This window comes from Sandarakinorhabdus cyanobacteriorum, from assembly GCF_002251755.1.
In the GTDB taxonomy this organism is placed as follows: Bacteria; Pseudomonadota; Alphaproteobacteria; order Sphingomonadales; family Sphingomonadaceae; genus Sandarakinorhabdus; species Sandarakinorhabdus cyanobacteriorum.
Genome location: NZ_NOXT01000124.1, coordinates 1 through 56,328, shown reverse-complemented (window position 1 = coordinate 56,328; position 56,328 = coordinate 1). Strand labels below are relative to the sequence as shown.

The window sequence follows — 56,328 nt, the reverse complement described above, 5'->3', positions numbered from 1 at the left end:
TCGGGCACGCCGATGCTGGTGAAGCTGGCGAGCACGGCGGCGGTCTTCAGATTCTTCACCTCGATGCGGAACTTGGTGCCGATCGGCGAATCGCTGGCCACGATCTGCCGCACCTCGATCAGCACGCTGGTGCGGGCCATCAGCGCGTCGGTTTCCAGTGTCTGGATATTGGCATCACCGCTGACATCGGACCTGGCGCCCTTGGTGCGCATGGCGATGGAGCGATCGACAAAGCGCACGCCGGCAGCCTGCAGCCGTTCGGTGAAGGCGGTTTCCACCGCGGCATCATCCTCGGCATCCAGGTTGGCGCCTGGCTGCACCTCCCGCAGGCGGGTGCGGCCCACGGTGACATCGGTGGTGCTGGTGCCGGCGGCATAGCCGGCGCTGTTGGAACTGCGCGCGGCAATGCCATAGCCGGCGACGGCCGTGCTGTTGGACGAGCCCAGAGCCACGCCTTCGGCGCTGCGGGTCACGGTGCCACGGGTCACATATTCCGACTGCACTTCATCCGAGAAGCGGCGGTTCCAGAGCAGCATCATCGTGGGCGATTTCAGCGCCTGATAACGGCTGCGGAACGCGCCTGACCGGTCGCGCACGATCACCGGTGGCGGCGTGAGCACGGCCGGCTGGCCATCGCGATAGAGCGAGCCCGAGGGCGGCGGCGCCTGGGCAAAGGCCGGGGCAGCAATGGCCAGGGCCAGGAAGGGCAGGGCGCGCATCACAGGTTCGGCCTCAGTTCGACATAGAAGGCGCCAACCTTGCCGCCAGCGATGCTGTTTTCCTCGTAACCGGCGGTGGCGCGGGGGCTGAGAAACACGGTGCGCCAGGCCGACGGCTGTTCGGTGGGCATCTGGTTGGCATCAAGGAAGTTGGTGCGCAGCTGCACGGTGATCGGCTGGCTCTTGCAGTTGACCAGCCGCACGAACACCTTCAGCCCCTGATTGGGATTGCGCACCGCCTGCACGCCTTCGATGATGATGCGGCGGCCGAGCTTGCGATCGGTGAACTGCACGGCATTGAGATCAATCGGCGTCATCGAGGAGGCGACGTTGGCGACCAGCGCCGGGCCGGCCGAATCGCCAAAGGCACGGGCCTTCCAGGTGTCGCAGGTGACCACGCGGTTTTCGGCGGCAGCGGCCGGCACCGCCATCGCGGCGCCAGCAACCGCCAGGCTGGAAAGGAACAGGGCACGCATCATCTCACGTCTCCTCGGGCTCACAGCTGCGCCAAAGTCTCTCGCAGCAACTTGTTCTTGGCAACCGCATCCTTGCGCTTGGCGACGGCGGCCTTCACCCGGGCATCATCGCCGGGCACATCCCCAGATACGAGTGCCGAGCGCGAGCGGGTCCAGACGACTTGGCAGGCCTTGTCACCGCCCTGCATCACCACAGCGGGTTTCATGTCGAGCGGGCCAGTGTCGCCCATGAAGCGCACATCGACCTTGGCCGGGCCCTTGGCGACGCCGGTGGCGATCGACAGGCCATCGGGCAGCTGATCCCAATAGCGGATATCGGCATCGGCCTTGGCGGCGGACGAGAACATCGAGAACAGGGCGCCGACGCCAGCCATCACCGCGCCGGCGGTGCCGGCATCGCCGCCCTGGCCCATCATGGCGAGGCCCATGTTCATGGCGCCGCTGCCGATGGCGCCGGTGGTCTGCTTGAAATTGGCCTTGCCCTTCAGGATGCCATCAATGGCACGGCCACCACGGGTGGTGGCCTGGAAGCCGAGGCTGGACATCTGCAGCGCGGGCGCCACCTCGGGCTTCAGGCCGGTGGAGGCGAACTGGAACAGCGTCTGTTTTTCCGGCGGGTTGGCTTCGGGAATGCGGAAGACCAGCTTTTCCTTCATGGCGCCATCCTGCGCCTTGATCGGGCCAGCGCCGGTTTCGGCGATCATCAGCACATTATGGTCCTTGGGCGGCACGGTGATGCCGGGCTGGGCCAGGGCGGCGACATCAAAATCGGCCTTGCCATCGCTTTCGCCCATGCAACGCGTGGACCAGCCGATCAGATAGTTCATCACGGCAAAATCGGACTGGAATTCTTCGGCTTCCGACACCGTGTCCTGATATTCGGCGCCCTTGAAGCTGGCGCGGGCATTGCCGTAATCGCCTTTGCGCAAATAGAGCAGGCCGCGGTAATAATAGGCCATGGCGCGCTCATAGGGTTCGCCCTTGAAATCCTTGTTGGCTTCCTTGGCGAAGGTGTCGCGGGCGCGGCTGGCCAGCGCATCCTTGGCGTAGACGGTTTCAATGCGCTGCAGCGCCTGGTCAAAGGCCTTTTCGGCGGTGGCATAATCGCCGACTTCCATCGCGGCGAGGCCAAGGCGCTGGAAATTGACCACGGCATTGCGTTCGCCGCCAAACCACAGGTTGGACCAATAGGGCTTCAGCGCATCGGGCTTGTTGGCCAGAAAAGCCTCGGTTTCATCAGGATAGGGGCCTTCGCCATATTGGCGCTTCCAGGCGGCGATCTGCTTGGCGCGGGCCTTCGGGTCCACGGCGGCAGTGTCGGCGGCCGGGGCCGGTGCTGGCGCTGCGACAGGCGCCGGCGCGGCAGCGTCACCCGCAGCGGGCGGCACCACGGCCCGGGTTTGCGCCAGGGCGCTGCTGCTGGCCAAGGCAGCCATGATGGCAATTTGGAATCCGTGCTTCATTTGTCCCCCCACAACATGGTCAGATCCTGCCGGCCTTGCCCCTTTGCCCGCGGGCTGGCCGGTTCTGGGCGGGGGGTGCGGCCGCTGACCCAGCCAGCCCCCCGGTGAAGATCAGCGATAGACGACGTCGTCGCGCGAGGCGCGGACCACGACGAACGGTTCGGAGATGTAGACCGTTTCCGTGGTTTCCATGTCGATCAGCTCGAAGATGACCTGGATGGCGCGCTGGGTCATGCCGGTGGTGTTGTTGCGGCTGTCCTGGCTGGTGATGCGGCCGACAAGGCGATAATCGGTGCCGGCAACCGCCTTGGTCATGCCGCGCGTGCCAACATCGGTCTGGCCCTGGCGCTTCAGCTCGCGCTCTTCCATCACGTCCTGGATATTCTCGCGGGACAGGAAGCGCAGCTTGCCGGCGGCGGCGCGGATCAACTGGGCGCGCAACTGGTCGGAGAAGAGATCGGTGTCGATGCGCTGGCTCGACTGATTGCGGATGCGCGACCCTTCGAGGATCACGCGCGGCGGCACCGGGGTGCCGACAATATCCTGCCGCTGCAACAGATCGCGCACGATGCGATCGGACATGCCGATGATGTCGCGCATTTCGATGCCGGTGCCGGCGACGAGGCCACGGTTCTGCGGATCAATGTCAACCGCGCCCTGGCCCTTTTTCTGGGCGGCAACCGGTGTGGCGGCGCTGGCCACCAGGGCGCCCAGCACTGCCCCACGCATCATGAGGCCCATCAAACTACGCATGCGTTCCTACCCCTCGCAAAGGAAAACCAAAGATGCGACCCGTTTGCCGGTTGGCGGGAAGCATTCCACGTTGGCAAACCGGAATCAATGTGAATTCAGTGTGAACTTTCGAGTCAACGGCTCATGTCCACCACGCCGCGCGGCATTTTCACGTCCAGCGCGGCCATGCCGGCGACCAGCTTGATCTGGCAGGCCAGCCGGCTCTGGCGGTTGGCGCCGGCGGCGAAATCCAGCATGTCCTCCTCCTCCTCCGACGGCGGCGGCAGCGCCGCGACATCGCCGCCGACGAGATGGACATGGCAGGTGGAGCAGGCCATCGCGCCTTCGCAGGTGCCTTCCAGCGGCTGGCCATGGGCCTGGGCCAGATCGAGCAGCCGGTCGCCGGGCTGGGCATCGACGAGGGTCTCGCTGGCACCATCGGCCGAAAGGAAGCGGATGCGGATCATGGCCTGAAGATGTGCCGCGATCAGGCGAATTCGGCAAGATGGGCGGCGACCACGGCGTTGATCTGGGCGGCGGCGGCGTCGATCTCGGCCAGCGTGGTAAAGCGGCCGAAACCGAGGCGCAACGAGGCCTTGGCCTGGGGTTCGGACAGGCCAAGCGCGGTCAGCACATGCGATGCGCGGCCGGTGACGGCGGCGCAGGCCGATCCGGCCGAGATGGCAAGGCCGGGCAGGCGCTGGATCAGTGGCACGGCGACGCCGGGGAAGCTGAGGCTCAAATTGCCGGGCCAGCGCCGGTCAAGGCTGCCGTTGACCTGGTGCGGGACGGTGAGGGCCGCGAGCAGGGCGGTGCGCAGCGCCAGCGCATGGGCGTGATCGGCGGCCATGCGGGCGGCGGCGATGCGGGCGGCTTCGCCCAGCCCGACGATGAGCGCGGTTGGCAGCGTGCCGGAGCGGCCATCTTCCTGGCCGCCGCCGTGGAGCAGTGGGGTGATGCTGGTGAACGGCCGGCGATAAAGCGCGCCGACGCCCTTGGGCCCATGGCATTTGTGGGCGGTGAGACTGAGCAGATCGATGCCCATTGCCTCCACATCGATGGGCAGCTTGCCGAAGCCTTGCGCGGCATCGACATGGAAGACGGCGCCGACGCTGTGGGCCAGCTGGCCGATGGCGGCCAGATCCTGGGCGACGCCAATCTCGTTGTTGACCGCCATGACGGAGACGAGGGCGACATCCTCCCCCAGCGCGCGGGACAGATCGCCCAGATCGACCAGGCCATCGGCGCGGACGGGGACGATGCTGAGCTGGGCGCCGATGCCGGCGAGATAATGGGCGGTTTCAAGCACGCTGCTGTGCTCGGTCGCCAGCGTCACGATGCGGCGGCGGGTCTGGCCCGGCGCGGTGAGCAGGCCCTTCAGCGCCCAATTGTTGCTTTCGGTGGCGCCACTGGTGAAGGCGATGGCTTCGGACGGCGCATTGAGGAGCGCGGCGACGTGGGCGCGGGCGGCCTCCACCGCGGCCTTGGCCTTGTAACCCCACAGATGGGCGCTGTGCGGGTTCCCAAAGCCGGTGATGCCCCACGGCTCCATGGCGGCGGCGACCGCCGGATCGAGCGGGGTGGTGGCGCCATAATCTAGATAGAGGGGCATGGTCATGAACGGTTTCCGAGGCGGGTGGCCAGCGCCGCCCAGGCGGCGGCGAAGGCGTTTAGTTCGGCGTCGGTGGTGGCCGGCGACAAAGAGATGCGGATCGCTTCACCGGCCGCCGCACCCAGGCCCATGGCGGAGAGCACATGGCTGGTCTTGACCTTGCCCGATGAACAGGCAGCGCCGGCCGACACCATGAACCCGTCGAGATCGAGCCGCATCACCTGGGTGCTGGCCGCCATGCCGGGCAGGCCGATGCTGCTGATGTGCGGCAGGCGCGGGGCGGCGGCACCGTGGATGATGGCACCGGCGGCGGTGAGGCGGGCTTCGAGCGCGGCGCGGCGGGCGGCGACGGCGGCCCAGTCGTGCGGCTGGGAAAGGGCGGCGGCCAATGCGGCGATGCCGGGGAGATTCGGGGTGCCGCCGCGGTGGCCGCGTTCCTGCCCGCCGCCGCGCTGCACGGGCTGGAGCCGGGCCGGATCACGGGCGATCAGCGCGCCAATGCCCATGGGGGCACCCAGCTTGTGGCCGGAAATGGCGATGAAATCGGCACCGTCGGGCAAGGGCTGCTTGCCGGCGCTCTGCACGCAATCGGCCAGCAGCAGGCCGTCATGCCGGTGTGTGAGGGCGGCGACATCGGCCAGCGGCTGCAACACGCCGGTTTCGTTGTTGCCAGCCTGCACCGCCACCAGCGCCGGGCCGGATTTGAGCAGGCGTTCCAGCGCGTTGAGATCGATGAGGCCGGATGGCAGCACCGGGGCAATCACCACATCATCGCGCGCCGCCAGCACGGCGCTGTGTTCGGTGGCGCTGGCGATCAGCGGCAGGCCGCTGCCCTGGATGGCCAGCGCCAGCGCTTCCGTGCCGCCGCTGGTGAAGATGATCTGTTCGGGCGTGCAGCCCAGCGCGGCGGCGATGGCATCGCGGCTGGTTTCCATCAGGCCATTGGCGGCGCGGCCGGCGGCGTGCACGCTGGACGGGTTGCCGGGCAGCGCGGCGGCAGCGGCCATGGCATTGATGGCAGCAGGCAGCACCGGCGTGGTGGCGGCGTGATCAAGGTAGATGTGGCTTTTCATTGCAACGGGGCCTTCGCGCGCCATATAGGGCGCAATTCTCCCTTTACAGCCAGAATCAGGAAACCCATGCCTGAAGTGATCATCGCCGGCCCGGAAGGGCGTCTTGAAGGCCGTTACCAGCCTGGCACCACCCCGCGCGCGCCGGTGGCCATCCTGCTGCAGCCGCACCCGGCCCAGGGCACGATGAACCATCCCATCGTGCTGGCGCTGTATCAAAGCTTCGTGAAGCGCGGCTTTGCCACCTTGCGCTTCAATTTCCGTGGCGTCGGCCGCAGCCAGGGCACATTCGACAACGGCATTGGCGAATTGTCGGACGCGGCCTCCGCGCTCGACTGGCTGCAGCAGTTCAACCCGGAAGCCCAGACCACCTGGGTGGGCGGTTTTTCCTTTGGCGCCTGGATCGGCATGCAGCTGTTGATGCGCCGGCCGGAGATCAAGGGCTTCATCTCGATCGCGCCGCCGGCCAACATGTATGATTTCAGCTTCCTGGCGCCCTGCCCGTCGAGCGGGATCATCATCGATGGCGAGGCCGACGAGGTGGTGCCGACCAGCGCCGTGCAGAAGCTGGTCGACAAGCTGAAGACTCAGAAGCACATCACCATCCACCACAGCACCATTCCGGGCGCGAACCATTTCTTCGCGCAGGAGATGGAGCCGCTGATGGGCGAGGTGGATAGCTATCTCGACATGCGGCTGGCGAACGGCGGGCGCTAGAGCATTTCCCGACCAATCTGGATCAGCGTCATCGCCGTTCCGGCGACCCCTGCGGGGCAGGGCGAATTTGGCCCAGGGCTGCGTCGCTCGTCGGTTACGATGCCCGCCGCATCGCGCCCTCCTCGCTTCTTGCCCTGAACCAAATTCGCCGCCGTGCCACCGATCCAGATTGGTCGGAAAACGCTCTAAACCAGCCCCAGCGCCAAAAGTTCGCGCAGCATGGCTGGCGGCAGGGCTTCGCCCGGATCGGCGCCGGCAGCCAGATCGGGCGGGGCATCTTCGGCCGCCAGATAGCGCCAGCCCTGGTGGGCACGGCATGGGCGTGGTTCCACCGGCACCGGGCCCGGCTGCAGTTCGATGGCGCATTTCATGCCCCACGGCGTTTCGGCCATGGCAATCGACACGATGGTCTGCCGCGCCACCAGCCGGTGGCCGATGATCCAGAAGATCGATCCGCCGATCAGTTCGTCGGCGCGCTTCGGCATGAACCGCGTGTGCGCCCCGGCGCGGCCCTGGCCCCACCAATGCGCCTGCCGCGCCGCCAACGTCTCGATATCCGGGCAGCCGGCGGCCACCTTGGTCAGGTTAAGGGTCATTGCAGGTTTGCGACACCCACCAGCGCGGCGAGGCCCAGAAAGCCCAGGAAGCCCATCGTGTCGGTCGTCATCGTCACGAAGATGGAACTGGCCACGGCCGGATCGGTGCGCAGCCGGGTCAGCGCCAGCGGCACCAGCACACCGGCGAGGCCCGCCACCATGATGTTGAACAGGGCCGCCGCGGCAATCACCCCGCCCAGGTTGACGCTGTTGAACAGGATGCCCACGCCCAGCCCCAGCAAGGCAGCAATGGTCAGGCCGTTCAGCATCGCCACCCGCACCTCGCGCCAGATGGTGCGGCGGGTGTTGCTGTCGGTCAGCTGCTTGGTGGCGATGGCGCGCACCGCCACCGCCATGGTCTGCGTGCCGGCATTGCCGCCGATGCTGGCGACGATGGGGGTCAGCGCGGCGAGCGTCACCAGTTTCTCGATCGTCGGTTCAAACAGCGCGATCACGCTCGATGAGATCATTGCCGTGCCCAGATTGGCCGCCAGCCAGCGCACCCGCGCCTTGTAACTTTCGACCACCGGCTCGTTGATGTCGCCATCGCCGGCGCCCGACAGTTTCAGCGCATCCTCGCCGGCTTCGGCCTGGATGATGTGCACAACGTCGTCCACGGTGATGACGCCAACCAGCTTGCCCCAGGCATCGACCACGGCGGCGGAGATCAGCGCATATTTCTGGAATTGCAGCGCCACCTCTTCCTGGTCCATGGCCACCGGGATCAGCGTCTGCTCGCGCTTCATCACGTCGCCCACCATCAGATCGGGCGGCGCGGTCAGCAGCCAGCTCAACCGCATCGTCCCCACCGGGCGGCCGGCGATATCCACCACGAAAATTTCCCAGAAATCCGTGGCCGGATCGATGCTGGCGCGGATGCGTTCGATCACCGCGCCCACGCTCATGTTCTCGGTCACCGCAACGAGGTCGCGCTGCATCAGGCGGCCGGCGGATTCCTCCGGATAATTCAGCGCGGCTTCGATGTCGGCCCGGTCTTCGGGGGCCAGCGCGCGCAGCACGGCGCGCTGTTCGTCGGCCTCCAGATCCTCGATCACCGCCACCGCATCGTCGGTGTCGAGCTGGGTGACGACTTCGGCCACCTCGCCGGGGGACAGCGCCTCCAGCACATCCTCGCGGACATAATCGTCCAGCTCGGCAATCACCTCGGCGTTCAGCAGCTCGCCCAGCGCATCGGCGAGCGGCGCGCGGGCATCCACCGGAATGGCGCCAAACAGATCGGCCACGTCGGCCGGGTGCAGCGGGCTGACCAGCGCGCGCAGGGCATCATCGTCGCCGCTGTCCAGCACAGCGGCGACTTCGGCCACGAAGGCCCGGCTCAGCCGGCCTTCCTGCAGCGCATCCGGCGCCTCGTCGGCACGCGGGTCAAGACGCAGATCATCACTCACGAACGGGCGTTATACGCGCCTTGGCCGCCAGCGCCACCCCGCCGGGCACTGGGCCGCAGGCTGGTGACATCGCTGTTGATACTGCAAGAAATCGGTAATGAAATTAACTATAGAACAATAAATTGGACAATATTGGGGGGATGATGATGCGCTTGATGCAAGTTGTGGTCCTGGCACTGGTGGCGCTGCAGGCGTAGGCCCAGGTCAGCTTTGTGGCGGATCCGGCCAGCCTGGCCGCGATGGGGCCGTTGACGACCCTGCCGGTCAGCGGCAGCCAGAATGGCCAGTTCACCTCTGTGCTCGGCGATACGACCTTCAGTGTGACAGGTGCCTTTTCGCTCCCATATATTCCTGCCGGTTTCACCTTTGGCCGCTTCAACCCCAATTCGCGCAACCAGCCGATCCGGGTGAACACCAACCTCGGCAGCTATGATTTCACGGTGCCGATGGGTTCCATCTTTGGCGGCGGGGCGTTCACCTATGCCGGCTTTGCCACCAGCGGCAGCGAACGCATCGCCAGCGTGACGTTTGCCGGCGAAATGGTTGACCCGTTTTCAACCGACCTGGGCATGGCCCAGGTGCAATATGGCAATCTTGGCACCGTGCCGGAACCGGCCAGTTGGGCGATTTTGTTGGCCGGCTTTGGCCTGTCGGGCATGATGCTGCGCCGGCGCCGGTTGAGAGTGGTTAGCGCCTGATACGGCTTACTGCCGCCGGGCGCGGCGCCAGGCCCTGACGGCCTTGCCCATATGCGCCCGGCGCAGGCCGCGCCCGGCAAGCAAACGCTTGAAATCAATGGCGCTGTCGAAATTCTGCAGCTGCCAGTGATAATAATTCACATACTCGAGCCAGGCCAGCAGGGTGAGACCGGCGGCGGCGATGGTGCGCGGGGGCCAGCCGTTGGCGGCGATGGCGAGGCCGGTGGCGATGCTGGCCACCACCAGCAGCAGCAGGGCCGGGATTTCGGCGCGGGCGCAGAAGGCCAGCAGCCCATTGGCCGCGTCTGCCCGGCCATCCAGCCGGGCCAGCACCAGCCGCCAGGCGGCCGTGCCGATGACCAGCAGAACGGCACAGGCTGCCGCTGCCAGACCGGCCGCCAGATCGGGCTGGTCGCCGGCGTTCCACACCAGGAACCAGACAAGCAGCGGCACCGCCAGCACATTGCCGGCCTCCATCTTCCAGTAACGGGCAAGATGCGCGCGCAGTTCGGCCGGGTCGCGGCCGGCAAAGCGGGAAGGCGGCGTGGTCATGGCCATGATCTAGCCGTTTCGGCGGCGTGCCGCGATGGTGGCAAATTGGCCCGGCGCGGCTATGCTGATCGGATGTCGCGCCTGTCCATGCCCAGTTCGACGCCGCTGTTTGTGGCGGCCGGCCTGTGCGTGCTGGCCATCATCACGGCCTGGCCGGAGCCCTTGGGTGATGGCTGGGGCTGGGCCACCACCGTGGCGGCAACGCTCGGCATCATCGCCTCGCTGCCGTTCTGGGATGCCGCTGGCGCGGCGCAGCGCCGGCAGGGCAAGAATCCCTTTGGCGGCGTGGTCGCGGCCGTGCTGGCCGGCGGCCTGGTTGGCGGCACGCTGCTGCATCTGGCCAATGCCACCATGCCGGGCAGCCCGGCGCGCGATGTGGTGGTGCAGGTGACCGACAAATATGTCTCGCGCGGGCGGCGCGGGCACAAGAGCTATCATGTGCGCACCACGCCGGTGCCGGGCGAGGCGCCGAGCAGCGGCCATCACCGGGTGGGCGGGCTGTTTGGCAACAGCGGCAGTTATGATGATTATCAGATCGGCGGCTGCATGAAGCTGCGATGGCGGCCGGGCTGGTGGTGGCCGGTGGTGGCGCGGCGGGAGGCGGTGGCCTGTTCGGGCCCGGCCGCCGCCACGGTTGCGCTGGCGCCGGGGGCGGTGGTGCCGATGGCGCAGCCCGGCCAGGCCTGGGCGCTGGTGCAGCAGCGGCTGGCCGTGGGGCTGGCCCGGCAGGAATTTGGCCTGGTGCTGCCGCCGGGCGGGCTGCGGGTGAACATGGTGGTGACCAGCGATGCCAATGGCATGATCCGCCAGATCATGTGGACGGACGGGATGGCGGCCCAGCCCGAGGCAGCGCGCCGCCTGATCAGCCGGGCCGTGCTGCAGGTGCCGTTTGCGCTGGCCGGGCCGGCGGGCCGTTATCGGCTGTGGCTGAAATTGGTGCCCGGTGATAAGGCGCCGGCAGGGGCGGTTGAGGAGAGGATCTGAGCGATGCAGATCTGGTTGCCGATCATCATCTATGGCACCGTGGTGGCGCTGGGGCTGGCGCTGGGCTGGTATTTCCTGTCGGGCAAACGCCCGCCCAAGGCGGTGCAGGCGATCCATTTCCTGCTGGGCTTTGGCGGCCTGGAGGTGGTGATGCTGATCACCGCGCGCAGCCGCGGTGATGCCGATCTGAAGCAAAATGCCACGATCGCGCTGGTGCTGCTGGGCTTTGCGGTGTTCAGCGGGCTGTTTGCCGGCATCATGGCCAAGCCGCGCCCGGATGTGCTTGGGATGAGCCTGGCGCTGCATGCGCTGCTGGGCGGCAGTGCCTTTCTGGTGCTGCTGAACTGGGCGATGAACGCGGCCTAGACTTGATTGCAGTTTGATTGAACCGCTCATGCTGAGCCCGCCGAAGGGCGAGCTTGTCGAGGCACGCTCCAAGCGCGCTCGGTGCCTCGACAAGCTCGGCATGAGCGGGTTTGGGATTCCAGCAAAACGCAATCGGGGCTAACGCCCGCCAAGCTTTGATTTGAACACCGCCGGGCGCATGGGTGCCCTCGGGGGAACAGGCTTGGGCGGCAGCGGCTTGCCCGTCGGTTTTGCTGGTTCCTTGGGCTTCACCACCGCGCCCTGGGACAGCTTGGCGAGGGTGGAGGCGATGCTGAGCGCGCCTTTCAGCCGGGTCTTGTCGTCGCCCCAGTCGGCGGCGATGAACAATTTCTGATCGGGCCGGATCTTGGCGCGGGCGCCCAGCCGATCGATCCAGGCCATCAGGCCATCGGTGTTGGCAAAGGCATCGCTGACAAAGCTGACCAGCGCGCCCTTGCGGCCGGCTTCCAGCTTGGCGACACGGGCGGTGACACAGGCCAGCTTGATCTCGATGACGGCGAGGAGATTTTCCACCTCCATCGGCAGCTTGCCGAACCGGTCGATCATTTCGGCGGCCAGCGCATCGATGCCGGGCCGGCCCTCCAGCTCGTTGAGGCGGCGATAGAGCGCCATGCGCACGTTCAAGTCGGGCACATAATGATCGGGGATGAGGATCGGCACCTCGGCGGTGATCTGGGGTGAGAAGGCTTCGGCCGGTGGCTTCATGCCGGCGGCTTCGGCCTTGGCCTCCAGGATCGCCTCTTCCAGCATCGATTGATAAAGTTCGAAGCCGATTTCCTTGATGTGGCCGGATTGTTCGTCGCCCAGCAGATTGCCGGCGCCGCGCTGATCAAGATCATGGCTGGCGAGCTGGAAGCCGGCGCCGAGCGTGTCGAGCTGGGAAAGGACCTGCAGCCGCTTTTCGGCGCCTTCGGTGATGGTCTGGCCCGCGGCGGTGGTGAGATAGGCATAGGCGCGGGTCTTGCCGCGCCCGACGCGGCCGCGGATCTGGTAAAGCTGGGCGAGGCCGAAGCGATCGGCGCGGTGGACGATCAGCGTGTTGGCCGAGGGAATGTCGAGGCCGCTCTCGATGATGGTGGTCGAAAGCAGCACATCATATTGCTTGTCGTAGAAGGCGCTCATGCGCTCTTCGACTTCGGATGGCGCCATCTGGCCGTGGGCGACGATGGGCTTCACCTCCGGCACCTCGCCGCGCAGGAATTCCTCCACATCGGGAATGTCGGAGATGCGCGGGACGACGATGAAACTCTGGCCGCCGCGATAATGTTCGCGCAGCAGCGCCTCGCGCAGCACCACCGGATCGAACGGCATGACATAGGTGCGCACCGCCAGCCGGTCGACCGGCGGGGTGGCGATGATCGACATTTCGCGCAAGCCCGTCAGCGCCATCTGCAGGGTGCGCGGGATCGGCGTGGCGGTGAGGGTGAGCACGTGCACATCGGCCTTCAGCGCCTTCAGCCGTTCCTTGTGGACGACGCCGAAGCGCTGTTCCTCGTCGACGATGACAAGGCCGAGGCGCTTGAAATCAATGCCCTTGGCGAGGATGGCATGGGTGCCCACCACGATGTCCACCGTGCCGTCGGCAATGCCATCGCGGGCGGCCTTGGCATCGGCGGTGGTGACGAGGCGGGAGAGGTGCCTGACCTCCACCGGCAGGCCGCGGAAGCGGTCGCGGAAATTCTGGAAATGCTGGCGGGCGAGCAGGGTGGTGGGGCAGACGACGGCGACCTGCATGCCCGACAGCGCGGCGGCATAGGCGGCGCGCAGGGCAACCTCGGTCTTGCCGAAGCCGACATCGCCGCAGACCAGCCGGTCCATCGGCTTGCCGGAGGTGAGATCGTCGATCACGTCGCCAATGGCCTTCAGCTGGTCATCGGTTTCGGCATAGGGGAAGCGGTCAACGAACGCCGCCAGGCCGTGGGGATCGATGCTGACCGGTTCGCCTTCGCGCAGGGCCCGGGCGGCGGCGGTGGCGAGAAGTTCACCCGCGATTTCGCGGATGCGGTTCTTCATTCGCGCCTTGCGCGTGCTCCAGGCCACCCCGCCCAGTCTGTCGAGGCCGACGCCTTCCGAGTCGCTGCCATAGCGCGAGAGGACGTCGATATTCTCGACCGGGACATAGAGCTTGTCGCCGCCGTCGTAGGAGAGCGCGACGCAATCATGCGGCTTGCCGCCGATGGGGATGGCAACCAGCCCGTCATAACGGCCGATGCCATGATCGCGGTGGACGATGAGATCGCCGGGGGTGAGCATGGCCAGTTCGGCCATGAAGGCATCGGCCTTGCGCGCCGACCGCGCCTTGCGGACCAGGCGGTCGCCCAGCATGTCCTGCTCGGTCAACACCAGGATGCGGCCGCGCGGCTCCGTCTTGGTGAAGCCATGATCAAGCGGCAGCACGGTGAGGACGATGTTGCCGGCGGCGGCGAGGCCCAGCGCCTCCTGCCAATGATCGGCCTGGGCAATGCGGGCGACGCCTTCGTCGATCAGCAGGCCCGACAGACGCTCGCGCGCGCCGGCGGAATAGCTGGCGAGGATCACCCGGTCGCCGGCGGCGCGGGATTGTTCGACATGCGCCCGGATCGCGGCATAGACCGGCGGGCCGCCATTGGCCTGGGCGACGCGTTCGGGGGCGAAATCGCGGGCGGGCACGGCATCGCAATCAACGGCGTTCAACGTGCCATCGGGCACGGCGTGCGGGCTGGCGGCGTGGACATGGGCAGCGGCCAGACGTTCCGCCCATTCGGCCGGGGCGAGATAGAGCGCGTCGGCGGCCAGCGGGCGATAGCTGCCCTTCTTGGCGCTGAGGGCGGCGACGCGGTTGTCGTGATAATCGGCGATGGCGTCGAACCGGTCGGCCGCGGCCTTGTCGGCCCCGCCGCTTTTGACCAGCACATCATCGCTGCCCAGCCAGTCGAACAGGGTGACAAGGCCAGGTTCGAACAGGGGCAGCCAATGTTCCATGCCGGCCAGCCGGCGCCCGTCGCTGACCGCTTCATAGAGCGGATCGGCGGTGGCGGTGGCGCCGAACCGCTCAAGCCAGCCGGCGCGGAAGGCCTTGATGCGGGCTTCGTCGAGCAGGACTTCGGAGACCGGCAGCAGGGTGAAGCCATCGGCCGGGCCGAGGCTGCGCTGGCTGGCGGGATCGAAGCGGCGGATGCTTTCAATCTCGTCACCGAAGAAATCGAGCCGCAGGCCGAAATCGGCGCCCGAGGGCATCACATCGACAAGGCCGCCGCGCAGAGCATATTCGCCCGGTTCCACCACCGTATCAACGCGGACATAGCCGTTGGCGGCGAGTTTCAGCGCCAGCGCGTTGCGGTCGATGCGGCTGCCAGGCTTCAGCCGGGCCGAGAGGCTGGCGATGCGGGCCTTTGGCAGGCAGCGCTGGGTGATGGCGTTGACGGTGGTGACCACCAGCTGCGCGCCGGTCGGCGCATCAGCCAGCGCGGCAAAGGCGGCGACCCGGTCTGACGCGGTTTTCAGCGAGGGTGAGGCGCGGTCATAGGGCAGGCAATCCCAGGCCGGCAGCAGCACCACCTCTATTTCCGGCGCGAAATAGCCGGCGGCTTCGGCAAGGCTGCGGGCCTGTGCCTCGTCGGCAGCGATGAACCAGGCCCGGCCCTTGGCGGCGCGCGCCAGATCGGCCATCAGCCAGGGCAGATAGCCTTCGCCGCAACGGGCGAGCGTGAGCGCGCGCGGCGCCGTGGCAAGGCGGGCTGGATCGATCATCGCTTCAGCGGCTGATCTCGACGAAATCCAGCTTCATCAGCGCCTGCATCCACGGTCCATCGAGATAGGCCGGCGGCGGCGTGGTGCCAAAGGCCCAGGCGAGGATATCGACATCCTGTTCCTGCAGGATCACTTCAAACCAGGCCATGGCGGCTTCGTCCCAACTGGCATGATGCCGGTCGAAAAAGCCGCCGACCACCAGATCGGCTTCCTTGGTGCCGCGGTGCCAGGCGCGATATTTGGCGCGGCGAAGGCGCAGGGCCAGATCATCGGGCAGATTGTCGTTCATGGCACTGGCCTCTTCACAAACGATAATGCCGCGCGGGCGTTTCAAATGGCCAGCGCGGTGCTATCTGATGGGGCATAGCCATGCGCCCGGATATCCTCAACCCATTGTTCGCCGAAGTCAGCGCCCTGAAGGGCGTTGGATCGGCGCAGGTGCGGCAATTGGCGCGGCTGAAGATCGCCCGGGTGATCGATCTGGCCTTTCACCTGCCGACGATGATGATCGAGCGCCAGTCGGTGGAGCGGCTGGACGAGACGCTGGTGGGGCAGCCGGTGATCGTGCCGCTGACCCCGGCGCGGCATGACCGGGGCGGGCCGCGCAGCCCGCTGCGCGTCGCGGCGGTGGACCGGGGCGGGCAATGGGTGGACCTCGTCTATTTCGGGCAGACGGCGAGCTGGGCGCAGACGCGGCTGCCGATTGGCGTCGAAAAGCGCATCACCGGCAAGCTCGACCGTTATGGCCAGAAGTTGCAGATCGCCCATCCCGAGGTGGCGGCGATGGATGCCGGCCCGCCGGGGCAGACGCGCGAGCCGGTCTATCCACTGACCGAAGGGGTGACCAACCGGCGCATGGGCCAGTTGGTGGCCGAGGCGCTGGGCCGGGTGCCCGCGCTGCCGGAATGGATCGAACCCAGCGTGCTGGCGCGGCAGGGCTGGGCCGGCTTTGCCGAGAGCCTGGCCGCGGCGCACCGGATGGAAAGGGGCCGCGACCGCCTGGCCTATGACGAGTTGCTGGCCAACCAACTGGCGTTGATGCTGGTGCGGCAGCGGGCGCGCAGCCGCAAGGGCCGCGCGCTGCCGGGCACCGGGCAACTGGCCGACGCACTGCGCAGCCGGCTGCCCTGGCCGCTGACCGGGGCGCAGACCCGGGTGATCGGCGAGATTTTGGGGGACATGGCGCAGGCCGAGCCGATGCTGCGGCTGGTGCAGGGCGATGTCGGTTCGGGCAAGACGCTGGTGGCGCTGTTTGCCTGCCTGGCCGCGATTGAATCGGGCGCGCAGGCGGCGTTGCTGGCGCCGACCGAGATTTTGGCGCGCCAGCATCATGCGACGCTGATCAAGCTGGGCGCTGATTTGGGCATCCGCATCGCGCTGCTGACCGGGCGGGACAAGGGCAAGGTGCGCGAGCAGTTGCTGGCCGATCTGGCGGCGGGGCGCATCAACCTGCTGGTCGGCACCCACGCCATCTTCCAGGAGGCGGTGGATTATCATGATCTTGGCCTGGTGGTGGTGGACGAACAGCACCGCTTTGGCGTGGCGCAGCGGCTGACGCTGGCGGCCAAGGGGCGCACGCCGCCACATGTGCTGGCGATGACGGCCACGCCGATCCCGCGCAGCCTGGCGCTGACCCGCTTTGGCGAGATGGACCAGAGCATGATCGACGAGCGTCCGCCCGGCCGGCAGCCGATCGAGACGCGGGTGATGGGGCCGGAGCGGCTGGAGGAGCTGATCGCCGGGCTGGCGCGGCATGTTGAGGGTGGCGGCCAGGCCTATTGGGTGTGCCCGCTGGTGGAAGGCAGCGAGGATGCGGACGAGGCGGCGGCGACCACGCGCGCGGCGTTTTTGAAGGCGCGGCTGGGCGAAGCGCGCGTGGGGCTGGTGCACGGCCAGATGAAGGGGCCGGAGAAAGACGCGGTGATGGCGGATTTCGCCGCCGGGCGCCTCGCGCTGCTGGTGGCGACCACGGTGATCGAAGTGGGGGTGGATGTGCCCAACGCCACGCTGATGATCATCGAGGCGGCGGAGCGTTTTGGCCTGGCACAGTTGCACCAGTTGCGTGGCCGGGTGGGGCGGGGCAGCGGCCTGTCGCGCTGCCTGCTGCTGCGGGGGGACGAACTGTCGGAAACGGCGCGCAGCCGGCTGAAGCTGATGCGGGAGACCAATGACGGCTTTCGCATTGCCGAGGAGGATCTGAAGCTGCGCGGGGCGGGCGAGATATTGGGCACGCGCCAATCGGGGGAGGAGGCATTCCGCTTTGCCGATCCGGTCCGGGTGCAGCACTATGTGGGCATGGCGCGGGCCGATGCGCGGCTGTTGCTGGACCGGGATGGCGGGCTGGACGGTGCGCGCGGGCAGGCGGCGCGGCTGTTGCTCTATCTGTTTGATCGGGATGCCGGCGTGGCCATGCTGCGCGGCGGGTGAAGAGGGGTTGGGGGGCTTTGCGTTGCGCCCCGACGCCAGTGGCCCCTCCGTCGCCTTCGGCGCCACCTCCCCGCCCTGCGGGCAGGGAGGACCTATATCATGCCACGACTTGCCGGCAGTGCGGGCATTTGTGGCGGGGAAAGATGGTGAGGCCGTTCACCATCAGCCGCTTGCCACAGGCCGGGCACTTGATCAGCCAGATCAGCAGCAGGTTCAGCGCCAGTGCCAGTGGCGACAGGATGATGCCAACGAGGCGCAGCGGCTGGGGCCAGGGCAACAGCCAGAAGAGCAGCGGCAGCAGCACCGCCTGCAGCATCTGGTTGCGCTGCACGCGATACAGGCCAGGCAGCGGCCCCGCCACGGGGGTTGGCGTGACCGGTTCCCGGGCAGGGCGACGCGGCTGGCGAGCCATCAGTAACGCCAACTCGTCAGATCAGCCCCCTTGGGTGCGGCGGCTTCGATGCGTTTCAGGATCTTGTCCACATACATGGTGTGGTACCGCAGGCGGCTGATCTTGTTGGGCTGATTGGGATCGCCATTCCAGCAATGTTCGGCGCGGTCACCATAGGCAATTTCGCCCAGGAAGGGCGGATCGGCGGTTTTCAGGAAATCCTCCGCCAGATAGACGGCGTTGTTGAGATAATAATTGTCCATGTCACCGACATAGAGGAAGACCTTGTCGCGGATCTTGGGGCCCAGCGTTTTCCAGTCGCGCTTCATGATGTGGACGAGATCGAAGTTTTCGCGCCAATATTCGGCGACCTTGGGATCAATCTCGCCGGTGCGCTTGTTGAAGATGCGCTGGGGATAGCCATCGGGCCCCTGCGGGGAATAGACCGCTTCCCAGATATCCCACTGCTGGCCAGAGCGTGACTTGTCCCCCAGCACCAGTTCCAGCCGCTGTTCCTGTTCCACCGTGTAATCGACATGGCCGAGATAGTTGCGGTGGGCCGGGCGCGGCACCTTGCCGAACGGGCCAACGCGCCAGAAGGCGTTCTTGTCGGCATAGAGGTTGATGTTGGTATATTGGCGGAAATCAATGGGATCGGGGCAGGCGGCAAAGGCGCCGTTGAATTCATCGGGATAGAACATCTGGACGGCGAGCGCCTCCCACCCGCCGGTGGAGCCGCCATAGGTGAAGCGCGCCCAGCCCTGGCCCAGCCCGCGGAACCTGGCCTCCAGCGCCGGCACGAATTCCTTCATGATGGCATCGCCATAGGGGCCGAGATTGGCGGAGTTCACCGCATAGCTGTCGTCATAATAGGGATTGCTGTGGTCAATCTCGACGATGAGGAAGCGCGGAAAACTGTCGGACGTCCAGCGCTTGTAGAGATCAAACGCCTCCTGCTCCTCGATCCGGTTGTAACAGGGTTCGGAAAAGCGCGGGGCCGGCACGCACGGGGTGTTGGGATCGGGCGGCGTGGTGCGGAAGCCGCCGAAATCGGCCGGGAAATGGCCGTGGTTGATGATCAGCGGGTAGCGCGCCTCGGGGTGTTTGTCGAAATCCTTGGGCACCAGCACATGGCCGGTGATGAACACATCGGTGCCCCAGAATTTGCTCAGGCGTTCTGATCTGATCTTGAAATGGCGGACAAATTCGCTGTCCTTCGGCTGCTCCACCGGCGGGATGACCTTGGTCAGCGGGATGGTGACGACCGATTTGCTGGCCGGATCAAACGTCACCTTCATCGGTTCGGAGAGGAGGTTGCCCGGCTCTTCGCGCCAGTTCTGGCCGGCGCCGCGGGCGGCCGGCAGTTTCACGCTGTGACCGGTCGCCAGATTGTAGGTCTGATATTTGTGGAGGACGGCCTGCACCGTGTAGGTGCCGGCCGGCACCTGGGCCAGATCTTCGGCCGGATAGCCCAGCACGCCCTTGCCGATCGTCGCGCTGCCGCCGGGCTTCAGACCATCGACATTGATGCCCAGCACCTGCGGCGCATCGGCGCCGAGCTTGACCTGAAAGCGCGGCTCCCTGGTGGCATCGGGCGTGATGATCAGGATCAGCCGGCCATCTGTGCTGGCATCGACACCGGCTGTCGGCATGGTGATGCGGAATTCGGTCGCACCGGCCGTGCCCGCCAGCAGCAGTGCCGCCATGCCCACCACGCCGCGCCCGATGATTGCCCGATTTGTCATGCCCGTTCCCCAAAAACCCCGGGGCCAAAACCCCTTTGGTTGCCGCACGTTACAACAGCGCCCGGCTCCGTCAATCCTGCCGGCGAACCGCTGCCTCCGGAAATGCCATGTTTACCAATATGTTGCGTCTGGTTTCCATGGTTAACAAAAGCTACTGGGGCTGGTCGCTGCGGTCGCGATGGGGTAAAAGGCCGGCGAAATATCCCGTGTAAGGCGTACCCCAATGATGGAATCCCTGCTATCCTCCGACATCACCTTTGTGCTGTTCTCGCTGCTGCTCGGGGCCTTGATCGGCGCGTTCGGCGAGCGCATGCGCCGCGAACGGCAAGACCCGTTCCATCACAAGGATTGAGCCTCTATTTCGTGCGCAGCGGCCGGTCGTCGCTGGCCGCAAGCCAGATCGCCGCCGTCCACGCCGCGACATTCTGATCGAGCTGGGCGCGGTCCGCCTTGTCCAGCGTGTCATCGGGGGTGTGGTGGACATCGAAATAGCGTGTGCCGTCCTGATTGAGCGACAAGACGCCGGTGCCCAGCGCCGCCAGCGGGCCGACATCGGCACCACCGCCGGCCTTGTTGCCGGCATCGGGCTGGATGCCCAGCGGCGCCAGCACGGCGCCGATCTCGCCGAACAGCGGCACGCCAGCTTCGGCAACCCTTGATCCCACTTGCCAGATGCGATCGGCGCCGAAATCGCTTTCGCCGGCCAGCACGATTTGTTCTTGCCTGTGCGCTTCGGCATAGGCGCGGCCGCCGACAACACCGATTTCTTCGGAACCCCACAGCACGACGCGGATGGTGCGGCGTGGGCTTTGGCCGGTGCGGGCGGTTTCGGCCTTGATGGTGGCAGCGGCCGCCAGCGTGATGGCCACGCCGGCGCCATCATCGAACACGCCCTGGCCGATGTCCCACGAGTCGAGATGGCCGCCGAGCACGACGACCTCATTGGCGACGCTGCCGGGGATTTCGCCGGAGACATTGGCCGATTGGCCGGGGCGGCTGGTGGGGGTGGAGATGAGCTTCACCTCCAGCCGGCCGGCGGCGCAGCGGCGGGCGACGAGTTCGGCATCGGGCAGCGCCAGGGCGACGGCCGGAATGGGCGCGGTGCCGGCCGGGAAGCTGGTGGAGCCGGTGTGCGGGTTGCGGTGATAATCGGTGCCCAGGCTGCGGATCATCACGGCGGCGGCCCCCTTTTGCGCTGCCAGCGCCGGGCCGGCCCGCCGTACGGCGCCGTTGATGCCATAGCTGCTGCCATCCTGGGTGACGGTCATGCGGTGATCGATGAAGATGATGCGGCCCTTCACTTCGCTTTCGGGGGCGGCGCGCAGGGCGGCGAGATTGTCGAAACAGCTGACCGGTGCGGTGATGCCGGTGGCCGGCGTGGCACCGGAGCCGCCCAGCGCCGCGATGGCCAGCCGGTGGTTGCTGCCGATGATGCTGGCCTGTTCCTGGCCGCGTTCCCAGACGGTGATGGGAAAGGCTTCCTCTCGGATGTTGGTGAGGCCGAGTTTCTGCATGGCGGCCTTTGCCCAGCCGCGGCCACGGCCTTCCGCCTCCGTGCCGGCGAGGCGGGGGCCGACATTGTCGGTCAGGTCAACCAGCAGCGGCCAGGCCGGGTTGGCGGCCAGCGCCGCATCGCGCAGGCGCACGGCGGTTTCGATGCGGCCTGCAGGCTGGGCCAGTGCCGGGGCGGCGAGCAGCAGGGCGGCGAGGAGCAGAGGGCGCATGGGCGGGCCTTTTTGCGGGTTCGGATGATGTGCCCTGCTGGGGGTTTGCCGGCCTGCCGGCAAGCTGGTGAATTGCGCATGCGCGGGCGATTTGCCCGGTTTGCGCGTTGGCCGGCCTTCGGTTAAAGGCGGCGCCACATTCCCACCTTCTGAATTCGGAGCCGAGCCCGTGGCCTATCAATATGCGTTCGTGATGAAGGGTCTTTCCAAGACCTATCCCGGCGCCCAGAAGCCCTGTTTCCGCGACATCACCCTGTCGTTCCTGCCGGGCGCCAAGATCGCCATCATCGGCCCCAACGGCGCCGGCAAATCGACGCTGATGAAGGTGATGGCCGGCATCGACAAGGAATATCAGGGCGAAGCCTGGGCGGCCGAAGGCGTGCGCGTGGGTTATCTGCCGCAGGAACCGCAATTGGATCCCAACAAGACCGTCAAGCAGAACGTGATGGACGGCGTGCGCGGCGTGGCCGACCTGGTGGACCGGTTCAATGCCATCAGCGCCGAAATGGCCGATCCGCAGGACGACACCGATTTCGATGCCCTGATGGCCGAGATGGGCGATCTGCAGGAAAAGATCGACGCCGTGGACGGGTGGACGCTGGACAACCAGCTGGAAATCGCCATGGACGCGCTGCGCTGCCCGCCCGGCGATTGGGGCGTGGAAAGCCTGTCGGGCGGGGAACGCCGCCGCGTGGCGCTGTGCAAGCTGCTGCTGGAAAAGCCGGAAATCCTGCTGCTCGACGAACCGACCAACCACCTCGATGCCGAAAGCGTCGCCTGGCTGGAAAATCACCTGCAGGAATATAAGGGCATGGTGATCCTGGTCACCCACGACCGCTATTTCCTTGATAATGTGGTGAAGTGGGTGCTGGAACTGGATCGCGGCCGCGCCATTCCGTTTGAAGGCAATTATTCGGATTGGCTGGAGGCCAAGCAGAAGCGCCTGGCGCAGGAAGAGCGCGAGGACGCCAGCCGCGAAAAGGCCATCAAGCAGGAGCTGGAGTGGATCCGGGCCAGCCCGAAGGCGCGCCAGACCAAGAGCAAGGCGCGTATCAAGGCCTTTGACGAACTGGTGGAAAAGCAGGCCAACCGCCGCTTGGGCGAAGCGCAGATCCTGATCCAGATCCCGGAACGGCTGGGCAACAAGGTGATCGAGGTCAACAATGTCTCCAAGGCCTATGGTGACAAGCTGTTGTTTGAAAATCTGAGCTTCAGCCTGCCGCCAGGCGGCATCGTGGGCGTGATCGGGCCGAACGGGGCGGGCAAGTCCACGCTGTTCCGCATGATCACCGGCCAGGAAACGCCGGACAGCGGCGACATCACCATCGGTGACACGGTGAAGCTGGCCTATGTTGACCAGAGCCGCGACGCCCTGAACCCCACTGCCACGGTGTGGGAGGAAATCTCCCAGGGCAATGACAAATTCTATTTCGGCAAGAACGAGGTGTTGACCCGCGCCTATGTCGGCGCGTTCAACTTCAAGGGTGTGGACCAGCAGAAGAAGGTTGGCCAGCTTTCGGGCGGTGAACGCAACCGCGTGCACATGGCCAAGATGCTGGTGAAGGGCGGCAACGTGCTGCTGCTCGACGAACCGACCAACGATCTGGACGTCGAAACCCTGCGCGCGCTGGAAGAGGCGCTGGAAAGCTTTGCCGGCTGCGCCGTGGTCATCAGCCACGACCGCTTCTTCCTTGACCGCCTTGCCACCCACATCCTGGCCTTTGAAGGCGACAGCCATGTCGAGTGGTTCGAAGGCAATTTCGAGATGTATGAGGAAGACAAGCGCCGCCGGCTGGGTGATGCGGCCGACCGTCCGCACGCGCTGACGTACAAGAAGTTGACGCGCTAAAGCCTTGATCTGAAATCATGTTCGGGCGGGTTTGGCAATGGCCGAGCCCGCCCGAATGCGTTTGGGAGCCATGTTCTGGCCATGGCGCTTGCCATGTCGGCCATTTCGTGTCACACCAAGTGACATGAAGGCACATCAAGTGACACAAATGCCGAATCTGCGCCAGCAGCAGAAGGCTGCCACCACGGATCTGATTCTGGATGCGGTGGGCAATTGCCTGGCCGATACCGGCCTTGCCGAGTTGAGCATTGAGATGGTGGCCGATGCCGCGGGCATCGCCAAGCGCACCATCTATCGCCATTTTGCCACACGCGAATTGATGCTGGAGGCGTGGTGGGCCCGTCACAAGCAGAGCATCAATCAGGAGCAATTTCCGGACACCGCCGCCGCACTGGCGGCCTTTGCGCGCCGGGCTTTTCCCAAATTCGATGAGGAGGCGACGATCATGCGGGGGATGGTGTTGTCTGAACAGGGGCGGGCCATGACCCTGGCGGCCAATCAGAAGCGCATGCAGGCCATCCGGGCGGCTGTTCGGGACGGTGCGGGTGACTTGCCGGAACCCCAGGCCACACGGCTGGCGGCGACGGTGCAACTGCTGCAATCGGCGACCGCCTGGCTGACGATGCGCGAATATTGGGGGCTGAGCGGCGAGGAGGCTGGTGAGGCGGCGGCGCAGGCGATCGAGGCGTTGTTCGCCGCTGCCGCCGGCCGCACATCAGGCCGCATTTTCCACGCGCCGATCCCGGCGGTTGATCCGCCGCGGGTTGCACGTGTGCTGGCGGCAATCTGGTCGGGCCAGGTCATGCCGTTCGATCCCGTTCCGGGTGCCCTGGTGGTGCTGGCTGGCGATGCCCATGGGTCTGCGATCGAGGTGTATCCCGCCACCACCTGCCTGGTGCCTGGGCAGGACGACGCGATGTTCGACAGCCGCGATCGGGCCGATCCGGGGCCGGCGGGTGTCCATCTTGCCCTTGCCACCCAGTTGGGCGAGGCGGAACTCCATGCGCTTGCCGCTCAGGAGGGGTGGCGTTCGGTTCGCTGTTCGCGCGGCGGGTTGTTCGATGTGATCGAATTCTGGCTGGAAAACCGGTTCATGGTCGAGCTGCTGACGCCCGACATGCAGGCAGCCTATCGGGCGGGTTCATCGCCGGATGCCTGGCGCGAGGCCCTGAAATCATGAGCCGGCCAGCCCGTCTGCGATCGGGCTGACCGGCCAAGATCCGCTTCACATTTTTTTTCGCATGCGCGCGGCTGCTTTCGGGGGGGTGGCCGTGGCCGATCCCCTTTTGCCCCTTCGCATCACTGGTTCAACAGGAGAACATCATGAAGACGAAGTTGTTCGGCGCGGCCGTGGCCGCGTTGCTGTCATCCCATGCCCTTGCGGCAGTGACCAGCTACTCGGGGTTGGATGATGGCGAGGTGGTTGGTGGCGGCAGTGCCAATGCCTCGGTGGCACAGGCCGGCTTGTTGGCGGCTGCCGCGGGCTATGGACCCGTGCTGACCAATTATTTCGACCTGGTCGGGCTTGGCTTCAATGCCGGCTTCGCAATGCCTGGAGCCAATGTTGCGTTGGCTGCAGTCGACCTTGGGCCGGGCCGGTCTGGCGTCACCAATATGCAGCTCAACCCGCCGGGAACGGGCCTGCATGGATATAGCACCATCGAATCCAACACCGACAATGCACGCTGGCTGGGCTTTCCGGGTGGCACGGCCACCTTCTCACTCAACCGGCCATCAAACAGCTTCGGCTTCTTTTTCACAGGCGTGGAAAGCGGTCTGAACCCCTTGCTGTCGATCAGCTTCAATGGCGCGGGCGGGCAAGTGCTGAACGCTCCGACCACGGTCAATGGCGGGGTCGGCTATTTCGGTTTCACCTCGGATGATCCGTTTGATCAGGTCAGCATCAGCCGGTCTGGCGGCGACAACTGGGGCATCGACGGCGTCACCTTCAACGGCGTTGCGGGTGTGCCTGAGCCATCGAGCTGGCCTGGGCTTTGGCCTGACCGGCCACGGGCTGCGGCGGCGCGCACGGGTGGTTGCCGCCTGACGCCGCGGGCGGGCGGGCGCCGGGATCACGGCGCCCGCCATTCCCCCGCCCAGCCATCGCACGCACGAAACAGCGCCCGGCGGTGGCCGCTGTTGGCGAGGTGGAGCCAGTCGATCGCCGTCACCTCCACCCACAGGGTGGCGAAATTGGCGCGGGCCGGGATGATCTGGTCGGGCGTTGGCTGCTGGCCCTCGATCCAGGCCGGCAGTCCGGAGGACGGGCCGGGCAGGGGGGTGCCGGGGGCGGATTCAGCGAGGTAGCAGCGGCGGGCGAAGAGGGTGGACTGGTTCCAGATGCCATCGACGGTTTCCCCATCGGTCAGCACGCGGCCGGTGCCGGCGAGGCGCAGCTGCATCTGTTCGGTTGGGTGATAGGCCAGCACCGCCACTGGCTTGCCATCCAGTTCGGCCACCTTGGGGCTGCGCGCATCGGTGTGGAAGCGCAGGGTGGCGGCGGTGGGATCGGCCTTTCTGAGCACCATCACCCGGGCCTGGGGCAGGCCATCGGCATCGGCGCTGCACACCACCGGCGTGTGCAGCGGGCTTTTGCGGTCGGCGCCGCCGCGCACCAGCAGGCCCCAGGCATGGGCCAGGATGGCGGGCAGGCTGTCACGGTCGGTCAGGCTCATTTCTTCAAGGTGATCCCATAGCGGGCGAACATGCGGTCAACCTGCGGGTCGAGGCGGCGGGCGATGGCCAGATCGCGGGCCCCTTCGGCTGCACGGCCAAGGCGGGCGAGCAGCGCGGCGCGCAGAAAGCGGCTTTCCAGCAGGTCGGGTTCAAGCGCCAGCGCGGCATCGACATCGGCCAGCGCCTTGTCGTTCTGGCCCAGTTGCGTCCAGGCCAGCGCCCGGGAATCGAGCACGCCGGCGTTGCCGCCCAGTTCCAGCGCCTTGCTGCAATCGGTGATGGCGCTGTCCAGCTGCTGCTTGCGCTGGGCCTTCATGTAGCAGCGGGCATTGTGCAGGCGCCAGTTGCCCGGCGTGGCGGCAATCAGCCGGTCCAGCATGGCCAGCGCATCGGCCACATCGCCAAATTCGCCTTGCAGCGCAGCGCGGCTGATCTCGTAATCTTCCTTTTCTTCGCCGCCGACGGCGATGCGTTCATCCAACAGGGCCAGCGCATCGGCCAGCTTGCCCTGTTCGGCCAGCGTCATGGCCAGGGTTTCAATGCCGCGGCCGTTGGCCGGATCCAGATCATGGCCTGCCTGGGCCTGGGCCAGGGCACCGACGGCATCGCCCAGCTTGCCCAGCGCATTGGCAAGATTGAGGTGACGCTGGGCCGTGGGGGCCAGTTCGACCGCCTTGCGATAATCATCGCGCGCGCCGGCGAAATTGCCGGCGTTGTAGCGGAAGCGGCCGCGTGCCTGCCAGCTGTCGGCATCGTCGGGATCGATGGCGATCTGATCGGCGAAAATCGCTTCGGCGGCGGCAATCTGGGTGGCGCCGGCGGGATCCTGGCCATTCACATCGAAATAGCGGCGGGCCTCGCGGGTGGCGATCAGGCGCGGCGCGCTGGCCTTGGCCTTAGCCAGCCGATCCCGTTCGGCGGCCACGGCGCTGGCCGGGATTTCGAGGCCAAAACTGTCCATCCGTTCGGTCATGGTGGCCGTGCTGCCAGCCAGGCTGGCGCTGCGCACCAGCCTTTCACCCCGGATGGTGCCATCAAAGCCCGGTGTGCCATCCAGCGTGATGCCGCGGCCATTGTCGGGCAGCTTGACGGTGAGGTTCCAGGCCACGCCACTGGGCAGATCGGTCATCACCGGGATTTGCGCCCAGGCCGGGCGGCCGCGATCCACCTTCCAGTCGATGCGGCCCAGCAGCTTGTCGAGCGCGCGTGTGTGGCGCTGGCCATCGGCCTGCCATTGTTCATCCAGCACGGCGCTTGCGGTGATGGTGACGGTGCCGGCTTCGGCATCGCTGCTGGCGGCGGCCTTGCCAACATCGACATTGCCCAGCTGGTTGCGCAGCAGCCGGGCGATCAGATCATGGGTTTCCTTCGGCCCCAGGCCGCCGGCGGCCGCGTTATATTGCACGGCCCCACGGCCGGTCAGCACCAGCTTCACCTGTGCCACCGGATCCAGATCGATGGCGGCGCTTTCATCCACCACCATGTCCACCGACAGGCTGGGCCGGCCATTGGGGTGCATCTTCAGCGGCATCAGGCTGGCGCCCTTGGCGCGCAGCGGCAGCACGTTGAAGAAGGGCGGCGTGTCGCGGATGTCGGCCAGCCGGTCGCCGCTGCTGGTGCCATCCAGCCACAGGCTTTCCCCGTTCACCTGCGCACGCACCAGCACATGGTTGAACGCCAGCGCACTGGGCAGGCGCACCGACACCAGATCGCCCTGGCCGATGTTGGCCAGCACGGCTTCGGCCTCGATCCCCATTTCGTGCAGCAGGGCGAGCAGCAGCAGGGTTTTCGCCTTGCAGTCGCCATAGCGGGCCGACCAGGTCTGATCAGGCGATTGCGGCACATAATTGCCGCCATTCATGGTGACGGCGAGATAGCGCACCTTGTCCTGCACCAGTTGCAGGGCGCGCTGGGTGCGCTCCAGCGGGTTGGGGGTGGCAGCCATGATCGCGGCCACTTCGGCCTTGAGCGGGCTGCCCGGCTTGATCAGGCCCCTGGTGGCATAAAGCGGGGCCATGACGCTGGCGACCTCTGCCCAGCTGGCAAAGCTTGAAACCTCCACCAGCGGCGGGCGCTTGAAACGGCCGGGCGCATTGGTGGGGATTTCGGCCGGCTTGGCCACGGGCAGCGAATAGCTGATCTGCTGATAGCCGCCAGCCGTGCTGATCTGGGGCGTGATGCCGGATTGCAGGGCCTGATAGCCGGGCGCCTTGCCGGCCGGCCAGCTCAGCAGCAGCCGGCCAAAGCCCAGCCGGGTTGGCTGGGGCAGCAGCAAGCCGGCGCCCTGGACATGGCCGCCCAGCGCCTTGTCGCTGCCGGTGATGGAATAGGCGAGGCGCAGCATGTCGCCCACCTGCAGCCCTTCCACATCCAGCGTGGCGGTGAGCACGCCTGTCACCATCTGCTGTTCCAGATTGGCTTCGCGGCGCAGCACGGCAAAGCGTTGGCCCTTGGCGATGAGATCGATCATCTGGCCGGCGCGGATGATCTCCAGCTTGTGGATGATGAGATCGCCCTTGTCGGGCACCCAGGGCAGGGTGAGGGAAGTTTGCTTGCCCAGCTCCTCGGCATTGGCGATGCGGCGGACGACATCGCTGTAGGACCAGCTGGACGCGCCTTCATAGCGCTGCTGGCTGTCGAACAGCACCAGGGGCGGCAGGCCGGGCGTGGTTGGAATGGCCGCCGGCTGCACCCAGGCCGGGGCGGGCTGATACAGCGGTTCGGTGCCGGCGATGGCCGCGGTGGAGGCCAGCAGGGCCGCCACAACCGGCGGCAGACAGGTGCGAATCAAACGATATTCCCTTGGCCAATGTTCCAGCGACCCGGCCATGGTTGTGGCGCGCAACTAATGGCAAGGTCAATGGCCGTGGCAGAATGTGCCGGGCGTCATTTCACCTCGATGATGGCATCCACCTCCACCGGCCAGCCGCGCGGCAGGCTGCCGGCGCCGGCGGCGACGCGGGGCGCCTTGCCGGCATCGCCAAAGGCGGTGACCATCACTTCGGAAAAGCCGTTCATCACCTCCGGATGCTGGGTGAATTCGGGCGTGGCGTTGACGAGGCCCATCACCTTCACGACGCGCTTCACCTTGGAGAGGTCGCCCAGCTGGGCCTTGATCGTCGCCAGCATGCACAGCGCCACCTTGGCGGCATTGGCCTTGCCGGCGGCGACATCCATCGTGTCGCCCAGGCGGCCGGCGGCGCCGGCCGGGCATTCGCCATGGCCGGCCAGGAACAACAGCTTGCCCACGCGCGCGGCGGGCACATAGAGGCCGATCGGCGCATTTGGCGGCGGCAGGGTAAGGCCGGCGGCGGCCAGACGCTGCTCCGGCGTGGCGGCCGGCGTCTTGGCAGCGACCGGGATGGCGAGCAGCAGGGCGAGCGAGAATAGGGCGGTGCGCATGACGGGGCCTCCTTGCCGGGCGTGTGGTGCAGGCCTAGCATCGCTGGCACACAACACCAAGGGGAGGGGTTGCCTGTGCGGGCGACCGGGGCGACATGAACTTCACATCATCTGCGCATGTTGCAGGCTATCCCCATGAAAACATGATGGATGCCGCCGCCAGCGATCCGGTGGCGATGGGCTGGATGGCGGGATCGCCGCCGCCGGCCGCCACCCAGGTGCGCTGGGATGATGGATCGATGTGGCGCTTTCCCCAGTATCGCTGGGGCTTTTCCCATATGCGCGAACTGGTGCCGACGGCCGCCATCCCGCGCGCTGGCGACGTGAGCCCGCTGCCATTGGCGCTGCGCGATGAGCTGGACGATGTGACGCTGACCACGCTGGCCGGGCAGGCCATGAGCTGGCGGCAATCGCTGGCGGCGACCTATACGGACGCCATTCTGGTGCTGCACCATGGCCGGGTGGTGTATGAACGCTGGTTCGGTGTGACCCGGCCCGACACGCAGCATATCCTGTTTTCGGTGACGAAAAGCTTTGTCGGGTTGGCGGCCGAGATGCTGATTGCGGCAGGCAAGCTGACAGATGATGCGAAGGCCGCCAACTATGTGCCTGAGCTGCAAGGATCGGGCCTGGGCAATGCCACGGTGCGCCAGATTCTCGACATGCGCACTGGCCTTGCTTTCTCGGAAGATTATGTCGCCGGGCAGCAGGGCCTGTCGGACGTGCAGCGCATGAGCATTGCCGGGGCGTGGATGCCCCGCCTGGCCGGCTATGACGGGCCGGATGGGCATTTCGCCTTTGTCGCCAGCCTGGGGCAGGATGTGCCGCACGGTGGGGATTTCGTCTATCGCACGCCCAACACCACCGCGCTGCAATGGCTGGTGGAGCGGGTGAGCGGCCTGCCGCTGGCCGCGCTGATCCGCGACTGGTTCTGGCAGCCGATGGGGATGGAGGCGGATGCGGCCATCGCTGTGGACCGGCTGGGCACCGCCTTTGGCGGTGGCGGGCTGATGGCATCCCTGCGCGATATCGCCCGGGTGGGGGAAATGATGCGGCTGGGCGGGCGCTGGAACGGGCGCCAGATCGTGCCGCAGGCGGTGGTGGCGCGGATCTTCCGGGGCGGCGATCCGGCCGCCTTTGCCCATGTGAACTATCCCGGCAACCCCGATGGCAGCTATGCCAGCCAATGGTGGCACCGCGCCGGCGGCCAGGCCATGGCGCTGGGCGTGCATGGCCAGGGCATTTATGTTGATCGGGCGGCCGGCGTGGTGATCGCCCGGCTGGGCAGTCACCCGGTGGCCAGCAACCGCGGCAACATGGGGGTGACGATCCCGGCCTACGACGCGCTGGTGGCGGCGCTGGGCTGATGGCTCAGTTGCCGCTCAGCACCAGTTGCACCGCGCCTGGTTCCAGCGTGCTGAGCGCGCGGCGGGCGCTGCGGGCCAGCATATCGGATGGCATGGTGACGGCATCGGCGACAATGCGGCTCGCCATGGTGCAGACGCGGCGGCGATCGGGCAGGCTGGCGAAACCATTGTAGAGCCTGGTCATTGCCGCATCGTGGCGGGCCGCCCCGGCCTGCCCGTGCAGGCTGCGATAGCGCGCCTGCTCGGCGGCATAGGCATCGTTCAGCAAGCTGCGATGGCTCTTGAGCATCTGGTTGTAATTGTCTGTGATCGAACGATCATTGCAGATCAGTGCCGCAACGTTCAGGCCGCCGCGCAAGGCCCACATGACCTCGGCGCTGGCGGCCCGTTCCGGTTCGGGCGTCGGGGCCGGTGCGGGCGCCAGCATGGCCGGTGGCAGAGGGGCCGGGGCGATGGCGATGGGGCGCGGCGGGGCGTCATTTGCCGTGCAGGCTGCCAGCGCAAGGCTCGCCGCCAGCAGTGCCCAGCGTTGCGCTGTTGCTGCTGCCATGCCGATCCGTCCCGCCATGATAGTCCCTCTCCCTCAGGTGCTGTGGCGGCACTGAAGCCGTTGGCGGCTTGCGCCAGGCTGAACATGCCTGGCTGCGTCAGCCTGCCGCGCGCAGCCAGGCGGCCACGGTGTCGAGATCGGGGGCAACCGCCAGCAACCGGGCGCGTATGTCGGGCGTGGCGGGCAGAAGATCGGGCACCATCACCACCTGGCAGCCGGCGCCATGGGCGGAGAGGACGCCGTTGTGACTGTCTTCCAGGGCGAGGCATTGGGCGGGGTCGAAGCCAAGCCGGGCGGCTCCGGCAAGATAGGGATCGGGATGCGGCTTGCCGCGGTCGACATCATCACAGCCAATAATCGTGACGAAATGCTCCAGCAGTCCGACAGGGCCGAGAAGGCTGCGGGCCAGATCATGTTCGGAACTGGTGACCACGGCACATGGTAAGCCGCTATCCTTCAGTTGGCCTACCAGTGCACCGGCGCCGGGCTTGAGCGGCCTCAATGGACCCCATTCATCGCGGATGCGCTGCCGCACCTCGGCCCGCATCGCGTCATAATCCAGGCCGGGGCCAAAACGTTCGAGCATGATCGCCCGGCTGGCCGGTTCGGGCCGCCCGATCAGCAGGGCATAATCGTCGGCAACCATGGCAAAGCCCAGATCCGCCATCACGGCCAGCATGGCATCGCGGATCAGCCGCTCGGTGTCGAGCAGCAGGCCATCCATGTCGAACAGGACGGCGGCGGGGCGGCCAGGCAAGGGGGAGGCGGTCATCGCCACTGCCATGGCGGTGATGGCAGCGCGGCGCAAGCCGTCAGCGAAATCGATGCGCCGGCGATCGCACGGCAGGCGATGGTTCAGCGCGCTGCCAGACGATAGAGATCCATCTCGGCATTGGTGCCGCGCAGGCCGTTGGGCTGATCGTCGTGGCTGCGGCTGAGGGTGCGGGCGATCATGGCCTGCGCCTTGCAGAATTCCGGCTGCCTGGCCTGCTGCTCGAATCGGGTGCGCGCTGCCACCAGATCGGCGGCCAGCGCCGCTTGCCAATCCGCGCCATGCACCGCCTGGTAGCGGGCAGCCATGACCTGGCCGGCCTGTCGCAATGGTGCGGCCAGGCGTTGCGCCACATCCGGGCGATAACGCGCCACCATCTGTTGGTGCCGGCCCGTGCAGCGGGCTTCCGCCACTGCCAGCGCGATCATGGTTTCGGTCTTTGGCGGCAATCTGGCCGGGTCGGGCTGGCTGGCTGCAGGGCTGGCCTGCAGGGCCAAAAGGGGCAGCAGAAGCGTTGAAAACAACATTTTCACAATATCCCGTCCATGTTTCATGCTGGCTGTTTTGCCCGCGCCGCCGCAATGCGTTCGCGCCAGTCGGCCGGGCCGGATTTGTGGACGCTGGTGCCTTCGGAATCGACCGCAACAGTCACCGGCATGTCCTTGACATCAAATTCGTAAATCGCCTCCATGCCCAGATCCTCAAAGGCCAGCACGCGGGCGCCCTTGATGGCCTTTGAGACGAGATAGGCGGCGCCGCCGACGGCCATCAGATAGGCGGCCTTGTGGCGGGCGATGGCCTCGATCCCGGCTGGCCCGCGTTCGGCCTTGCCGATCATGGCGATGAGGCCGGTTTTGGCCAGCATGGTTTCGGTGAACTTGTCCATGCGGGTGGCGGTGGTGGGGCCGGCGGGGCCAACCACCTCGTCGCGCACCGGATCGACCGGGCCGACATAATAGATGACGCGGTTGGTGAAATCGACCGGCAGCGTCTCGCCCCTGGCCAGCATGTCGACCATGCGCTTGTGGGCGGCGTCGCGGCCGGTGAGCATCTTGCCGTTGAGGAGCAGCCGGTCGCCGGGCTTCCAGCTGGCCACTTCGGCCGGGGTCAGCGTATCGAGATTGACCGGCTTCGACGCCTTGTCCGGCGTCCAGTTCACCTTTGGCCAGTCTTCCAGCGCCGGCGGCTCCAGATAGGCCGGGCCGTTGCCGGTCAGGGTGAAATGGGCGTGCCGGGTGGCAGCGCAATTGGGGATCATGGCGATCGGCTTGGAGGCGGCGTGGGTCGGCGTGTCGAGGATCTTCACATCGAGCACGGTGGACAGGCCGCCCAACCCTTGCGCGCCAATGCCGAGATCGTTGACCGCGTCATACAGCTCGATGCGCAGCTCCTCGATCGGGCTGTTGGGGCCGCGGGCCTTCAGCTCGGCCATGTCGATCGGGTCCATCAGCGATTCCTTGGCCAGCAGCATGGCCTTTTCCGCCGAGCCGCCGATACCGATGCCGAGCATGCCGGGCGGGCACCAGCCGGCGCCCATCAACGGCACGGTGTTGACCACCCAGTCGCGGATGGAATCGCTGGGGTTCAGCATGGCGAACTTGGCCTTGTTCTCCGATCCGCCGCCCTTGGCCGAGACGATGATCTCGACATGATCGCCCGGCACCATTTCGATGTGGACAACGGCCGGCGTGTTATCGCGGGTGTTGACCCGGGTGAAGGCGGGATCGGCGACGATGGAGGCCCTGAGCTTGTTTTCCGGATGGAGATAGGCGCGGCGCACGCCTTCGTTCACCATTTCCTGAACAGTTTTCGTGGCTTGCCAGCGGACGTTCATGCCGATCTTCACGAAGGCGACAACAATCCCGGTGTCCTGGCAGATCGGGCGATGGCCTTCGGCGCACATGCGGCTGTTGGTGAGGATCTGGGCGATGGCATCCTTGGCCGCCGGGGACTGTTCCAGCTCATAGGTGGTGCCCAGTGCCCGGATATAATCCATCGGGTGGAAATAGCTGATATATTGCAGCGCATCGGCAACGGATTCGATGACATCTTCCTCGCGGATCACGGTCATGGGTTTGCCTCCTGAACTGGCATCGACACGCGGCGCGGCGCTTGGCCACAGCCTTGGCCCAACTGATAGGCCGGCTGGCGCAGCGGGTAAAGTTTGGGCCGCTGCTGTGGCGGATTTTCATAAGCCGTGGGCTAGCCCACGGTCAGGCGAATGGAGCCTTGCTTCTGTGGATGAATCGTCGCTGATTCGACCATTTCGGGGCACGTCAAGCGAACAATGGACTTGCGCTGGAATCTGGTGACGTAAATATTAACCGCGAGTTCGGAGCCCGCCAGCAACACTTTGCGCTGGTCAAAAGGAAAAAGGCAGCCCGTTGGCGCGGGCTGCCTTCAACCGGGCCTCTGAATTTCACGCGGCAGTTTCACGTCCGGCACGCGTGATCGTCAATCGGTCGGCCTGCGCACAATGCGCACGCTGACCGATTGACGTCAAGCCGGCTCCTAAAGGAGCTCTCTCAATGTTTAAGTTCAATCCGGAAAATCCAGCCCCCTTCACCGACGAGATCGTCCTCTATGTCCGTCGTCGGCTGGCGGAGGGTTGGTTTCAACACGTGATCGCAGCCGAACTCGGCTGGAATCAAGGGCGTGTGTCTGAGATCAACACAGGCAAGCGTGGTGTCGGAGTGCAGCAGCAGTTGCCTCTGTAGTATAGACATATACCGAGGGCGGCCAGCCGGATCACCTCCGGTTTGGCTGGCCGCCATTGGTTTTTTGAAGGCGTACCTGCAGGTCAGGTTGGGCAAAGTCCTTCGACTTTTGCGTGTGCATGCGGCCTCGATGAAGACGGCGCTCCGCCAAAAATTCCCCGTACCTGCCATCACAAGTCACTCTTTGCCGGCAAGCCCTTGATTGGCCAAGGACGGGCCCGCGGCCTGTGGATGAATCGCCGCCGATTCAACCATTTCGGGGCACGTCAAGCAAACAATGGACTTGCGTCGTGACTCGGCTGTGGCACTATTGATGGTGTTTCGGCGACCATCAGACACAAGTTGTGGTGGTTGCGGGGCGGGGGACAGAACAGCAGCCGGGCGGGGTTGCTGTGTATATCGGGGACAAATGTTGCTGCGGCAACAAAGAGACGTGACCCCGGTTTGTTCCCCTCCTATGATTGAGGGGCGAAAAAAGACATGAGCGAGTTTCGAATGACAGACAGCAGCGCCACTCTGACCCCGGAGCGCACTGAAGAGGGCGGCGACGCGCTGGCGGCCAACCTGGCCCAGGGCGTGCTGGCAGCGGCTGCCGCTGCGGCGGCGCAGTCGCGGCCCGGCACCAGCGAAATCATGCCGTGGAAGTTCCCGGTGACGGTCGATCGCAGCCGCGATGCGCTGCTGACCGATTTCGGCAAGGACACGCTGGACGACCGCTATCTGCTGCCGGGCGAATCCTATCAGGATCTGTTTGCGCGCGTGGCGGCGGCCTATGCCGATGATGCCGATCATGCCCAGCGCATCTATGACTATGTGTCGAAGCTGTGGTTCATGCCGGCGACTCCGGTGCTCTCCAACGGCGGCACCGGCCGCGGCCTGCCGATCAGCTGCTATCTGAACAGCGTGTCGGACAGCCTGGAGGGCATTGTCGGCACCTGGAACGAGAATGTGTGGCTCGCCTCGCGCGGGGGCGGCATCGGCACCTATTGGGGCCGGGTGCGCGGCATTGGCGAGCCGGTGGGCCTGAATGGCAAGACCAGCGGCATCATCCCGTTCGTGCGGGTGATGGACAGCCTGACGCTGGCGATCAGCCAGGGCTCGCTGCGCCGCGGCTCGGCGGCCTGCTATCTCGACATCTCGCACCCGGAGATCGAGGAGTTTCTGGAAATCCGCAAGCCGTCGGGCGATTTCAACCGCAAGGCGCTGAACCTGCACCACGGCGTGCTGGTGACCGACAAGTTCATGGAAGCGGTGCGCGACGGCACCAAGTTTGACCTGGTCAGCCCCAAGACCGGCGAGAAGCGCGGCGAGGTGGATGCGCGCGGCTTGTTCACCAAGCTGGTCGAAACCCGGCTGGCGACCGGCGAGCCCTATATCATCTTCATCGACGAGGTGAACCGCACCATGCCCAAGCACCAGCGCGATCTGGGGCTGAAGGTGTCGACGTCCAACCTCTGTTCGGAAATCACCCTGCCGACGGGGCCCGACCATCTGGGCAACGACCGCACCGCCGTTTGCTGCCTGTCGAGCCTGAACATCGAGACGTGGGACGAGTGGAACGGCCACCCGCAGTTCATCGAGGATTGCATGCGCTTCCTCGACAATGTGCTGCAGGATTATATCGACCGGGCCGAGCCGGCGATGCACCGCGCCGCCTATGCCGCGATGCGCGAGCGGTCGGTGGGCCTGGGCGTGATGGGCCTGCACAGTTTCTTCCAGGCGCGCGGCATCCCGTTTGAAAGCGCCATGGCCAAGAGCTGGAACATGCGCATCTTCAAGCATATCCGCGCCCAGGTGGACCAGGCGTCGATGACGCTGGCGGCCGAGCGCGGCCCGTGCCCGGATGCGGCCGACATGGGCGTGATGGAGCGGTTCAGCTGCAAGATGGCGATCGCGCCGACGGCCAGCATCTCGATCATCTGCGGCGGCACGTCGGCCTGTGTCGAGCCGATCCCGGCCAATGTCTATACCCACAAGACGCTGTCGGGCAGCTTTGTGGTGAAGAACCCCTATCTGGAAAAGCTGCTGATTTCCAAGGCGAAAAACAGCGACGCGGTGTGGAACTCCATCCTGGAGCGCGGCGGTTCGGTGCAGCATCTGGAGTTTCTGACGCCGGAGGAAAAGGCCACCTATCGCACCGCGTTCGAGATTGATCAGCGCTGGCTGGTCGAGCTGGCGGCGGACCGCACGCCCTATATCGACCAGGCGCAGAGCCTCAACCTGTTCATCCCGGCCGATGTGGAGAAGTGGGATCTGCTCATGCTCCATTATCGTGCCTGGGAGCTGGGCATCAAATCGCTTTACTATCTGCGCTCCATGAGCGTGCAGCGCGCTGGCTTTGCCGGCGGGGTGGAGGCCGACAACACGGCGGAAGCCCCGGTGATCCAGGTGGAACGCCGCGATTATGACGAATGCCTGGCCTGCCAGTGACGGCAGGCGGCGCCGCCTTGCCCGGCCATCCCGCCGGGCAGCGCACCGGCCGGGATGCTGCCCGGCCGGAGGGACAGGGGGATTGGGCCATGGACTCCACGACCCATTGCCCAATCCCCCTCCCAATCGGCATTGGAAGAGGTTAGTGTAATGAATGCGAATAAAGCTTCCAATGCTGCCTCGACGCAGAAGAATTATCTGTTGGTTGAAGGCAATACCTTTCATGCAGTAAATGCCTACTTCATGTCTTGCGCTAAGCTGAGAAAGCCAATGTTGGTTGTTCGAAGTGAAAAGCGCTATTGGAAAGTTGAATGGGATTGCATCATTCAAGATCACGAAAAATTCAGAATTCGTTTAGAAGATAGCCAAGATGAAATTTTAGACAGCATGATAGAAAAAATTAATTCCATTTCCGATTCAGAGAGGAAACGACTGAACTGGCATGTAAAATTAGATGTTGGTTACGTCAGCGGAATATCGAAATCGGCAGCAGAGAAGTTGGCAAAAGAATACTTTGATATTCTGAATCCAGTGTTTGCCTGAACAAATTCAACGGGTAGGAAAAAATTTATGCCGCTCCTTCAAGCCTCCAAGAGCTACAAGCCGTTCGAATATCCCTGGGCTTATGATTTCTGGAAGCGCCAGCAGCAGATCCACTGGATGCCGGAGGAAGTGCCGCTGGGCGAGGATTGCCGTGACTGGGCCCAGAAGCTGACCGATCACGAGCGCAACCTGCTCACCCAGATCTTCCGCTTCTTCACCCAGGCCGATGTCGAGGTGCAGGATTGCTATCACGACAAATATGGCAGCGTGTTCAAGCCGACCGAAGTGAAGATGATGCTGACCTCGTTCTCCAACATGGAGACGATCCACATCGCGGCCTACAGCCACCTGCTCGACACGATCGGGATGCCCGAAAGCGAGTATAGCGCGTTCCTGAATTACAAGGAGATGCGCGACAAGCATGATTATATGAACACGTTTGGCGTTTCCTCCAACGAGGATATCGCCAAGACGCTGGCGATGTTCGGCGGCTTCACCGAAGGGCTGCAGCTGTTCGCCTCGTTCGCCATGCTGATGAACTTCCCGCGCTTCAACAAGATGAAGGGCATGGGGCAGATCGTCTCCTGGTCCGTCCGCGATGAATCGCTGCACTGCGAAGGCATCATCAAGCTGTTCCACACGTTCTGCGCCGAAACCGGGGTGCTGACCAACCGCATCCGCGACGACATCGCCGATGTGTGCCAGCGCACCGTGCGCCTGGAAGACGCGTTCATCGATCTGGCCTTCGAAATGGGCCCGGTGTCGGGCATGACGCCGAAGGACATCAAGAAATATGTGCGCTTCATCGCCGATTGGCGCCTGAAGCAGCTTGGCCTGCAGCCGATCTACATGATCGACGAACACCCGCTGCCGTGGCTGACGCCGCTGCTCAACGGTGTGGAACACGCCAACTTCTTCGAAGCCCGCGCCACCGAATATTCCAAGGCCGCCACCAAGGGCGACTGGAACGAAGTCTGGTCTGCCTTCGACGCCCGCAAGGCCGCCAAGGCCGCCAGCGAAGCCGTGCCGGCCAACACGGATGACCGCCAGGGCGGGCTGCTGGGGGTGGCTGCGGAGTAAGGACGGAAGAAGGGGGCCTGCGGCGGGCAGGGACGCAGTCCCTGCCCCCATTTGTTTGGGTGAGGCCCTGGTTGTCGCGGCTGGTCCGGTGCGATATGATGCGCATGAATTATGCGCATGGAGGCTTGGATGGCGACGGCAGTGACGGTGCGGAAGCCAACCAATGTGTCACTCGATCGGGCGTTGGTTGAAGAGGCCAGGGCACTGGGCATCAACCTGTCACAAGCCTGCGAGCAGGGTATCGCCCAGCAGGTATCGAAGCAGCGGGCCGAGCGTTGGCTAGCGGAAAACCAGGCGGCAATAGACTCGTCCAACGCCTATGTTGAGGCAAATGGTTTGCCATTGGCGCGGTTCCGCCAGTTCTGATGGCACGGTTTGATGTCTATGCCGGGGTTGGCGACGGCAGTCTGCTGCTCGATTGCCAGTCGGACCTGCTGAATCGGTTGAATACGCGCTTTGTCGTGCCTTTGCAGCCACCTGGGCGTGCGCCAATTCCGGCACGTCGGCTTAATCCGGAATTTGACATCGATGGCGCGCGCTATGTGATGGTCACGCAATATGCTGCGGTGCTGCAGTTACGCGATTGTGGACCCGTCGTGGGCTCGTTGGCGCAACATGATGTTGCGATCCTCAATGCGCTGGACATGTTGATCAGCGGGTACTGAACATTGATGTGCGGGTTTGGCTTGCGCCGGGCCCCTCCGCCAGCCCTTGCCTTTGCCGGGGCTGCCACCGCCCCAAACGACTTTGGGACGGTATTTTCTTGTCGGCTGATTGTCAAGGAGCGGGGGGAGTGTCGCAGTTTGGGGGTGTGTAGGACAGGGGTGGGGTTATCTGGTTGGTTTGGTTGTGATTTTCGGTTTGTGGACGGGCCCGGTGGGTGTGGTGTTGGGATTCGCTGGTGGGGTGGCGTGGCGAAACTGGGGCGTTTGGTGACCGATTTGGAGGTGGCGGTGACCGCGGATGCTGGGTTGGTGACGGCAGCCTGGCGGTGGTGGTGACCGCGATTGGGCTGTTGGTGGCAGGTTTTGGGTATGGCCCCTCCACCGCCGTTCCGGCGGTCCCCCTCCCCAAACGCGTTTGGGGAGGATCTGCGTTGGGCGTGTACGCGTGGAACGTATGGGTCCAGGGGCCTCGCCCCTGGCCGCCGGAGCCTCTCTTGCAGCCACCCCTCACCCGGGCCGCCTTCGGCGTCTCTCGACCCCGGATCAGGTCCGGGGCAGGCCTCCCTCCCAGGGGGAGAGGTGAACGCTAGGCAAAATCCTAGCCGAGTTTGCGGCCGACCCAGACGACGCGGCCGATGATATGGACGGCGGTGGGGTCGCAATCGGGCCAGGAGGGGTAGGCTTCGTTGTCGGAGCGGATGGTGAGGCGGCGGGTGGCGGGGTTGAGGGAGAGGCGTTTGACCATGAGGGCATCGTCGACGCGCAGGACGTAGATGCCGTCGCGGGAGGGGGTGCGATCGGCGGTGTCGATGAGGATCTGGTCGCCGTTGGCGAGGGTGGGGAACATGGAGTCGCCATCGACGCTGAGGATGGCGAGCTGGTCGGGCGCGCCGGGGGCGATGTCGCGGATGAAACCGGCCTGGAAGGCGATGGCGGCCGAGGGGCGTTCGCCGTCGGGCAGGGCGCCGGGTCCGGCGGAGGCGCGGACCTGGTATTGGGGGATGAGCACATAGTCTTCCGCGGCACGGGCGAGGCCGGGGCGGGGCAGCAGGGTGTGGCCGCGATCGGTGGGGCCGCCGAGCAGATGTTCGGCGATGCCGAAATGCTGGGCGAGGATGCGCCGATCGGATTCGGAGAGGCGGCGTGGGACGCCGCGTTTGATGAATTGCTGGATATAGCTGGCGTTGCGCCCAAGACGCCGCGAGAGCGAGGCATAATCCTCGCCGCGTGACGTGATCAGCGCGTCCAGCCGTTGCCGGATGGCGATGCTGTCCATGACCCACGGACCTCCTCTCTGATCCGCGAGCGGACCCATAGCAGTAGTTTTTTTCCTAGATTAGTAGGATTTTAATTTCGATAAACAGGTATTCCAACCGAATCGCGAGGGATCGGACGGAATATAGTCCATAGTTGTAGGGAGTTGACGACATGAGCCTGTTGCCTGTCGTGGAAAAATATCTTCGCGCCAATCATGTTCCGCCCTCGCGCTTTGGCCGGCTTGTGGCCGGCGATCCGCGCTTCGTCTTTGATCTGCGCCGCGGGCGGGAACCTCGGGCCGCGACCCGGGCCCGCGTGCTGGCCCATATCACGGGCGAGACGGCCGCCGCCGGTCGGGAGGTGGCCCATGCGACCGCACGCTGATCGGGTGCAGGCGGCGATCCTGCGCGCCGTGGCCGGGATGGTGACGCCGTTGGGCGTGCGCCTGCTGATCGAGGAGCTGCGCTGCCGCGACTGGGCCAGCCTGACGCTGACCGGTGGTCGGCATGAGCTGGACATCCGCTTTGACGGGCCGGGCGCGGCGGCGGCGCTGGCGCATGTGGTGGCCGTGGCGCCGGATCTGGATATCAGTATCCCCGGCCATATCCTGGCCGAGCTGGTGGTGGAGCCGGGCACGGCCGATGATGATGGTGTGGCGTTGACGATCAACGCACTGGTGATCCGCGACTGACGCGGCAGGTCGGTTGGGCGCCGAGGGGGAGAGGCGCCGGCCGGCTGCGACATGTTTGAGCATCGCTCAAAAGTCTTGCGCCGGGGCGCGCATCCCGATACTCTTGAGTCGGAATCAAAAGCTGGCAGCCGGTGGTGGCTGCCCGGGAACCGACCAGAACAGCGGGCGCAGCGCATGGCGAAGACAGCGGTTTTTTCGATCCTGATGATGGCGTGTGGCCCGGCGTTGCTGCTGGCTGGCTGTGGCAGCAAGGATGCGCCAAAACCGGTGACGGAACCGGCGGCGCCGGTGCGGCTGGTGGCAGCGGCCCCGGCCGATGCCAGCGCCCGGCTGGAGGTTTCGGGCACCGTGCGCCTGAAGCGCGAGACGCCGTTGAGTTTCAACACGCCCGGCCGCATCGCCGCGATTCTGGTGCGCGAGGGCGACCGGGTGCGTGCCGGCCAGGTGCTGGCGCGGCTGGACACCACGGCGCTGGGCGCCAATGTCGCCTCTGCCCGGGCCGAGGTGGTGCGGGCCGAGGCTGACCTTCGCCGCGCCGAGGATTTGTTTGCCAAGGGCTGGGTGACGGCGGCGCGGGTGGAGCAGGCGCGCGCCACCATGGCGGCGGCGGCGGCGCGGGCGCGGGCGAGCGGGTTTGATGTGCAGTTGGCGACGCTGGCGGCGCCATCGGCCGGGGTGATTCTGGCGCGGCCGGGCGAGCCGGGGCAGATTGCCCAGCCGGGCGTGCCGGTGCTGACGCTGGGTGAGCTGGGCCAGGGCTTTGTGCTGCGGCTGCCGCTGGCGGACCGGGATGCGGCGCGGGTGAAGGTGGGGCAGAGCGCCGAGGTGTATATTCCGGCGCTGGGCAATCAGGCGCTGGCCGGGGTGGTGAGCGAGGTGGGTGCGCGCGGTGATGATGGCACCGGCACCTTCCGCATCGAGGTGAAATTGCCGGCCGATGCGCGGCTGGCGTCGGGCCAGATTGGCCGGGCGCGGCTGCTGCTGGGCGCGGCGTTGCCGGGGGCGCCGATCCGCGTGCCGGCCACTGCGGTGTTTGGCGCGCGCGCCGACGAGGGGTTCGTCTATGTCTTTGAGCCGGCGGGCAAGCGTGTGCGCAGCCGGCTGGTGAGCCTGGGCACGGTGGGCAGCGATGGGGTGGTGATCACCGCCGGCCTGGCACCGGGCGAGCAGGTGGTGGTGACCGGCGTTGACCGGCTGCGCGATGGCCAGGTGGTGGCGGTTGCGGGTGCCGCCAAATGAGCGGCATCATCCGGTTTGCCATCCAGCGCTGGCAGATCACGCTGGTGGTGTTCCTGGCGCTGATGGCGCTGGGGGTTTCGGCCTTTTTCAGCATTCCGCGTTCGGTTGATCCGCATTTCCCGTCGCCGTTCATCAACATCGTCGCCACCGTGCCGGGCGCCGAGCCGGCCGACATGGAATCGACCATCGCCAAGCCGATCGAGGATGTGGTGCAGGGGCTGGACGGCATTGTGCGCGTGCAGTCGCGATCGACCGACAGCAGCGCGGTGATCACCGCCGAGTTCAGCTGGGACGGCGATCCTGAGAAAAATTATGACGAGGTGGTGCGCGAGGTGAACGCCATACGGCAGACGCTGCCTTCGGCGCTGACCCGGCTGGAGTTCCAGAAGACCCGCACCACGGAAGCGGCCGTGCTGCAATTTGCCCTGGTGTCGGACACGGCGAGTTATCGCCGGCTGGAGAAGATTGCCAAGGATTTGCGCGAGCGGCTGATCCGGGTGCCGGGGGTGCGCGCCACGCGGGTGTGGGGGCTGCCGACGCCGGAAATGCGCGTGGCGCTGGACACCGGGCGCATGGCGCAGCTGGGCATCCCGGCGACCGCGGTGACCGATGCGCTGAAGGGTGGCGGCCAGGATCTGCCGCCGGGCGCGGTGCAGGCCGGCGAAGCGCGGCTGAACGTGCAGGCTGGCGGCGCCTACAAATCGGTGGCGGAGCTGGCCGACGAGCCGGTGCGGGCCCAGGATGGCCGCATCGTGCGGGTGAAGGATATCGCCACCGTGGGCTGGGCCTATGAGGAGCAGCCGCATTTTGCCCGTTACAATGGCAAGCGTGCGGTGTGGGTGACGCTGACCCAGAAGGATGGGCTCAACGTGCTCGACATCCGCGATGCGGCGGTGAAGGCGGCCGATGCCTATCGCCCGCTGTTGCCGCCCGATGTGCAGATGGCCGTGGCCTTTGACCAGAGCGACGACATTGCCCGCAAGCTGAGCCAGCTCGGCCGGGATTTCGGCATTGCGTTGGGCCTGGTGCTGATCACGCTGCTGCCGCTGGGCTTTCGCGCCAGCCTGGTGGTGATGATTTCGGTGCCGCTGTCGCTGGCGATGGGCGTGGCGGTGCTGGCGTGGAGCGGCTTCACATTGAACCAGCTGGCGATTTCCGGCTTCATCATCGCGCTGGGCCTGTTGGTGGACGACAGCATCGTGGTGACCGACAATATCGCCCGCCACCTGCGCATGGGCAAACCGCGGGAGACGGCGGCGATCGATGGCACCACCCAGATTGCGGTGGCGGTGATCGGCTGCACCTTCGTGTTGCTGTTTGCCTTTCTGCCGTTGACGCAGTTGCCGGAAGGGGCGGGCAAGTTCACGCGCAGCCTGCCGGTGGCTGTGCTGGGCACGGTGGCGGCGTCGCTGCTGGTGTCCTTGACCATCGTGCCGTTCCTGGCCAGCCGCATCCTGCCGCGCAGCGAGAGCGAGCATGGCAACCGGTTTTTGCAGGCGGTGAATGTGGGCATCCACCGGTTTTATCAGCCGGTGCTGCACTGGGGGTTGACGCATCCGCGGCGGGCGATGATCGCGGCCACCGCGCTGATCATTTCCGGCTTTGGCCTGGTGCCGTTGATTGGGTCCAGCCTGTTTCCGCCGGCCGAAACCCCCTATTTCCTGGTGCAGGTGACGGCGAGCGAGGGCACCGCCATTCCCGGCACCGACCGCGCGGTGCAGGCGGTGGAGGCCGCGCTGAAGGGTGAGGCCGATGTTGCCGGCGTGATGAGCAATGTGGGCCGCGGCAATCCGCAGATTTTCTATAACCAGCGCAATTTTGATCAGCGCAGCAACATCGGCGAGGTGCTGGTGGTGCTGAAACGCTGGGACGAGGGCAGCCCGGCGCTGGTGGACCGGCTGCGCACGCGGCTGGCGGCGGACCCCAACGCCCAATATGTGGTGAAGATCTTCCAGAACGGGCCGCCGATCGATGCGCCGATCCAGATCCGCATCGTCGGGCCGGAATTGCCGGTGTTGAAGCGGCTGGCGGGCGAGGTGGAGCAGGTGATGCGCGCCGTGCCGGGCACGCGGGATGTGCGCAACGCCGTGGCGGTGGACCAGCCGCGGCTGAACCTGGGATTGGACAATGACAAGGCCTCCCTGTTGGGGGTGGCGCCGGGGGCACCGCGCCGGGCGCTGCGGCTGGCGCTGGCGGGCGAGAATGCCGGCCGTTTCCGCGATGTGGAGGGCGACAGTTACAACGTGGTGGTGCGGCTGCCGCTGGCGGAGCGCCATGATGTGCGGGTGCTGGATGATATCTATGTGCCGGGCAGCCGGGGAACGGTGCCGCTGCGCGAGATTGCGGCGCCCTATCTGGATTCGGCGCCGCCGCGCATCAACCGCGACCGGCAGAGCCGCATCGTTTATGTCGATGCCCAGATCGCCGATGGTTATCTGACCGCCAAGGTGAACCAGGCGGTGGTGGACGCCATTCAAAAGGTGAAGCTGCCCGAAGGCTATCGCTTTGACATTGGCGGCGAGGCGGAGACGGCGGCGCGCAGCTTTGGTGGGCTGGGGCCGATCATCGCGCTGGCGGTGTTTGGCATATTGGCGGTGTTGGTGATCGAGTTTGGCCGGTTCCGCGAGACGCTGGTGGTGGCGGGCGTGATCCCGCTGGGCCTGTTTGGCGGGTTGGTGGCGCTGTTCCTCACCGGCAATTCGCTGAGCTATACCGCCGTGATCGGCTTCGTGGCGCTGATCGGGATCGAGATCAAGAACAGCCTGTTGCTGGTGGATTTCACCACCCAGCTACGGGCGGCCGGCCGGCCGCTGCGCGAAGCCATCGAAGAGGCGGGCGAGGTGCGCTTCCTGCCGGTGCTGTTGACCAGTGTGACGGCGATTGGCGGGCTGCTGCCGCTCGCCCTGTCGGGTTCCGGGCTTTATGGCCCCTTGGCGTGGGTGATCATTGGCGGGCTGGTCTCGTCGACGCTGCTCAGCCGGGTGGTGACGCCGGTGATGTATCTGCTGATCGTGCGGGGCAAGCCGGCGGGCGGGGATGTCCAGCCGGATTGACAGAAACTGTCAATTTCATGTGACGCTTTGGCAAGAATGCCTGTCGCTTCATTGCGTTGCAGCGCAGCGTGAATTATCGTTTTTTCATGAAGCGGACGGCCGGACAGAATCCCGAAATCGTGAAGCGGTGGCGCCCCGCCACGCAGATGGTGCGCGGCGGCACCATGCGCACGGAGGTGGGTGAAACCAGCGAAGCCATCTTCATGACCTCCGGCTATTGTTACGACAATGCCGAGGAGGCGGCGGCGCGGTTCCGCGGCGAACGGCCGGGCATGACCTACAGCCGGTTGCAGAATCCGACCGTGGAGATGCTGGAGCAGCGCATCGCGCTGATCGAGGGCGCAGAGGCGGCGCGGGCCACGGCCAGCGGCATGGCGGCAATGACCGGCATGCTGCTTTCGACCCTGTCGGCCGGGGACCATCTGGTGGCCGGGCGGGCGCTGTTTGGTTCGTGCCGGGTGCTGGTGGATACGATCCTGCCGCGCTTTGGCATCGAGACGACCACTGTTGACGCGCGCGACACCGAAGCCTGGGCCAAGGCGCGGCGGCCGAACACCAAGGCGTTTTTCCTGGAAACGCCGACCAATCCCGGCCTTGATCTGTGCGATATCCGGGCCATTGCCGATATCGCCCATGACGCCGGCGCACTGGTGATGGTGGACAATGCCTTTGCCTCCCCCATCGTGCAGAAGCCGCTGGAACTGGGTGCCGACATCGTCGCCTATAGCGCCACCAAGCTGATGGACGGGCAGGGCCGGGTGCTGGCCGGCGCCGTTTGCGGCAGCGCGCAGTGGATGAACGACACATACCTGGCCTTTGCGCGCCACACCGGGCCGAACCTGTCGCCGTTCAATGCCTGGGTGGTGCTGAAGAGCCTGGAGACGCTGGACCTGCGCGTGCGGCGGCAGTGTGACAATGCGCTGAAGGTTGCCCAGTTCCTCGAGGGCCGGGTGCCGCGCCTCGTTTATCCGGGCCTTGCCAGCCATCCCCAGCATGATCTGGCCATGCGGCAGATGAAGGCGGGGGGCACCATCATCGCCATGCATCTGGATGGCGGGCGGCCCCAGGCGCAGGCGCTGCTGGATGGCCTGTCGATCATCGATATTTCTAACAATCTGGGCGATTCGCGTTCGTTGATGACGCATCCGGCCAGCACCACCCATGCCAGCGTTTCGGACGCGGTGCGCGAGGAGATGGGCATCACCGAAGGGATGTTGCGTCTGTCCATCGGGTTGGAAGACCCGGACGACCTGATCGAGGATCTGGATCAGGCCTTGAAGGAAGCCGGCTTATGAGCGTGATCGGGCAGATGTTCCCCTACAGCGCCACCACCGGGGCGCTCACGGTGCGGGTGGCGCCGCATTTCCTGCCCGACCAGTCTGATCCCGATCGCGGCTATTTCGTCTGGGCCTATCATGTGCGGGTGGAAAATCACGGGGAGGCATCGGTGCGGCTGATGGCGCGGCACTGGCTGATCACCGATGGCGATGGCCGGGTGGAAGAAGTGGCCGGCGATGGCGTGGTGGGTGTGCAGCCGCTGATCCCGCCGGGCGGGGCCTATGATTATGTGTCCGGCTGTCCGCTCGCCACGCGCCACGGCCGCATGGAAGGCCGCTACAAGATGATGGCGGAGGACGGCACGCGCTTTTCCATCGATATTCCGGCCTTTGTGCTGGAAGTGCCGGGCGATCGGCCGGCGGTGCATTGATCGCCGGCCCGGCGCCGGCCAGAATGCGGCCATGAAGCGGACCCATCTGCCCCTGAATGCCCTGCGCGTGTTCGAGGCTTCGGCCCGGCATCTGAGCTTCACCCGCGCGGCCGACGAGTTGGCGGTGACGCCGGCGGCGGTGGGCCAGCAGATCCGCGCGCTGGAGGAAACGCTGGGCGTCGTGCTGTTCCGCCGGCTGACCCGCAATCTGGAGCTGACGCCGGAGGCCGAGCAGGCGCTGCCGGCGTTGCAGCAGGGGTTTCTGGCCTTTGAAGAGGCGGTGCGGCTGCTGCAGGCCGGCCAATCGAGCAAGGTGCTCAACCTGGCGGCACCGCGGGCGCTGGTGGCGAAATGGCTGACGGCGAAGCTGGCGGATTATGGCCGGCTGCACCGGGATTTGCGCTTTTCGGTGAACGCGCATGAGGCCGGCGAGGTGGATTTCACCCAGGCCAATCTGGATCTGGCGATCCATTTCGGCGGCGAGCCGCAGGCGGAGGGGATCCATGGCCGCACCCTGGGCGATGAGGCGCTGGTGACCGTGGCCGCCCCCGGTGCCGGGTTGGATGCACCCTGCATCGCCCATCCGCTTGATCCCGAAACGCCGTGCGTCGAAAGCGCGCTGACGCTGGCTGATCCGGGCCTGGCCATTGATGCGGCGGCGGCCGGGCTGGGCAAGACGCGGGTGCCGGCCCTGCTGGCCATGGCCGATGTGGCGGCGGGACGGGTCGTGCTGCTGGAGGATGGGGTGCCGGCTGGCGGGCAATGGTGGCTGACCGCGCCGACCCCGCAATGGCGCCAGGCCAAGGTGCGCGAACTGGTCGCCTTCCTCACCGGAGCGGCGGGCTGATAGCGGGTTTGCAAAGTTCAAACAGGGGCAGATGAGATGATGAAGCGCGTGTGGGTGCCGGTGTTGCTGGCCGGGATGGCGGTGCCGGCGCTGGCGGCTGATCCGGCGCCGGGGCAGTTGGCACAAGCGGTCAGCGAGGCGGAGCTGAAGACCAATATCACCAGCCTGGTGGGCTTTGGCACGCGCCACAGCGCCAGCGACACCAGCAGCCAGACGCGCGGGATCGGCGCGGCGCGGCGCTGGGCAGAGGAGCGGTTCAAGGGCTTCAGCGCGGCCTGCGGCAACTGCCTTGAGATCATCAAGCCATCGGAGGTGGTGACTGGCGACCGGCTGCCGACCCCGACGGAGATTGTGGATGTGCTGGCCATCCAGCCCGGCACCAGCGAGCCGGACCGGTTCATCATCATGTCGGCCCATATCGACAGCCGGAACAGCGACCCCCTGGATTCCAAGGGCGATGCGCCGGGCGCCAATGATGATGGCAGCGGCACCGCCGCCGTGATCGAGGCGGCGCGGGTGCTGAGCCGGCACAAATTCCCGGCCACCATCGTCTATGCTGTGCTGTCGGGCGAGGAACAGGGGCTCAATGGCGGCAAGGTGCTCGCCGATTTCGCCCGCGCCCATGGCTGGACGGTGGAAGCCGTGCTGAACAACGATATCGTGGGCAATTCGACCGGCGCATCGGGCATGAAGGATTCGGGCCATGTCCGGGTGTTTTCCGAAGGCACCAAGGCGGTGGAAACCCCGGCCCAGGCCAATCGCCGCCGCTACAATGGTGGAGAGGTGGACAGCCCTTCGCGCAACCTGGCGCGCTTCATTGACAGCCTGGCCGATCACAACATCAACGGCCTGGATGTGAAGATGGTGTATCGCACCGACCGCTTTGGCCGGGGCGGCGACCAGACGCGGATGCTGGAGGCCGGTTACCCCGCCGTGCGCATCACCGAGGCGGTGGAGCATTATGGCCGGCAGCACCAGAATGTGCGGGTGGAAAACGGCCGGCGTTATGGCGATCTGATCGATGGTGTGGATTTCCAGTATCTGGCCAAGGTGACGAAGCTGAACGTGGCGGCGCTTGCGGCGCTGGCCCGGGCGCCGATGCCGCCGGCGGTGACCATCACCGGCCAGGTGAGCCCCGACACCAAGGTGAGCTGGACGCCGGTGAAGGGCGCGGCCGGGTACAAGATCTGGTGGCGCGACACCACGGCGCCGCAATGGCAATACAGCCGCATGGCGCCCGCCGATGCCACCAGCCTGACGCTGGAAGGCGTGGTGATCGATGACTGGTTCTTTGGCGTATCGGCGGTGGCGGCCGATGGCAGCGAAAGCCCGATTGCCTTTCCGGGGGATGCGGGGAATTTTGTGAGCGTGAGCCCGGTCAAGCCTTGAGGATCAATCCCCGGCATGCGGGGTTGGCATCTTCCCAAGCGAGCAGGGCGGTTGCCCATGGCTGCTCGGCGCTGAACATCCTCCCCCTCTGGGGGAGGTGCCGAGCGCCGCGAGGCGGAGGGGGCGGTGCTGGGCCTTCACGTCAAGCCGGCGTGATTGCTGGCGAAGCCCCCTCCGTCGCCTGCGGCGCCACCTCCCCCAGAGGGGGAGGATCATGGGCCGGCGTGGTTGCTGGTGGAGCCCCCTCCGTCGCCTGCGGCGCCACCTCCCCCAGTGGGGGAGGATCATGGGCCGGCGTGATTGCTGGCGGCGCCCCCTCCGTCGCCTGCGGCGCCACCTCCCCCAGAGGGGGAGAATCATGGGCCGGTGTGACCGCTGGCTTGCCCCCTCCGTCGCCTGCGGCGCCACCTCCCCCAGAGGGGGAGGATCGTCGGTCGTGGTGGCCTTGCTTCGGAGCGGGGATCAGGCGCCGGCGATGAGGGGGCGGCCGATGAGTTGCACGGTTGGGGCGGCGAGCATGCGGGTTTCGCCGGTGAGGGGATGGCGCACCGTGAACCGGCCATTGTCGTGGGCGGTGAGCAGCCACCAGTCGCCGGCCTGATCCTGCAGCACGCCGGGCAGGCCGGCGGCGAGATCGCGCAGCAGCAGCGGCCAGGATGGGCCCTGTGTGCCGGCGTCCCAAACAATCTCGATGATGGTTTCAACCTCGTCGCCATCGGCCCCTTCGGTGGCGCCGGCCAGTGCCAGCAGGGCGGCCTTGCCGGTGCGGCCGGCCATGCGGGCGGCAACCTGATCGGCGGTGAAGCGCACGCCGCGCGCCGTCCAGCCGGCGGCGATGGCGGCGGCCATGCTGTTGGCTGGATGGGCGAAGGCCGGGGTGGGGGCAGGGGCGGCCAGCAGCGGGAGCGCGAGCATCAGGCGACGATCAATCATGGCGGCAGCCTAGCCGGGCGCGCGCCCGCCTGCTAGGGGCGCGGCCATGCTCTCAGTCAACGATCTCATCATCCGCATGGGCGGCCGCGCGATTATCGATGGCGCATCGGCCACGCTGCCGGCGCGCGGCTGCGTGGGGCTGGTGGGCCGCAACGGCGCCGGCAAATCGACGGTGATGAAGGCGATGGCCGGCGTGATCGAGCCGGATGGCGGCCGCATCGACAAGCCGCGCGCTGCCCGGCTGGGCTGGTTGAAGCAGGATGCGCCATCGGGCAGCGCCAGCGCGTTTGATATGGTGATGGCGGCGGACACCGAGCGCGCCGCCCTGTTGGCCGAGGAAGAGGCCGGGGCACCGCCGGAGCGGCTGGCCGATCTGCACGAGCGGTTGATTGCGATCGATGCCTATACCGCGCCGGCGCGGGCGGCGCGCATCCTGAAGGGCCTGGGCTTTGACGAGGCGATGCAGGCCCGGCCGCTCGACAGTTTTTCGGGCGGCTGGCGCATGCGCGTGGCGCTGGCCAGCCTGCTGTTCACCGGGCCCGACATCCTGCTGCTCGACGAACCGTCGAACCATCTTGATCTGGAATCGGCGCTGTGGCTGGAGGATTTCCTGCTGTCCTACCCCGGCCTCATCGTGCTGATCAGCCACGAGCGCGATCTGCTCAATCGGGTGGCCGGCTATATCCTGCATCTGGAGGCCGGCAAGATGCAGCTTTATGTCGGCAATTACGACAGTTTCGAACGGCAGCGCGCCGAACGGCTGGCGCAGTTGGAGGCCGCGCGGGCGGCCCAGGCGGCGCAGCGGGCCAAGCTGCAGGATTATATCGCGCGCAACAGTGCCCGCGCCTCCACCGCCAAGCAGGCGCAGAGCCGGGCCAAGGCCCTGGCGCGCATGCAGCCGGTGGCCGAAGCCGCGACGGACCCGACGCTGACCTTTGATTTCCCCTCGCCACAGCCGCTGCGGCCGCCACTGGTGACGCTGGACCAGGCGGAGGTGGGCTATGACGGCAAGCCGGTTCTGGGTGGCCTTGATCTGCGGCTTGATCCCGATGACCGGCTGGCGCTGGTGGGGCGTAACGGCAATGGCAAGACGACGCTGGCGCGGCTGATGATCGGCCAGTTGCCGGCGATGGCCGGCGCGCGCAACGCGACGGGCAAGCTGAAGGTGGGATATTTCACCCAATATCAGGTGGAGGAGCTCGACCGCGACGCCACCCCGCTGCAGCACATGAGCCGGGCGATGAAGGGCGCGGCCCCGGCGGCGGTGCGGGCGCAATTGGGGCGCTTTGGTTTCAGCGGGCCGACGGCCGAGCAGAAGATCGGCACGATGAGCGGCGGCGAGCGGGCGCGGCTGGCGCTGGCGCTGGTGACGCGCGATGCGCCGCACCTGATCGTGCTCGACGAACCGACCAACCACCTCGACATCGATGCCCGCCAGGCGCTGGTGCAGGCGCTGGCCGGCTATGAGGGCGCGGTGGTGGTGGTGAGCCACGACCGCCACCTGATCGAGGCCACGGCCGACCGGTTGGTGCTGGTGGACAGCGGCCGAGCGACGCCATTTGATGGCAGCATCGATGATTATGAGGCGCTGGTGCTGGGCGGCAGCAGCGGCGGCAATGCCGCGCCGGCCCCGGCCGCCAAGGCGCCGCGCATCGATCCCAAGGAGGCAAGGCGCCAGGCCGCCGCCCGGCGCGAGGCGGCACAGCCGCTGCGCAAGGCGATGCTGGCGGCCGAGACGAAGCTGAACCGGCTGATCGCCGACCGCGAATCGGTTGAAGAGCAGATGACCCAGGCCCCGGCCGACATCACTGCCCTGATGCTGCGGAAGGGGGCGCTGGATGCCGAAATCAGCGCCGCTGAAGAGCAGTGGCTGGCCGCGTCCGAAGCCTATGAGGCGGCGATCGCGGCCTGAACCGGGCAGGGCGGCAGCAGCCGGGCGAGATCGGCGGCGAGCCGGGCATAACCGGCGGCATTGTAGTGGAGATGATCGCGGCGCAGCGCCTTGTCGTTGGGTGACGCAAGGCGGGCGGTGCCGGGTGGCAGCTGCAGGCGCGCTTCGATGGCAGCCATGGCGGCGGACTGGCGCGTGCCGATGAGCCATTGCCGCCACCAGGGCTGCGGCCCCAGCGGCGCCAGCCGTGCGACAATCACCTTGGTGCCGCTGGCCGTGCCCGTTTGGGCCATGGCAGCGATGGCGGTGGCGGCGGCCGGGATGGCATCGCCCGCTGGCCACAGCGCGGCGGCGCGGGCATCATTGCTGCCGGCCATGATCAGCAGGGCCTGGGGGCGGTGGCGGGCGATGAGGCCGGGCAGGCGCGGGGCGATTTCGGTGGCGCGCTGCCCCGGCCAGCCGTGGCGGGCGACGGCCCAGCCGGGCGGCGGCGGTGCCTGCCATTCGTCGGCGAGCGAATCGCCTATGATCAGCAGGCGGCAGGGCGGGGCTGGCGCTGACACGGCTGCAGCCATGAGCAGCGCGCCGATCAGAGCTTGTACATCCGCCGGGTGTTATCGTTGGCGCCGTCCAGCCGGCCGAAGCGGCCGACCTTGATGTCGTGACGCACGATGCGGGCCGGGTTGCCGGCGACGATGCAGCGGGCGGGCACATCATCAAACACCACGGCGCCGGCCGCGACGATCACTTCATCGGCGATGGTGACGCCGGGCAGGATGGTGCTGCCGCCGCCGATGAAGCAGCGTTCGCCGATGCGGATCGGCTTGACGGTGCCGGTGGCGAGATCGCGGGCATCAAGCAGTGTCTTGAACGCCACCAGCGTATCGGCGCCCACGGTGATGCCGCCGGGCTGGCCGCCGATGAAGCGGCTGGACAGCGAGATGCTGGCTGTGGGGTGAATGCGGATGCCGTCGCGCCATTCCAGCCAGCGCCGGCGCAGGCCGGTGAGGAACAGGCGCAGCGGGCGCAACTGGTTGAGCGAGCCAAGAGCCATGGCGGCATGTAACGGCCGATGTGCCGGCTTGTAAATTGCGGCTGGCCATGAAAAAGGCTGAAGCCATCGGGGGCATGATGGCACGGCGCAAGAGTTTCAAGCAGATGATCCAGGCCCAGGTGCGCAAGCATCTGTGGAAGATGGACGTGCATCCCAGCGCCTGGATTGCCGAAACCGCCCTGATCGACCGCACCTGGCCCAAGGGCATTCATATCGCCGCCGATGTGATGATCGGCGAAGAGGTGGTGGTGCTGACCCACGATCTCACGCGCGGCATCTATCTCGACACCTATGTCGGCCCGCGCAGCCAGGTGGGCGCGCGCGCCATCATCCTGCCCGGCATCACCGTAGGGGCGGATTGCGTGATCCAGCCCGGCGCGCTGGTGAACCGCGATGTGCCCGATGGCCATGTGGCGGAGGGCAATCCTGCGGTCAGCCGCCCCCGCTAAGCATCAATCGCATCCGCCTCGATCGAGGTGGCGTGGCTCTGGATGAAGTGGAAGCGGTGTTCGGGGTTGCGGCCCATCAGCCGTTCCACCAGATCGGCGACATCGGCGCGGCCATCCGGGCTTTCGGGCAGCTTCACACGGATCAGGCTGCGGCGCGCCGGGTCCATGGTGGTTTCCTTCAGCTGCGACGGGTTCATTTCACCCAGGCCCTTGAAGCGGCTGACCTCCACCTTGGACTTGCCGGCAAACGTGGTCTTCATCAGCTCGGCCCGGTGGGCATCGTCGCGGGCATAGGCGACCGTGCCGCCGGCAGCGAGGCGATAGAGCGGCGGCTGGGCGAGATAGAGCCGGCCATCGCGCACCAGGCCGGGCATTTCACGGAAGAAGAAGGTCATCAACAAGGTGGCGATATGGGCGCCGTCCACATCGGCATCGGTCATGATGACGATGCGTTCATAGCGCAGATGTTCAGGGTTGTATTTGTCGCGCGTGCCGCAGCCCAGCGCCTGGATGAGATCGGCGATTTCGCTGTTGGCGCCGATCTTGGCGGTGTTGGCGCTGGCGACGTTCAATATCTTGCCGCGGATCGGCAGGATGGCCTGGGTGTTGCGATCACGCGCCTGCTTGGCGCTGCCGCCGGCCGAATCGCCTTCGACGATGAACAGCTCGGTGCCCACCGCGTCATCACGGGCGCAATCGGTGAGCTTGCCGGGCAGGCGCAGCGAGGATTTGCTGGTGGCGGTCTTGCGCTTGACCAGCGCTTCGGCGCGGCGGCGCAGCCGGTCTTCCATCCGTTCCACCACGAAGGCGAGCAGCGCCTTGCCGCGTTCCCCGCTGCCGGTCAGCCAATGGTCGAAATGGTCCTTGATGGCGTTTTCGACCAGCCGGGTGGCTTCGGGGCTGGTCAGCCGGTCCTTGGTCTGGCTCTGGAACTGCGGGTCGCGGATGAACAGCGACAGCATGATCTCGGCGCCGGCGAACACGTCTTCGCCCGACAGTTCGCCGGCCTTCTTGTTGCCGGTGAGGCCGGCAAAGCCCTTGAGCCCGCGGGTGAGCGCCAGGCGCAGACCGGCTTCGTGGGTGCCGCCATCCGGCGTCGGGATGGTGTTGCAATAATAGCTGGCGGCGCCTTCGCCATATTGCGGCCAGGCGCAGGCCCATTCGACGGCGCCCATCGGCTTGCCATCGGGGCCGGCGGCCAGATCGGTGCGGCCGGCGAACAGATCGGGCACCACCAGCGGGCGGTTTTCCAGCCGTTCCTTCAGATGGTCGGCAAGGCCACCGGGGAAGGTGAAGACGGCGGTTTCCGGCACATCGGCCGTGGCCAGTTCGGCGGCGCAGCGCCAGCGGATTTCGACACCGCCGAACAGATAGGCCTTTGACCGGGCGAGCTTGTAGAGGCGGGCCGGGCGGAAATTGGCATCGGGGCCGAAAATCTCGGCATCAGGGTGGAAGCGCACGGTGGTGCCGCGCCGGTTGGCCACGGTGCCCAGGCTTTCGATCGGGCCCAGCGGCAGGCCGCGCGAAAAGCGCTGGCGATAAAGCTCGCGGTTGCGGGCGACCTCCACCACCGTTTCATCGGACAGGGCGTTGACGACGCTGATGCCCACCCCGTGCAGGCCGCCGCTGGTGGCATAGGCCTTGCCGCTGAACTTGCCGCCGGAATGCAGCATGGTGAGGATCACTTCCAGCGCCGACTTGTCGGGGAAGCGCGGGTGCGGATCGATGGGGATGCCGCGGCCATTGTCGGCGATGGTCAGGCTGCCGTCGGCATCCAGCGTCACCTCGATGCGGGTGGCGTGGCCGGCCACCGCCTCGTCCATCGCGTTGTCGAGCACTTCGGCGGCGAGATGGTGGAGGGCGCGTTCGTCGGTGCCGCCGATATACATGCCGGGGCGACGGCGCACGGGCTCCAGGCCTTCGAGCACCTCGATGTGGCTGGCATCATAATCGGTGGAACTTTGCGTGGCGGCAAACAGATCGGACATGGCCTCTGTATAGGCGGCAGCGCGGCAGGGGGCCAGCGGCTTGGCTGTGCGGCATAGCTGCGACGTTTTGCGCAGCGCCTACGCAGTTTCGCGCATTGTTTCGTCACGTTGTGCGATGCAAAAGGGCCCTGCCGATATGGCGATCCTCCCCAAGGATTTACTGGGCTCGGAACTGTGGTTCCGGGCCTTTTTTTTCATGTTTTGAGATGCTTGGCCTTCTGTCGCCGGTTGCGCGCTGGCCCGACGGGCGAATCGTTTGCGCATTATGCAGTGCACAAGTTGGGGCCATTTCGGTGGTGATTCTGGATGGCTGGTGCGGGGCGTGGGTGCTGCGCGCGGGCCAAGTCCGC

The 56,328-nt window shown here is 66.3% G+C and carries 52 protein-coding genes (1 of these 52 only partly in view); 25 read left to right on the top strand and 27 right to left on the bottom strand.

The features are described from left to right. The 7 genes from CHU93_RS15155 to CHU93_RS15125 form a co-directional block, all read right to left on the bottom strand. Positions 1 to 719, bottom strand: the 5' portion of a protein-coding gene (locus CHU93_RS15155; protein WP_094474994.1) for a hypothetical protein. Its footprint begins 133 nt before the window's first position; only the first 719 of its 852 coding nucleotides appear in the window; it begins with the start codon at positions 717 to 719; its stop codon lies off the left edge, out of view. Then, positions 719 to 1,198, bottom strand: a complete 480-nt coding sequence (locus CHU93_RS15150; RefSeq protein ID WP_094474993.1) for a putative periplasmic lipoprotein — start codon at positions 1,196 to 1,198, stop codon at positions 719 to 721. Before CHU93_RS15150 ends, CHU93_RS15155 begins: the two co-directional genes overlap by 1 nt. 17 nt (positions 1,199 to 1,215) lie before the next feature. Continuing rightward, positions 1,216 to 2,631: a tetratricopeptide repeat protein gene (locus tag CHU93_RS15145; RefSeq protein ID WP_243375714.1), complete on the bottom strand. Its 1,416-nt coding sequence runs from the start codon at positions 2,629 to 2,631 to the stop codon at positions 1,216 to 1,218. Positions 2,632 to 2,769: 138 nt separating this feature from the next. Then, on the bottom strand, positions 2,770 to 3,390 hold the full coding sequence (locus CHU93_RS15140) for a CsgG/HfaB family protein (RefSeq protein ID WP_094475069.1): 621 nt from the start codon (positions 3,388 to 3,390) through the stop codon (positions 2,770 to 2,772). A 134-nt stretch (positions 3,391 to 3,524) separates the two neighbouring features. Beyond that, complete coding sequence (locus CHU93_RS15135) at positions 3,525 to 3,857, bottom strand: 2Fe-2S iron-sulfur cluster-binding protein (protein ID WP_094474991.1); 333 nt, start codon at positions 3,855 to 3,857, stop codon at positions 3,525 to 3,527. Between the two features lie 20 nt (positions 3,858 to 3,877). Continuing rightward, entirely contained in the window at positions 3,878 to 5,008 is a 1,131-nt protein-coding gene (locus CHU93_RS15130; protein ID WP_094474990.1) for a cysteine desulfurase family protein, read from the bottom strand. Further along, positions 5,005 to 6,075, bottom strand: coding sequence for a cysteine desulfurase family protein (locus CHU93_RS15125; RefSeq protein ID WP_094474989.1), 1,071 nt, complete (start codon positions 6,073 to 6,075; stop codon positions 5,005 to 5,007). Before CHU93_RS15125 ends, CHU93_RS15130 begins: the two co-directional genes overlap by 4 nt. A 66-nt stretch (positions 6,076 to 6,141) precedes the next feature. Here CHU93_RS15125 and CHU93_RS15120 point away from each other — a divergent pair, with 66 nt between their 5' ends. Beyond that, positions 6,142 to 6,789, top strand: coding sequence for an alpha/beta hydrolase (locus CHU93_RS15120; protein ID WP_086117197.1), 648 nt, complete (start codon positions 6,142 to 6,144; stop codon positions 6,787 to 6,789). 185 nt (positions 6,790 to 6,974) lie between these two features. Here the strand turns inward: CHU93_RS15120 and CHU93_RS15115 are convergent, their stop codons facing one another. Together CHU93_RS15115 and mgtE are read right to left on the bottom strand one after the other, a co-directional pair. Then, complete coding sequence (locus tag CHU93_RS15115; protein ID WP_094474988.1) at positions 6,975 to 7,385, bottom strand: DUF1489 family protein; 411 nt, start codon at positions 7,383 to 7,385, stop codon at positions 6,975 to 6,977. Then, entirely contained in the window at positions 7,382 to 8,791 is a 1,410-nt protein-coding gene (gene mgtE, locus CHU93_RS15110; protein WP_086117618.1) for a magnesium transporter, read from the bottom strand. Before mgtE ends, CHU93_RS15115 begins: the two co-directional genes overlap by 4 nt. Before the next feature lie 212 nt (positions 8,792 to 9,003). On the opposite strand from mgtE, the gene CHU93_RS15105 reads away from it, so the two are divergent. Then, positions 9,004 to 9,489 (top strand): PEPxxWA-CTERM sorting domain-containing protein, encoded by a 486-nt coding sequence (locus CHU93_RS15105; RefSeq protein WP_094474987.1) that lies wholly within the window; start codon positions 9,004 to 9,006, stop codon positions 9,487 to 9,489. A gap of 6 nt (positions 9,490 to 9,495) precedes the next feature. Here CHU93_RS15105 and CHU93_RS15100 read toward each other — a convergent pair whose 3' ends face one another. Beyond that, positions 9,496 to 10,047, bottom strand: a complete 552-nt coding sequence (locus tag CHU93_RS15100; RefSeq protein WP_094474986.1) for a hypothetical protein — start codon at positions 10,045 to 10,047, stop codon at positions 9,496 to 9,498. 81 nt (positions 10,048 to 10,128) lie between these two features. On the opposite strand from CHU93_RS15100, the gene CHU93_RS15095 reads away from it, so the two are divergent. Beyond that, complete coding sequence (locus CHU93_RS15095) at positions 10,129 to 11,025, top strand: hypothetical protein (protein WP_165768771.1); 897 nt, start codon at positions 10,129 to 10,131, stop codon at positions 11,023 to 11,025. A 3-nt stretch (positions 11,026 to 11,028) separates the two neighbouring features. After that, positions 11,029 to 11,391: a hypothetical protein gene (locus CHU93_RS15090; protein WP_094474984.1), complete on the top strand. Its 363-nt coding sequence runs from the start codon at positions 11,029 to 11,031 to the stop codon at positions 11,389 to 11,391. Between the two features lie 138 nt (positions 11,392 to 11,529). Here the strand turns inward: CHU93_RS15090 and mfd are convergent, their stop codons facing one another. Both mfd and CHU93_RS15080 read right to left on the bottom strand, forming a co-directional pair. Continuing rightward, a complete protein-coding gene (mfd, locus tag CHU93_RS15085) occupies positions 11,530 to 15,141 on the bottom strand; it encodes a transcription-repair coupling factor (protein WP_094474983.1) in 3,612 nt (1,203 codons plus the stop codon). Positions 15,142 to 15,145: 4 nt separating this feature from the next. After that, positions 15,146 to 15,430, bottom strand: a complete 285-nt coding sequence (locus tag CHU93_RS15080; protein ID WP_094474982.1) for an FAD assembly factor SdhE — start codon at positions 15,428 to 15,430, stop codon at positions 15,146 to 15,148. Positions 15,431 to 15,510: 80 nt separating this feature from the next. On the opposite strand from CHU93_RS15080, the gene recG reads away from it, so the two are divergent. Beyond that, positions 15,511 to 17,568, top strand: a complete 2,058-nt coding sequence (recG, locus tag CHU93_RS15075; RefSeq protein ID WP_094474981.1) for an ATP-dependent DNA helicase RecG — start codon at positions 15,511 to 15,513, stop codon at positions 17,566 to 17,568. A 97-nt stretch (positions 17,569 to 17,665) separates the two neighbouring features. Here recG and CHU93_RS15070 read toward each other — a convergent pair whose 3' ends face one another. Together CHU93_RS15070 and CHU93_RS15065 are read right to left on the bottom strand one after the other, a co-directional pair. Then, complete coding sequence (locus CHU93_RS15070; RefSeq protein ID WP_133064430.1) at positions 17,666 to 17,980, bottom strand: hypothetical protein; 315 nt, start codon at positions 17,978 to 17,980, stop codon at positions 17,666 to 17,668. After that, a complete protein-coding gene (locus CHU93_RS15065) occupies positions 17,980 to 19,704 on the bottom strand; it encodes an alpha/beta hydrolase (RefSeq protein ID WP_094474979.1) in 1,725 nt (574 codons plus the stop codon). The genes CHU93_RS15070 and CHU93_RS15065 overlap by 1 nt, the downstream gene beginning before the upstream one ends. Positions 19,705 to 19,927: 223 nt before the next feature. Between CHU93_RS15065 and CHU93_RS18145 the strand changes: the two genes are divergently transcribed. After that, positions 19,928 to 20,056 (top strand): hypothetical protein, encoded by a 129-nt coding sequence (locus CHU93_RS18145; protein ID WP_279354572.1) that lies wholly within the window; start codon positions 19,928 to 19,930, stop codon positions 20,054 to 20,056. Between the two features lie 4 nt (positions 20,057 to 20,060). On the opposite strand, the gene CHU93_RS15060 is transcribed toward CHU93_RS18145, so the two are convergent. Further along, positions 20,061 to 21,428, bottom strand: coding sequence for a M28 family peptidase (locus CHU93_RS15060; protein ID WP_094474978.1), 1,368 nt, complete (start codon positions 21,426 to 21,428; stop codon positions 20,061 to 20,063). A 169-nt stretch (positions 21,429 to 21,597) separates the two neighbouring features. On the opposite strand from CHU93_RS15060, the gene ettA reads away from it, so the two are divergent. Both ettA and CHU93_RS15050 read left to right on the top strand, forming a co-directional pair. Further along, on the top strand, positions 21,598 to 23,277 hold the full coding sequence (gene ettA / locus CHU93_RS15055) for an energy-dependent translational throttle protein EttA (protein ID WP_094474977.1): 1,680 nt from the start codon (positions 21,598 to 21,600) through the stop codon (positions 23,275 to 23,277). Between the two features lie 124 nt (positions 23,278 to 23,401). After that, complete coding sequence (locus tag CHU93_RS15050; RefSeq protein ID WP_165768770.1) at positions 23,402 to 24,457, top strand: TetR/AcrR family transcriptional regulator; 1,056 nt, start codon at positions 23,402 to 23,404, stop codon at positions 24,455 to 24,457. A gap of 892 nt (positions 24,458 to 25,349) precedes the next feature. Here CHU93_RS15050 and CHU93_RS15045 read toward each other — a convergent pair. From CHU93_RS15045 to CHU93_RS15035, 3 genes are all read right to left on the bottom strand, one after another. Continuing rightward, positions 25,350 to 25,952, bottom strand: coding sequence for a pyridoxamine 5'-phosphate oxidase family protein (locus CHU93_RS15045; RefSeq protein WP_243375713.1), 603 nt, complete (start codon positions 25,950 to 25,952; stop codon positions 25,350 to 25,352). Next, a complete protein-coding gene (locus CHU93_RS15040) occupies positions 25,949 to 28,744 on the bottom strand; it encodes a tetratricopeptide repeat protein (RefSeq protein WP_165768769.1) in 2,796 nt (931 codons plus the stop codon). Before CHU93_RS15040 ends, CHU93_RS15045 begins: the two co-directional genes overlap by 4 nt. 95 nt (positions 28,745 to 28,839) lie before the next feature. Beyond that, positions 28,840 to 29,355 carry a RidA family protein gene (locus CHU93_RS15035; protein WP_094474974.1) on the bottom strand — a complete coding sequence of 172 codons (516 nt, stop codon included), beginning with the start codon at positions 29,353 to 29,355 and terminating at the stop codon, positions 28,840 to 28,842. 143 nt (positions 29,356 to 29,498) lie between these two features. Between CHU93_RS15035 and CHU93_RS15030 the strand changes: the two genes are divergently transcribed. Beyond that, positions 29,499 to 30,722 (top strand): serine hydrolase domain-containing protein, encoded by a 1,224-nt coding sequence (locus CHU93_RS15030; protein ID WP_094475067.1) that lies wholly within the window; start codon positions 29,499 to 29,501, stop codon positions 30,720 to 30,722. Positions 30,723 to 30,726: 4 nt separating this feature from the next. Here the strand turns inward: CHU93_RS15030 and CHU93_RS15025 are convergent, their stop codons facing one another. From CHU93_RS15025 to CHU93_RS15010, 4 genes are all read right to left on the bottom strand, one after another. Next, positions 30,727 to 31,290 carry a hypothetical protein gene (locus tag CHU93_RS15025; RefSeq protein ID WP_133064429.1) on the bottom strand — a complete coding sequence of 188 codons (564 nt, stop codon included), beginning with the start codon at positions 31,288 to 31,290 and terminating at the stop codon, positions 30,727 to 30,729. Positions 31,291 to 31,369: 79 nt separating this feature from the next. Then, on the bottom strand, positions 31,370 to 32,044 hold the full coding sequence (locus tag CHU93_RS15020) for an HAD family hydrolase (protein ID WP_165768768.1): 675 nt from the start codon (positions 32,042 to 32,044) through the stop codon (positions 31,370 to 31,372). An 83-nt stretch (positions 32,045 to 32,127) separates the two neighbouring features. Beyond that, entirely contained in the window at positions 32,128 to 32,472 is a 345-nt protein-coding gene (locus CHU93_RS15015; protein ID WP_165768767.1) for a hypothetical protein, read from the bottom strand. A 122-nt stretch (positions 32,473 to 32,594) separates the two neighbouring features. Beyond that, on the bottom strand, positions 32,595 to 34,115 hold the full coding sequence (locus CHU93_RS15010; RefSeq protein WP_094474970.1) for a fumarate hydratase: 1,521 nt from the start codon (positions 34,113 to 34,115) through the stop codon (positions 32,595 to 32,597). Positions 34,116 to 34,572: 457 nt separating this feature from the next. On the opposite strand from CHU93_RS15010, the gene CHU93_RS15005 reads away from it, so the two are divergent. The 6 genes from CHU93_RS15005 (at position 34,573) to CHU93_RS14985 (ending at position 39,479) form a co-directional block, all read left to right on the top strand. Then, on the top strand, positions 34,573 to 34,761 hold the full coding sequence (locus CHU93_RS15005; protein WP_094474969.1) for a hypothetical protein: 189 nt from the start codon (positions 34,573 to 34,575) through the stop codon (positions 34,759 to 34,761). Positions 34,762 to 35,241: 480 nt separating this feature from the next. Beyond that, positions 35,242 to 37,191, top strand: a complete 1,950-nt coding sequence (locus tag CHU93_RS15000; RefSeq protein ID WP_094474968.1) for a ribonucleoside-diphosphate reductase subunit alpha — start codon at positions 35,242 to 35,244, stop codon at positions 37,189 to 37,191. Between the two features lie 54 nt (positions 37,192 to 37,245). After that, positions 37,246 to 37,734, top strand: a complete 489-nt coding sequence (locus CHU93_RS17360) for a hypothetical protein (RefSeq protein WP_133064427.1) — start codon at positions 37,246 to 37,248, stop codon at positions 37,732 to 37,734. A gap of 27 nt (positions 37,735 to 37,761) precedes the next feature. Beyond that, positions 37,762 to 38,814: a ribonucleotide-diphosphate reductase subunit beta gene (locus CHU93_RS14995; RefSeq protein ID WP_086117598.1), complete on the top strand. Its 1,053-nt coding sequence runs from the start codon at positions 37,762 to 37,764 to the stop codon at positions 38,812 to 38,814. Positions 38,815 to 38,943: 129 nt separating this feature from the next. Continuing rightward, complete coding sequence (locus CHU93_RS14990) at positions 38,944 to 39,180, top strand: type II toxin-antitoxin system CcdA family antitoxin (protein WP_243375712.1); 237 nt, start codon at positions 38,944 to 38,946, stop codon at positions 39,178 to 39,180. After that, positions 39,180 to 39,479, top strand: a complete 300-nt coding sequence (locus tag CHU93_RS14985) for a CcdB family protein (RefSeq protein WP_094474967.1) — start codon at positions 39,180 to 39,182, stop codon at positions 39,477 to 39,479. Before CHU93_RS14990 ends, CHU93_RS14985 begins: the two co-directional genes overlap by 1 nt. A 598-nt stretch (positions 39,480 to 40,077) precedes the next feature. Here CHU93_RS14985 and CHU93_RS14980 read toward each other — a convergent pair. After that, complete coding sequence (locus tag CHU93_RS14980; RefSeq protein ID WP_094474966.1) at positions 40,078 to 40,755, bottom strand: S24 family peptidase; 678 nt, start codon at positions 40,753 to 40,755, stop codon at positions 40,078 to 40,080. Positions 40,756 to 40,907: 152 nt separating this feature from the next. Between CHU93_RS14980 and CHU93_RS14975 the strand changes: the two genes are divergently transcribed. The 8 genes from CHU93_RS14975 (at position 40,908) to CHU93_RS14940 (ending at position 49,663) form a co-directional block, all read left to right on the top strand. Further along, positions 40,908 to 41,120: a hypothetical protein gene (locus CHU93_RS14975; protein ID WP_086117595.1), complete on the top strand. Its 213-nt coding sequence runs from the start codon at positions 40,908 to 40,910 to the stop codon at positions 41,118 to 41,120. Next, entirely contained in the window at positions 41,104 to 41,427 is a 324-nt protein-coding gene (locus CHU93_RS14970) for a hypothetical protein (protein WP_133064426.1), read from the top strand. The genes CHU93_RS14975 and CHU93_RS14970 overlap by 17 nt, the downstream gene beginning before the upstream one ends. A gap of 174 nt (positions 41,428 to 41,601) precedes the next feature. Beyond that, on the top strand, positions 41,602 to 42,666 hold the full coding sequence (locus CHU93_RS14965; protein WP_165768766.1) for an efflux RND transporter periplasmic adaptor subunit: 1,065 nt from the start codon (positions 41,602 to 41,604) through the stop codon (positions 42,664 to 42,666). After that, the gene (locus CHU93_RS14960; RefSeq protein WP_094474963.1) at positions 42,663 to 45,719 is read left to right on the top strand and encodes an efflux RND transporter permease subunit; all 3,057 of its coding nucleotides are present in this window, start codon (positions 42,663 to 42,665) and stop codon (positions 45,717 to 45,719) included. The genes CHU93_RS14965 and CHU93_RS14960 overlap by 4 nt, the downstream gene beginning before the upstream one ends. Positions 45,720 to 45,805: 86 nt before the next feature. Then, positions 45,806 to 47,014 (top strand): O-succinylhomoserine sulfhydrylase, encoded by a 1,209-nt coding sequence (gene metZ / locus CHU93_RS14955; RefSeq protein WP_094475065.1) that lies wholly within the window; start codon positions 45,806 to 45,808, stop codon positions 47,012 to 47,014. Continuing rightward, entirely contained in the window at positions 47,011 to 47,427 is a 417-nt protein-coding gene (gene apaG, locus CHU93_RS14950; RefSeq protein ID WP_207759295.1) for a Co2+/Mg2+ efflux protein ApaG, read from the top strand. The genes metZ and apaG overlap by 4 nt, the downstream gene beginning before the upstream one ends. A gap of 31 nt (positions 47,428 to 47,458) precedes the next feature. Further along, on the top strand, positions 47,459 to 48,274 hold the full coding sequence (locus CHU93_RS14945; protein WP_094475063.1) for a LysR family transcriptional regulator: 816 nt from the start codon (positions 47,459 to 47,461) through the stop codon (positions 48,272 to 48,274). A gap of 36 nt (positions 48,275 to 48,310) precedes the next feature. After that, on the top strand, positions 48,311 to 49,663 hold the full coding sequence (locus CHU93_RS14940; protein ID WP_341476591.1) for a M20/M25/M40 family metallo-hydrolase: 1,353 nt from the start codon (positions 48,311 to 48,313) through the stop codon (positions 49,661 to 49,663). 462 nt (positions 49,664 to 50,125) lie between these two features. Here CHU93_RS14940 and CHU93_RS14935 read toward each other — a convergent pair whose 3' ends face one another. Continuing rightward, the gene (locus tag CHU93_RS14935) at positions 50,126 to 50,596 is read right to left on the bottom strand and encodes a hypothetical protein (protein ID WP_094474962.1); all 471 of its coding nucleotides are present in this window, start codon (positions 50,594 to 50,596) and stop codon (positions 50,126 to 50,128) included. A gap of 46 nt (positions 50,597 to 50,642) precedes the next feature. Here CHU93_RS14935 and CHU93_RS14930 point away from each other — a divergent pair, with 46 nt between their 5' ends. Beyond that, entirely contained in the window at positions 50,643 to 52,508 is a 1,866-nt protein-coding gene (locus CHU93_RS14930) for an ABC-F family ATP-binding cassette domain-containing protein (protein ID WP_094474961.1), read from the top strand. Here CHU93_RS14930 and CHU93_RS14925 read toward each other — a convergent pair. Further along, complete coding sequence (locus CHU93_RS14925) at positions 52,484 to 53,050, bottom strand: SGNH/GDSL hydrolase family protein (RefSeq protein ID WP_165768765.1); 567 nt, start codon at positions 53,048 to 53,050, stop codon at positions 52,484 to 52,486. The two genes, CHU93_RS14930 and CHU93_RS14925, sit on opposite strands and share 25 nt — an antisense overlap. Before the next feature lie 26 nt (positions 53,051 to 53,076). Then, positions 53,077 to 53,541, bottom strand: a complete 465-nt coding sequence (locus CHU93_RS14920) for an acyltransferase (RefSeq protein WP_094474959.1) — start codon at positions 53,539 to 53,541, stop codon at positions 53,077 to 53,079. A 47-nt stretch (positions 53,542 to 53,588) separates the two neighbouring features. Between CHU93_RS14920 and CHU93_RS14915 the strand changes: the two genes are divergently transcribed. Further along, positions 53,589 to 53,990, top strand: a complete 402-nt coding sequence (locus CHU93_RS14915; protein WP_133064425.1) for an acyltransferase — start codon at positions 53,589 to 53,591, stop codon at positions 53,988 to 53,990. On the opposite strand, the gene parE is transcribed toward CHU93_RS14915, so the two are convergent. Then, entirely contained in the window at positions 53,987 to 55,978 is a 1,992-nt protein-coding gene (parE, locus tag CHU93_RS14910; protein ID WP_094474957.1) for a DNA topoisomerase IV subunit B, read from the bottom strand. The genes CHU93_RS14915 and parE overlap by 4 nt on opposite strands. Between the last annotated feature and the right edge of the window lie 350 nt (positions 55,979 to 56,328).

Bases quoted from the DNA above. Each gene is read 5' to 3' on its own strand.
- CHU93_RS14985 (WP_094474967.1), top strand. From the start codon at position 39,180: ATGGCACGGTTTGATGTCTATGCCGGGGTTGGCGACGGCAGTCTGCTG.
- CHU93_RS14995 (WP_086117598.1), top strand. From the start codon at position 37,762: ATGCCGCTCCTTCAAGCCTCCAAGAGCTACAAGCCGTTCGAATATCCC.
- CHU93_RS15090 (WP_094474984.1), top strand. From the start codon at position 11,029: ATGCAGATCTGGTTGCCGATCATCATCTATGGCACCGTGGTGGCGCTG.
- CHU93_RS14970 (WP_133064426.1), top strand. From the start codon at position 41,104: ATGCGACCGCACGCTGATCGGGTGCAGGCGGCGATCCTGCGCGCCGTG.
- CHU93_RS15025 (WP_133064429.1), bottom strand. From the start codon at position 31,290: ATGGCGGGACGGATCGGCATGGCAGCAGCAACAGCGCAACGCTGGGCA.
- CHU93_RS14915 (WP_133064425.1), top strand. From the start codon at position 53,589: ATGAAAAAGGCTGAAGCCATCGGGGGCATGATGGCACGGCGCAAGAGT.
- CHU93_RS15120 (WP_086117197.1), top strand. From the start codon at position 6,142: ATGCCTGAAGTGATCATCGCCGGCCCGGAAGGGCGTCTTGAAGGCCGT.
- CHU93_RS14980 (WP_094474966.1), bottom strand. From the start codon at position 40,755: ATGGACAGCATCGCCATCCGGCAACGGCTGGACGCGCTGATCACGTCA.
- CHU93_RS15100 (WP_094474986.1), bottom strand. From the start codon at position 10,047: ATGGCCATGACCACGCCGCCTTCCCGCTTTGCCGGCCGCGACCCGGCC.
- metZ (WP_094475065.1), top strand. From the start codon at position 45,806: ATGAAGCGGACGGCCGGACAGAATCCCGAAATCGTGAAGCGGTGGCGC.
- CHU93_RS15035 (WP_094474974.1), bottom strand. From the start codon at position 29,355: ATGCGCACCGCCCTATTCTCGCTCGCCCTGCTGCTCGCCATCCCGGTC.
- CHU93_RS14965 (WP_165768766.1), top strand. From the start codon at position 41,602: ATGGCGAAGACAGCGGTTTTTTCGATCCTGATGATGGCGTGTGGCCCG.
- mfd (WP_094474983.1), bottom strand. From the start codon at position 15,141: ATGATCGATCCAGCCCGCCTTGCCACGGCGCCGCGCGCGCTCACGCTC.
- CHU93_RS15060 (WP_094474978.1), bottom strand. From the start codon at position 21,428: ATGCGCCCTCTGCTCCTCGCCGCCCTGCTGCTCGCCGCCCCGGCACTG.
- CHU93_RS15080 (WP_094474982.1), bottom strand. From the start codon at position 15,430: ATGAACGACAATCTGCCCGATGATCTGGCCCTGCGCCTTCGCCGCGCC.
- CHU93_RS15095 (WP_165768771.1), top strand. From the start codon at position 10,129: ATGCCCAGTTCGACGCCGCTGTTTGTGGCGGCCGGCCTGTGCGTGCTG.
- CHU93_RS14930 (WP_094474961.1), top strand. From the start codon at position 50,643: ATGCTCTCAGTCAACGATCTCATCATCCGCATGGGCGGCCGCGCGATT.
- CHU93_RS15125 (WP_094474989.1), bottom strand. From the start codon at position 6,075: ATGAAAAGCCACATCTACCTTGATCACGCCGCCACCACGCCGGTGCTG.
- CHU93_RS15140 (WP_094475069.1), bottom strand. From the start codon at position 3,390: ATGATGCGTGGGGCAGTGCTGGGCGCCCTGGTGGCCAGCGCCGCCACA.
- CHU93_RS15050 (WP_165768770.1), top strand. From the start codon at position 23,402: ATGAAGGCACATCAAGTGACACAAATGCCGAATCTGCGCCAGCAGCAG.
- CHU93_RS14990 (WP_243375712.1), top strand. From the start codon at position 38,944: ATGGCGACGGCAGTGACGGTGCGGAAGCCAACCAATGTGTCACTCGAT.
- CHU93_RS15005 (WP_094474969.1), top strand. From the start codon at position 34,573: ATGTTTAAGTTCAATCCGGAAAATCCAGCCCCCTTCACCGACGAGATC.
- CHU93_RS15145 (WP_243375714.1), bottom strand. From the start codon at position 2,631: ATGGCTGCCTTGGCCAGCAGCAGCGCCCTGGCGCAAACCCGGGCCGTG.
- CHU93_RS17360 (WP_133064427.1), top strand. From the start codon at position 37,246: ATGCTGCCCGGCCGGAGGGACAGGGGGATTGGGCCATGGACTCCACGA.
- CHU93_RS15045 (WP_243375713.1), bottom strand. From the start codon at position 25,952: ATGAGCCTGACCGACCGTGACAGCCTGCCCGCCATCCTGGCCCATGCC.
- CHU93_RS15010 (WP_094474970.1), bottom strand. From the start codon at position 34,115: ATGACCGTGATCCGCGAGGAAGATGTCATCGAATCCGTTGCCGATGCG.
- CHU93_RS14935 (WP_094474962.1), bottom strand. From the start codon at position 50,596: ATGATTGATCGTCGCCTGATGCTCGCGCTCCCGCTGCTGGCCGCCCCT.
- CHU93_RS14960 (WP_094474963.1), top strand. From the start codon at position 42,663: ATGAGCGGCATCATCCGGTTTGCCATCCAGCGCTGGCAGATCACGCTG.
- CHU93_RS15135 (WP_094474991.1), bottom strand. From the start codon at position 3,857: ATGATCCGCATCCGCTTCCTTTCGGCCGATGGTGCCAGCGAGACCCTC.
- CHU93_RS15000 (WP_094474968.1), top strand. From the start codon at position 35,242: ATGAGCGAGTTTCGAATGACAGACAGCAGCGCCACTCTGACCCCGGAG.
- CHU93_RS15150 (WP_094474993.1), bottom strand. From the start codon at position 1,198: ATGATGCGTGCCCTGTTCCTTTCCAGCCTGGCGGTTGCTGGCGCCGCG.
- CHU93_RS15115 (WP_094474988.1), bottom strand. From the start codon at position 7,385: ATGACCCTTAACCTGACCAAGGTGGCCGCCGGCTGCCCGGATATCGAG.
- CHU93_RS15015 (WP_165768767.1), bottom strand. From the start codon at position 32,472: ATGATCGCGCTGGCAGTGGCGGAAGCCCGCTGCACGGGCCGGCACCAA.
- CHU93_RS15030 (WP_094475067.1), top strand. From the start codon at position 29,499: ATGATGGATGCCGCCGCCAGCGATCCGGTGGCGATGGGCTGGATGGCG.
- CHU93_RS14975 (WP_086117595.1), top strand. From the start codon at position 40,908: ATGAGCCTGTTGCCTGTCGTGGAAAAATATCTTCGCGCCAATCATGTT.
- CHU93_RS18145 (WP_279354572.1), top strand. From the start codon at position 19,928: ATGATGGAATCCCTGCTATCCTCCGACATCACCTTTGTGCTGTTCTCG.
- CHU93_RS15065 (WP_094474979.1), bottom strand. From the start codon at position 19,704: ATGACAAATCGGGCAATCATCGGGCGCGGCGTGGTGGGCATGGCGGCA.
- CHU93_RS15070 (WP_133064430.1), bottom strand. From the start codon at position 17,980: ATGGCTCGCCAGCCGCGTCGCCCTGCCCGGGAACCGGTCACGCCAACC.
- CHU93_RS15020 (WP_165768768.1), bottom strand. From the start codon at position 32,044: ATGACCGCCTCCCCCTTGCCTGGCCGCCCCGCCGCCGTCCTGTTCGAC.
- CHU93_RS14945 (WP_094475063.1), top strand. From the start codon at position 47,459: ATGAAGCGGACCCATCTGCCCCTGAATGCCCTGCGCGTGTTCGAGGCT.
- CHU93_RS15130 (WP_094474990.1), bottom strand. From the start codon at position 5,008: ATGACCATGCCCCTCTATCTAGATTATGGCGCCACCACCCCGCTCGAT.
- recG (WP_094474981.1), top strand. From the start codon at position 15,511: ATGCGCCCGGATATCCTCAACCCATTGTTCGCCGAAGTCAGCGCCCTG.
- CHU93_RS14940 (WP_341476591.1), top strand. From the start codon at position 48,311: ATGATGAAGCGCGTGTGGGTGCCGGTGTTGCTGGCCGGGATGGCGGTG.
- CHU93_RS14920 (WP_094474959.1), bottom strand. From the start codon at position 53,541: ATGGCTCTTGGCTCGCTCAACCAGTTGCGCCCGCTGCGCCTGTTCCTC.
- apaG (WP_207759295.1), top strand. From the start codon at position 47,011: ATGAGCGTGATCGGGCAGATGTTCCCCTACAGCGCCACCACCGGGGCG.
- parE (WP_094474957.1), bottom strand. From the start codon at position 55,978: ATGTCCGATCTGTTTGCCGCCACGCAAAGTTCCACCGATTATGATGCC.